Origin of the sequence: Halomonas sp. LC1, from assembly GCF_030247125.1 — a bacterium.
Lineage (GTDB): Bacteria > Pseudomonadota > Gammaproteobacteria > Pseudomonadales > Halomonadaceae > Vreelandella.
The window spans coordinates 57,044-114,714 of the sequence record NZ_JASSPG010000008.1; the positions used below are offsets into that span (position 1 = coordinate 57,044).

At 59.7% G+C, this 57,671-nt stretch carries 48 protein-coding genes and 4 tRNA genes (2 of these 52 running past the window's edge); 31 read left to right on the plus strand and 21 right to left on the minus strand.

Annotation, left to right across the window (positions count from 1 at the left end; all coding sequences use genetic code 11):
* Window positions 1-873, plus strand: the end of a protein-coding gene (locus QIT27_RS13680) for an adenosylcobalamin-dependent ribonucleoside-diphosphate reductase (RefSeq protein WP_285264153.1). The gene continues 1,239 nt to the left of window position 1, outside the view; 873 of the gene's 2,112 nt are visible here — the last part of the coding sequence; its start codon lies off the left edge, out of view; its stop codon occupies window positions 871-873.
* A gap of 48 nt (window positions 874-921) precedes the next feature.
* Window positions 922-1,671 carry a ribonucleoside-diphosphate reductase gene (locus QIT27_RS13685; RefSeq protein WP_285264154.1) on the plus strand — a complete coding sequence of 250 codons (750 nt, stop codon included), beginning with the start codon at window positions 922-924 and terminating at the stop codon, window positions 1,669-1,671.
* A 57-nt stretch (window positions 1,672-1,728) separates the two neighbouring features.
* Here the strand turns inward: QIT27_RS13685 and QIT27_RS13690 are convergent, their stop codons facing one another.
* Together QIT27_RS13690 and uvrA are read right to left on the minus strand one after the other, a co-directional pair.
* Complete coding sequence (locus tag QIT27_RS13690) at window positions 1,729-2,496, minus strand: Crp/Fnr family transcriptional regulator (protein ID WP_285264155.1); 768 nt, start codon at window positions 2,494-2,496, stop codon at window positions 1,729-1,731.
* A gap of 123 nt (window positions 2,497-2,619) precedes the next feature.
* A complete protein-coding gene (gene uvrA / locus QIT27_RS13695) occupies window positions 2,620-5,469 on the minus strand; it encodes an excinuclease ABC subunit UvrA (RefSeq protein ID WP_159340628.1) in 2,850 nt (949 codons plus the stop codon).
* A 171-nt stretch (window positions 5,470-5,640) separates the two neighbouring features.
* On the opposite strand from uvrA, the gene QIT27_RS13700 reads away from it, so the two are divergent.
* From QIT27_RS13700 to QIT27_RS13715, 4 genes are all read left to right on the plus strand, one after another.
* On the plus strand, window positions 5,641-7,020 hold the full coding sequence (locus tag QIT27_RS13700; protein ID WP_285264156.1) for an MFS transporter: 1,380 nt from the start codon (window positions 5,641-5,643) through the stop codon (window positions 7,018-7,020).
* 80 nt (window positions 7,021-7,100) lie between these two features.
* On the plus strand, window positions 7,101-7,688 hold the full coding sequence (ssb, locus tag QIT27_RS13705) for a single-stranded DNA-binding protein (protein ID WP_159340630.1): 588 nt from the start codon (window positions 7,101-7,103) through the stop codon (window positions 7,686-7,688).
* A gap of 73 nt (window positions 7,689-7,761) precedes the next feature.
* A complete protein-coding gene (locus QIT27_RS13710) occupies window positions 7,762-8,655 on the plus strand; it encodes a sugar nucleotide-binding protein (RefSeq protein WP_159340631.1) in 894 nt (297 codons plus the stop codon).
* Window positions 8,652-9,386, plus strand: coding sequence for a lysophospholipid acyltransferase family protein (locus QIT27_RS13715; RefSeq protein ID WP_159340632.1), 735 nt, complete (start codon window positions 8,652-8,654; stop codon window positions 9,384-9,386). Before QIT27_RS13710 ends, QIT27_RS13715 begins: the two co-directional genes overlap by 4 nt.
* Before the next feature lie 73 nt (window positions 9,387-9,459).
* On the opposite strand, the gene fabB is transcribed toward QIT27_RS13715, so the two are convergent.
* Together fabB and fabA are read right to left on the minus strand one after the other, a co-directional pair.
* Window positions 9,460-10,677 (minus strand): beta-ketoacyl-ACP synthase I, encoded by a 1,218-nt coding sequence (gene fabB, locus QIT27_RS13720; RefSeq protein WP_159340633.1) that lies wholly within the window; start codon window positions 10,675-10,677, stop codon window positions 9,460-9,462.
* Window positions 10,678-10,689: 12 nt separating this feature from the next.
* Window positions 10,690-11,205: a 3-hydroxyacyl-[acyl-carrier-protein] dehydratase FabA gene (gene fabA / locus QIT27_RS13725; RefSeq protein ID WP_139527837.1), complete on the minus strand. Its 516-nt coding sequence runs from the start codon at window positions 11,203-11,205 to the stop codon at window positions 10,690-10,692.
* A gap of 271 nt (window positions 11,206-11,476) precedes the next feature.
* Here fabA and QIT27_RS13730 point away from each other — a divergent pair, with 271 nt between their 5' ends.
* Window positions 11,477-13,315, plus strand: coding sequence for a putative bifunctional diguanylate cyclase/phosphodiesterase (locus QIT27_RS13730; protein WP_285264157.1), 1,839 nt, complete (start codon window positions 11,477-11,479; stop codon window positions 13,313-13,315).
* On the opposite strand, the gene QIT27_RS13735 is transcribed toward QIT27_RS13730, so the two are convergent.
* From QIT27_RS13735 to QIT27_RS13775, 9 genes are all read right to left on the minus strand, one after another.
* Complete coding sequence (locus QIT27_RS13735) at window positions 13,312-13,830, minus strand: DUF2878 family protein (protein WP_159340635.1); 519 nt, start codon at window positions 13,828-13,830, stop codon at window positions 13,312-13,314. The two genes, QIT27_RS13730 and QIT27_RS13735, sit on opposite strands and share 4 nt — an antisense overlap.
* Entirely contained in the window at window positions 13,831-15,099 is a 1,269-nt protein-coding gene (locus tag QIT27_RS13740) for an SAM-dependent methyltransferase (protein WP_159340636.1), read from the minus strand.
* Window positions 15,096-15,860: a DUF1365 domain-containing protein gene (locus tag QIT27_RS13745; protein WP_253019283.1), complete on the minus strand. Its 765-nt coding sequence runs from the start codon at window positions 15,858-15,860 to the stop codon at window positions 15,096-15,098. Before QIT27_RS13745 ends, QIT27_RS13740 begins: the two co-directional genes overlap by 4 nt.
* On the minus strand, window positions 15,857-17,206 hold the full coding sequence (locus QIT27_RS13750; RefSeq protein WP_285264158.1) for an NAD(P)/FAD-dependent oxidoreductase: 1,350 nt from the start codon (window positions 17,204-17,206) through the stop codon (window positions 15,857-15,859). Before QIT27_RS13750 ends, QIT27_RS13745 begins: the two co-directional genes overlap by 4 nt.
* Window positions 17,203-17,988: an SDR family NAD(P)-dependent oxidoreductase gene (locus QIT27_RS13755; protein WP_285264159.1), complete on the minus strand. Its 786-nt coding sequence runs from the start codon at window positions 17,986-17,988 to the stop codon at window positions 17,203-17,205. Before QIT27_RS13755 ends, QIT27_RS13750 begins: the two co-directional genes overlap by 4 nt.
* A gap of 63 nt (window positions 17,989-18,051) precedes the next feature.
* Window positions 18,052-18,483 (minus strand): nuclear transport factor 2 family protein, encoded by a 432-nt coding sequence (locus tag QIT27_RS13760; RefSeq protein ID WP_253019291.1) that lies wholly within the window; start codon window positions 18,481-18,483, stop codon window positions 18,052-18,054.
* Between the two features lie 101 nt (window positions 18,484-18,584).
* Window positions 18,585-19,997, minus strand: a complete 1,413-nt coding sequence (gene phrB / locus QIT27_RS13765; RefSeq protein WP_285264160.1) for a deoxyribodipyrimidine photo-lyase — start codon at window positions 19,995-19,997, stop codon at window positions 18,585-18,587.
* Window positions 19,998-20,030: 33 nt separating this feature from the next.
* A complete protein-coding gene (locus tag QIT27_RS13770) occupies window positions 20,031-20,951 on the minus strand; it encodes a MerR family transcriptional regulator (protein WP_174788514.1) in 921 nt (306 codons plus the stop codon).
* Window positions 20,952-21,187: 236 nt separating this feature from the next.
* The gene (locus tag QIT27_RS13775; RefSeq protein WP_285264161.1) at window positions 21,188-22,252 is read right to left on the minus strand and encodes an NAD(P)/FAD-dependent oxidoreductase; all 1,065 of its coding nucleotides are present in this window, start codon (window positions 22,250-22,252) and stop codon (window positions 21,188-21,190) included.
* A gap of 169 nt (window positions 22,253-22,421) precedes the next feature.
* Here QIT27_RS13775 and QIT27_RS13780 point away from each other — a divergent pair, with 169 nt between their 5' ends.
* Entirely contained in the window at window positions 22,422-23,324 is a 903-nt protein-coding gene (locus QIT27_RS13780; RefSeq protein ID WP_285264162.1) for a TIGR01777 family oxidoreductase, read from the plus strand.
* Window positions 23,325-23,340: 16 nt separating this feature from the next.
* Here the strand turns inward: QIT27_RS13780 and rapA are convergent, their stop codons facing one another.
* Both rapA and QIT27_RS13790 read right to left on the minus strand, forming a co-directional pair.
* Window positions 23,341-26,289 carry an RNA polymerase-associated protein RapA gene (rapA, locus tag QIT27_RS13785; protein ID WP_285264163.1) on the minus strand — a complete coding sequence of 983 codons (2,949 nt, stop codon included), beginning with the start codon at window positions 26,287-26,289 and terminating at the stop codon, window positions 23,341-23,343.
* Window positions 26,290-26,404: 115 nt separating this feature from the next.
* Complete coding sequence (locus QIT27_RS13790) at window positions 26,405-27,208, minus strand: TlpA family protein disulfide reductase (protein WP_285264164.1); 804 nt, start codon at window positions 27,206-27,208, stop codon at window positions 26,405-26,407.
* A 66-nt stretch (window positions 27,209-27,274) separates the two neighbouring features.
* On the opposite strand from QIT27_RS13790, the gene QIT27_RS13795 reads away from it, so the two are divergent.
* Complete coding sequence (locus QIT27_RS13795) at window positions 27,275-27,523, plus strand: hypothetical protein (protein WP_285264165.1); 249 nt, start codon at window positions 27,275-27,277, stop codon at window positions 27,521-27,523.
* A 97-nt stretch (window positions 27,524-27,620) separates the two neighbouring features.
* Window positions 27,621-28,829 carry an ABC transporter substrate-binding protein gene (locus tag QIT27_RS13800; protein WP_285264166.1) on the plus strand — a complete coding sequence of 403 codons (1,209 nt, stop codon included), beginning with the start codon at window positions 27,621-27,623 and terminating at the stop codon, window positions 28,827-28,829.
* 70 nt (window positions 28,830-28,899) lie between these two features.
* Here the strand turns inward: QIT27_RS13800 and QIT27_RS13805 are convergent, their stop codons facing one another.
* The 6 genes from QIT27_RS13805 to typA all read right to left on the minus strand — a co-directional run bounded on the left by QIT27_RS13805 (window position 28,900) and on the right by typA (window position 36,451).
* The gene (locus tag QIT27_RS13805) at window positions 28,900-30,225 is read right to left on the minus strand and encodes a branched-chain amino acid ABC transporter permease (RefSeq protein ID WP_253019238.1); all 1,326 of its coding nucleotides are present in this window, start codon (window positions 30,223-30,225) and stop codon (window positions 28,900-28,902) included.
* The gene (locus tag QIT27_RS13810; RefSeq protein WP_159340648.1) at window positions 30,225-31,229 is read right to left on the minus strand and encodes a branched-chain amino acid ABC transporter permease; all 1,005 of its coding nucleotides are present in this window, start codon (window positions 31,227-31,229) and stop codon (window positions 30,225-30,227) included. The genes QIT27_RS13805 and QIT27_RS13810 overlap by 1 nt, the downstream gene beginning before the upstream one ends.
* Before the next feature lie 16 nt (window positions 31,230-31,245).
* Complete coding sequence (locus tag QIT27_RS13815; RefSeq protein WP_285264167.1) at window positions 31,246-31,974, minus strand: ABC transporter ATP-binding protein; 729 nt, start codon at window positions 31,972-31,974, stop codon at window positions 31,246-31,248.
* 105 nt (window positions 31,975-32,079) lie between these two features.
* Window positions 32,080-32,850, minus strand: coding sequence for an ABC transporter ATP-binding protein (locus tag QIT27_RS13820; protein ID WP_285264168.1), 771 nt, complete (start codon window positions 32,848-32,850; stop codon window positions 32,080-32,082).
* 51 nt (window positions 32,851-32,901) lie between these two features.
* On the minus strand, window positions 32,902-34,341 hold the full coding sequence (locus QIT27_RS13825; RefSeq protein WP_159340651.1) for a sodium-dependent transporter: 1,440 nt from the start codon (window positions 34,339-34,341) through the stop codon (window positions 32,902-32,904).
* 283 nt (window positions 34,342-34,624) lie between these two features.
* Window positions 34,625-36,451: a translational GTPase TypA gene (typA, locus tag QIT27_RS13830; protein WP_159340652.1), complete on the minus strand. Its 1,827-nt coding sequence runs from the start codon at window positions 36,449-36,451 to the stop codon at window positions 34,625-34,627.
* 163 nt (window positions 36,452-36,614) lie between these two features.
* On the opposite strand from typA, the gene QIT27_RS13835 reads away from it, so the two are divergent.
* The 21 genes from QIT27_RS13835 to rplD all read left to right on the plus strand — a co-directional run.
* Window positions 36,615-37,598 (plus strand): biotin--[acetyl-CoA-carboxylase] ligase, encoded by a 984-nt coding sequence (locus QIT27_RS13835; protein WP_285264169.1) that lies wholly within the window; start codon window positions 36,615-36,617, stop codon window positions 37,596-37,598.
* Window positions 37,595-38,434, plus strand: coding sequence for a type III pantothenate kinase (locus QIT27_RS13840; protein WP_159340654.1), 840 nt, complete (start codon window positions 37,595-37,597; stop codon window positions 38,432-38,434). The genes QIT27_RS13835 and QIT27_RS13840 overlap by 4 nt, the downstream gene beginning before the upstream one ends.
* A gap of 126 nt (window positions 38,435-38,560) precedes the next feature.
* Window positions 38,561-38,644, plus strand: a tRNA-Tyr gene (locus tag QIT27_RS13845).
* Between the two features lie 106 nt (window positions 38,645-38,750).
* A tRNA-Gly gene (locus QIT27_RS13850) sits at window positions 38,751-38,824 on the plus strand.
* 15 nt (window positions 38,825-38,839) lie between these two features.
* Window positions 38,840-38,914, plus strand: a tRNA-Thr gene (locus QIT27_RS13855).
* Window positions 38,915-39,062: 148 nt separating this feature from the next.
* Window positions 39,063-39,138 (plus strand) — tRNA-Trp (locus QIT27_RS13860).
* A 72-nt stretch (window positions 39,139-39,210) separates the two neighbouring features.
* Window positions 39,211-39,594: a preprotein translocase subunit SecE gene (secE, locus tag QIT27_RS13865; RefSeq protein WP_159340655.1), complete on the plus strand. Its 384-nt coding sequence runs from the start codon at window positions 39,211-39,213 to the stop codon at window positions 39,592-39,594.
* A gap of 8 nt (window positions 39,595-39,602) precedes the next feature.
* Window positions 39,603-40,136, plus strand: coding sequence for a transcription termination/antitermination protein NusG (nusG, locus tag QIT27_RS13870; RefSeq protein WP_159340656.1), 534 nt, complete (start codon window positions 39,603-39,605; stop codon window positions 40,134-40,136).
* 122 nt (window positions 40,137-40,258) lie between these two features.
* On the plus strand, window positions 40,259-40,690 hold the full coding sequence (gene rplK, locus QIT27_RS13875) for a 50S ribosomal protein L11 (protein WP_139527863.1): 432 nt from the start codon (window positions 40,259-40,261) through the stop codon (window positions 40,688-40,690).
* A 2-nt stretch (window positions 40,691-40,692) separates the two neighbouring features.
* A complete protein-coding gene (gene rplA, locus QIT27_RS13880) occupies window positions 40,693-41,385 on the plus strand; it encodes a 50S ribosomal protein L1 (RefSeq protein WP_159340657.1) in 693 nt (230 codons plus the stop codon).
* A 298-nt stretch (window positions 41,386-41,683) separates the two neighbouring features.
* Complete coding sequence (gene rplJ, locus QIT27_RS13885) at window positions 41,684-42,190, plus strand: 50S ribosomal protein L10 (RefSeq protein WP_044628843.1); 507 nt, start codon at window positions 41,684-41,686, stop codon at window positions 42,188-42,190.
* A gap of 112 nt (window positions 42,191-42,302) precedes the next feature.
* Window positions 42,303-42,674 (plus strand): 50S ribosomal protein L7/L12, encoded by a 372-nt coding sequence (rplL, locus tag QIT27_RS13890; RefSeq protein WP_139527866.1) that lies wholly within the window; start codon window positions 42,303-42,305, stop codon window positions 42,672-42,674.
* Between the two features lie 361 nt (window positions 42,675-43,035).
* The gene (gene rpoB, locus QIT27_RS13895) at window positions 43,036-47,112 is read left to right on the plus strand and encodes a DNA-directed RNA polymerase subunit beta (protein WP_159340658.1); all 4,077 of its coding nucleotides are present in this window, start codon (window positions 43,036-43,038) and stop codon (window positions 47,110-47,112) included.
* 10 nt (window positions 47,113-47,122) lie between these two features.
* Window positions 47,123-51,337, plus strand: coding sequence for a DNA-directed RNA polymerase subunit beta' (gene rpoC / locus QIT27_RS13900; RefSeq protein WP_159340659.1), 4,215 nt, complete (start codon window positions 47,123-47,125; stop codon window positions 51,335-51,337).
* A 193-nt stretch (window positions 51,338-51,530) separates the two neighbouring features.
* Entirely contained in the window at window positions 51,531-51,905 is a 375-nt protein-coding gene (gene rpsL / locus QIT27_RS13905) for a 30S ribosomal protein S12 (protein ID WP_009098973.1), read from the plus strand.
* 137 nt (window positions 51,906-52,042) lie between these two features.
* The gene (gene rpsG, locus QIT27_RS13910; RefSeq protein ID WP_016915771.1) at window positions 52,043-52,513 is read left to right on the plus strand and encodes a 30S ribosomal protein S7; all 471 of its coding nucleotides are present in this window, start codon (window positions 52,043-52,045) and stop codon (window positions 52,511-52,513) included.
* Window positions 52,514-52,680: 167 nt separating this feature from the next.
* Window positions 52,681-54,804 carry an elongation factor G gene (gene fusA / locus QIT27_RS13915; RefSeq protein WP_159340660.1) on the plus strand — a complete coding sequence of 708 codons (2,124 nt, stop codon included), beginning with the start codon at window positions 52,681-52,683 and terminating at the stop codon, window positions 54,802-54,804.
* Window positions 54,805-54,833: 29 nt separating this feature from the next.
* Window positions 54,834-56,027, plus strand: coding sequence for an elongation factor Tu (gene tuf / locus QIT27_RS13920; protein WP_139527870.1), 1,194 nt, complete (start codon window positions 54,834-54,836; stop codon window positions 56,025-56,027).
* Between the two features lie 159 nt (window positions 56,028-56,186).
* Entirely contained in the window at window positions 56,187-56,498 is a 312-nt protein-coding gene (gene rpsJ, locus QIT27_RS13925; protein WP_009098983.1) for a 30S ribosomal protein S10, read from the plus strand.
* 148 nt (window positions 56,499-56,646) lie between these two features.
* On the plus strand, window positions 56,647-57,285 hold the full coding sequence (gene rplC, locus QIT27_RS13930; protein WP_044628835.1) for a 50S ribosomal protein L3: 639 nt from the start codon (window positions 56,647-56,649) through the stop codon (window positions 57,283-57,285).
* Between the two features lie 15 nt (window positions 57,286-57,300).
* Window positions 57,301-57,671, plus strand: partial view of a 50S ribosomal protein L4 gene (gene rplD / locus QIT27_RS13935; protein WP_139527871.1) — the 5' portion only. 235 nt of this gene lie beyond the right edge of the window; only the first 371 of its 606 coding nucleotides appear in the window; the start codon lies at window positions 57,301-57,303; its stop codon lies beyond the right edge, outside the window.

Consider the following 57,671-nt stretch of genomic DNA (forward strand, 5'->3'; position numbering starts at 1 on the left):
GCCTTCACCGAAGAGGTGAGCCGTCATCTGGCGTTAGAGGGATGGAAGCAGGCCCTGGTGCTTTCTAAAGAGAAGGGCATGGCGCCTGTGCTTGAAGAGGAGCACACCATTACGCCCAAGATGATGCGCGAGCGCCCACAACTGGCCAGCGACGGTTACGAGGTAGGCGACAAGGTGCCGGGCCGCATCCTTCACGCCCGCTACAGTCAATACATGGCCAAAGTGGCCGAGCTGGAGCCGGAGCTGGTGGCACAGCTTGCTGAACACGGCGCACGCTTTACCCACCACAGTTCGATTGCACCCACGGGTACAATCTCGCTCTCCATGGGTAACAACGCCTCGAATGGTATCGAGCCGTCGTTCTCTCATCGCTATTTCCGCAACATCATTCAGTCCGGCAAAAAGACCAAGGAGCAGGTGGAAGTGGTCTCCTTCGAGCTGGCCGCCTATCGCCACTTCATCGCTGCCGATGCGGTAGAAAGCGATCTGCCGGACTACTTCATTACCGCTGATTCGGTGTCCCCAGAGCAGCATGTGGCGGTACAAGCAGCGGCACAGCAGTGGGTGGATTCTGCCATTTCCAAAACGGTCAACGTGCCGACCGAGTTCCCGTTCGAGCAGTTCCAAGACCTCTATTTGCAGGCGTATGAGAGCCGTTTGAAAGGCTGCACTACCTTCCGCTTCAACCCGGAAGCTTTCCAGGGCGTGCTGGTGCGTGAGGATGACCTGAAGAACACCACTTACGTGTTCGAGCTGGAGAGTGGCGAGACGCTGGAGCTAACGGGTGACGAAAAAGTGCTTTACGACGGTGAGGAGCATAACGCCGCCAATCTGTTCGATGCCTTGAAAGAGGGCACCTACGGCAAGTGGTAAGCGCCAACGCTGGCTTGATGAACTGTCGAAAGACCTGGAGAGAACGTTATGGCGGTCGAAATTACGTCGAAAATTGTCGGTTACCGGATCAAGCAGCCGGAGCAGCCAGCCCCCGAGCCCGTGTTGGCCGAAGAGGACCCGCTGACGGTCCGTATTCCATCGCGCCCAGAGGGGACGCTGGAGGCGGTGTCGGAGAAGATCTCCTACGTGGGGGCCGAAGGGCGCAAGAAGGTCTATTTGCTGGTGTCGTTCATGCCCGTGGAGGGTGTGGTCGGCGGGCAGCGCGTCGTGATCGAGCGCCCGGTAGAGTTCTTCTTCCCGTCGGGCCAGCTCTCCAGCGAGCACCAGTGGATCACCGCCACCATGCGCAGCCTATCGCTGGCTGCGCGGGGTGGCTATGTCACGCAGGCCGTGGCGGACCTGCGCAAGGTGGCCTGGGACAAAGGGCTGGTGCGCTGCGGAATGAACCGCTGGAACAAACCGATGTTTCACGATTCGGAAGTGGCGGCGATTGCCTGGTCGATTCAGCAAATTCTCTATCGGCGAGGTTTCTTGGATCAGGAGGGCAACCAAGTGCCGGTGGAGACGCTGGTGGCTCGCTATGCCCATCGGATGCAGCACGGCCATGCGTGGCAGCCCGACGAGCGCCCAACCGTCGATGAGGCCGCAGCCACGCCTACATCCGCCAGCGGCACTCCAGCCACCGTGGGCACCTGCCCCGAATGCCGAGGGGACTTGATCATGATGGATGGCTGCCCTACCTGTTATGCCGGTTGCGGCTGGTCCAAATGCGGCTAACGCCTCCCGTCTCGTCGCCCTCCAGCAGGGCGACGGAAAGAGGCCCTCGTGAAGCCATCAATCATTGAATAAGGGACGAACGTTATCGGTCAGGTAGCAGTCATCGAACTCTCCTTCTGTGGCCAGCGCCTCGAGATCGGGAATCGACACGTGGTGGCGGTCACGGAAGACCAGTCCATCCTCGCTGAGTGCACTGAACGTGCGGCTGACATGCACCGGACTCAGCCCGAGAATATCCGCCAGCTGCTCCTGGGAGAGCGGTAAACGAAACTGCCCGCTGATATCGTCATTGGTTTGGCGTAGGCGCAGGTACATTTCATGGAGAAAATGCGCCATTTTTTGGCGCGCGCTGCGCCGCGCGAGATTCACCAACCGCGCGCTGCGCCGCGCGAGATTCACCAACCGCTCGGTGAGCAGCGCCTGTTGACGACTGCCGATGGCAAACATCACCGAGGTCAGTGGCAGCGACTGGCGAAACAGCTCCAACATCCGCTTGTGGGGGAAGTGGCACACTACCCCGTCGGTAATCATGCGCACGTTCTCAAGCCGTTGAGAAAAGGCGAATTCCCTCAAGCCGATGATGTCGCCGGGGAGAAACACTTCCAAAATTTGCCGATCACCGTTTTCCAGGTGACGGTAAGAGTAAGCCCAGCCGCTGCGCAGCGTACAAAACTCGTTGGCGGGGGCGCCCATCTCCCAAAGTAGCGAGCCAGACTTGATGTCAGTCGGGCTCTCTTCCAGCGAGTCGAGCAACTGCTTTTCGTCGTCTGTCAGCGTGCAGTAGTGGCTAAAGTGGCGAATAATGCAGCTCTTATCCTGTTCCACGCGTCCTTCTCCTCGATGCAATCCACCTTTGTTAAACGGCGTCGCTACTTACTATAAGCAGTCTATGCGGGGCATGCCTGCTCTTTTACTCTCCCCGGCGCGCTCGCGCCGGGGAGAGGCCGCTTAGGATGTGGACGACGCACGGTTACCCCGCTCAAGAAGAGGAGCCAAGAAGCGCCCCGTGTGGGAAACGCTCTGCTTGGCAATCTGCTCTGGGGTGCCTTCGGCGATGATTTGTCCGCCCCCGGAGCCCCCTTCTGGGCCAAGGTCGATCAGCCAGTCCGCGGTCTTGATCACATCCAGATTGTGCTCGATGACCACGATGGTATTGCCGTGGTCGCGCAGGCGGTGCAGTACCGTGAGCAGTTGACGAATATCCTCGAAATGCAGCCCCGTGGTGGGCTCATCCAGAATGTAGAGCGTTTTACCGGTATCGCGCTTGGCCAGCTCGCGGGCCAGCTTGACCCGCTGGGCCTCGCCGCCGGAGAGCGTGGTCGCGCTCTGCCCCAAGCGAATGTACGACAGGCCGACATCCATCAGCGTTTGCAGACGGCGGGCAATGGCAGGCACCGGGCTGAAGAACGCCAGCGCGTCTTCCACGGTCATTTCCAGCACTTCGTGGATGGTCTTGCCTTTGTAGTGAATATCCAGCGTTTCACGGTTATAGCGCTTGCCTTTACACACGTCGCAGGGCACGTAGATATCCGGCAGGAAGTGCATCTCTACCTTGATCATCCCTTCGCCCTGGCACGCTTCGCAGCGCCCGCCCTTGACGTTAAAGCTGAAGCGGCCCGGCTTATAGCCCCGCGAGCGCGCCTCTTGGGTTCCCGCAAACAGCTCGCGAATGGGCGTGAAAATACCGGTGTACGTCGCTGGATTGGAGCGCGGTGTCCGGCCAATGGGGCTCTGGTCGATATCGATCACTTTATCGAGCTGATCGAGACCCTCGACCTTCTCGTAGGGCGCTGGGGTCAAGGTGGTGGCGCGGTTGAGTTCGCGGGCCGCAATGGGCATCAGCGTGCCGTTGATCAGCGTCGACTTGCCCGAGCCGGAGACCCCGGTCACGGCAATGAACAGCCCCAGCGGCAGGCTGAGGGTAACGTTCTGTAAGTTATTACCCGTAGCGCCGCGCACGACCAGCTGCTTTTCCGGGTTGCCGGGAATGCGGTAGGGCGGCACGGCAATTTCGCGGGTGCCGGAGAGGTATTGACCGGTCAGTGAGTGGGGGTTGTCCATCACCTGCTGCGGCGTGCCTTGGGCGACGATTTCACCGCCGTGCACCCCGGCACCGGGGCCAATGTCCAGGACATGGTCCGCCGCGCGAATGGCGTCTTCGTCGTGCTCGACCACGATCACGGTGTTGCCCAGGTCGCGCAGCCGCTCCAGGGTTTTCAACAGGCGATCGTTATCCCGTTGGTGCAGGCCGATGGAGGGCTCGTCCAGGATGTACATGACGCCTACCAGCCCTGCGCCGATCTGGCTAGCCAGACGGATACGCTGGGCTTCGCCGCCGGAGAGGGTGTCGGCGCTGCGCTCTAGGTTCAGGTAGTCCAGACCCACGTTGACCAGGAACTCTAGGCGCGCGTGGATCTCGTTGACGATCTTGTCGGCGATTTCGCCTTTGCGGCCCGGCAGGGCCAGCTCGGCAAAGTAGCGCCACGCGTCGCCAATCGGCAGGTGAACGATATCCGCAATGTTATGGTCGTCCACGTACACATGGCGCGACTCTTTGCGCAGCCGCGAGCCGCCGCAGGTGGTACACGGCTGCACGGCGATATACTTGGCGAGATCGTCACGCACCATGTTGGATTCGGTTTCCCGATAGCGGCGCTGCATGTTGGGCAGCACGCCTTCAAAGGCATGCTCCCGGGTGACTTTGCGGCCGCGATCCCCGACGTACACGAACGGAATTTGCTCATTGCCGCTACCGTTGAGGATGATCTCACGCTCGTGGCGCGCCAGCTCCTGCCACGGCGTTTCCAGCTCGAAGCGATAGTGCTTGGCCAGGGCCTGTAGCTGGGTGAAGTAGTAGATGTTGCGGCGATCCCAGCCCTTGATCACGCCCTCCGCCAAAGAGAGCTCTGGGTGGCTGATGAGCTTGTCGGGGTCGAAGTATTGTTGAACGCCCAAGCCGTCGCAGGTCGGGCAGGCACCCGCCGGGTTGTTGAAGGAGAACATGCGCGGCTCGAGCTCGGAGAGCGAGTAGCCACACACCGGGCAGGCAAAGCGCGACGAGAAGGCGAGGTCTTCCTGCTCGCCGTCCATGAAGTGAATCATCGCCGTGCCGTCGGCAAGGTTCAGCGCCGTTTCAAACGACTCCGCGAGTCGCTGAGCAATGTCGTCGCGCACTTTGAAGCGGTCGACCACTACGCTGATGTCATGCTTTTTACGCTTATCCAGCGGCGCGATGTCGTCGAGTTCGAGCACTTGACCGTCGATCTGAACCCGCACGAAGCCCTGGGCGCGTAGCTCACTGAGCAGCTGCAGGTGCTCACCTTTGCGGCCCTTCACCACCGGGGCCAGCAGCATCAGCTTGGTGCCCTCGGCGAGGTTCATCACCTGGTCGACCATTTGCGAGATGGTTTGTGCTTCCAGGTCTTCCCCGTGCTCAGGGCAGCGCGGTGTGCCCGCGCGGGCAAACAGCAGGCGCAGGTAGTCGTAAATTTCGGTGATCGTGCCGACCGTCGAGCGGGGATTGTGCGAGGTGGATTTCTGCTCGATGGAGATGGCCGGAGAGAGCCCTTCGATGTGATCCACATCGGGTTTTTCCATCATTGACAGGAACTGACGCGCATAGGTGGAGAGCGACTCCACGTAGCGACGCTGCCCCTCCGCGTAAAGCGTATCGAACGCCAGCGATGACTTGCCGGAGCCGGAGAGCCCGGTAATGACAATCAGTTTGTCACGGGGCAGCTCCACATCGATCTGCTTGAGGTTGTGGGTGCGGGCACCCCTGACCAGAATGCTGTCCATCAACACCTCGAATCGCGTGGCAAAAGCGTAATTATACGTTTGCTGTACCCTTCCCGGCAAAACTGTCTCGGCTGTCGCCGCTGTGCTTGGCGTTTCCAGCGTGATGACAAAGCGCTAGAATGGGGGGTTACCTCAGGCCGTTCTGGCCCATCCACCATACACAAGGGCACTATGCGCAAGGTTTCCGCACTGCTGCTGGCCGCTGAACGCCGTGCAATCAGCGGCTTGGCTGGCCTTTATGCGTCTCGTATGCTGGGACTCTTCATGGTTCTGCCGGTGCTCGCGCTCTATGCCGATACGCTGGCAGGCGCGACGCCGCTGCTCGTTGGGGTAGCGTTAGGCATCTATGGCCTGACCCAAGCGTCGCTGCAGATTCCGTTTGGCCTGCTCTCTGATCGTATCGGGCGCAAACGCGTGATTGCCATGGGGCTTTTGATCTTTGCCGTCGGCAGCGTGGTCGCCGCGATGGCGGATACGATTGTCGGCGTGATCGCCGGGCGCGCGCTGCAGGGCGGCGGCGCCGTGGCCGCCGCCATCATGGCGCTGCTCGCCGATCAAACCCGCGAGCAGGTTCGCACCGCCGCCATGGCCACTATCGGTCTCTCGATTGGCGTCTCGTTCGCCATTGCCATGGTGCTTGGCCCCTGGCTGGCCGCCTGGGCCGGGCTCTCCGGGGTGTTTTGGTTTACCGCGCTGCTGACGCTCGTGGGGCTGGTCGTGCTGTGGCGCTGGGTACCGCCCGCGCCGCGTCGGTTGCGTCATCGCGACGTAGGGCTGGACCGTCAGCAGTTCAAGAGTGTGATCACCCGGCCAGACCTGTGGCGGCTGGATCTATCGATTTTTGCCCTGCACCTGGTGCTGATGGCCATTTTCGTCGCCATTCCGTTTCGCCTGCTCAACGCTGGCGTAGCGGTGGAGTACCATGGGCTTGCCTATCTCGGCATCATGGCACTGTCGTTCGTCGCCATGGTGCCGCTGGTCATCGTCGCGGAGAAGCGTCAGCGGATGAAGCTGATGTGCCTGCTGGCCATTGGGGCCATTGCCTTGAGCCTGGCGAGCCTGGGGATGCCGCTCTCCCAAGGGCACTGGCTGTTCGTGTGGCTGTTCGTGTTTTTTACCGGATTTAATTTGCTGGAGGCGACGCTGCCTTCCATGCTCAGTAAGCTGGCTCCCGCCGGCGCCAAAGGAACGGCGATGGGGGTGTACTCCACCAGCCAGTTTTTAGGCGCATTTTTGGGCGGCACGCTGGGCGGCTTGTTAGCCAACGTGTGGGGGCTCAACGCTGTCTTTATCGGCTGCGCCGTGCTGGCGCTGGGGTGGTGGGCGGCCATGTGGCGCATGCCCTCGCCGCCGCCGCTCTCGAGTGAAGTGATGGCGCTGCACGAGACGCAGCCCGATGCGATGAACCTGTTGATGGAGCATCTCGCCGACGTGGTCGGTGTGGAAGATGTGATGGTCGTGCCCGAAGAGCGGTTGGTCTATTTGAAAGTCAATCGGGACGCGCTGGACCAAGCGGCGCTGGCGAGATTGATGTCACCGCCACGAACCTAACGACTTACCGCTGGCTATGCTGTGACGGGCAGTCAGTGAACCGTTAATGTATACGATGAATGATGACGAGGAGCGACCTTATGGCGCGCGGTATTAACAAAGTAATCTTGATTGGCAACCTGGGCCAAGACCCGGAAGTTCGTTTCACGCCCTCCGGCACTGCCGTGGCGAACCTGAACTTGGCCACCTCCGACACTTGGATGGATCGTCAGAGCGGCCAGCGCCAGGAGCGCACCGAGTGGCACCGTGTGGTGCTGTTCAATAAGACGGCCGAGATTGCCCAGCAGTACCTGAAAAAAGGTTCGAAGGTCTACATCGAAGGCCGCCTGCAAACGCGCAAGTGGCAGGATCAAAATGGTCAGGACCGCTACAGCACAGAAATCGTCGCCAACGACATGCAGATGCTCGATGGCCGCAGCGGCGATTACCAGGGCGGCGGTGCGCCGCAAGGTGGCTACGCCCAGCAGGCTCCCGCTCAGCAGGCGCCGCCGCAGCAACACTATGGCCAGCAACCGCCTCAGCAGGGTGGCTATCCGTCGCAGGGTGCTCCCCAGCGTAACGCCCCTGCCCCGCAGCCTCAGCAGCCTGCACCCAACCAGCAGAACAGCAGCTACGGCGCGCCCGATCCGGGCAATTTCGACGATTTCGATGACGAGATTCCGTTCTGATTCGCGTCTTGCTGCGTCGTCATGGGGTGACGCGCGAGCCGCTATGTTCTTGGGTTGAGGGAGAGGGTCTGTCTTGAAGCTGCTGATACTGGATGCCGGGCACTGCTTGAGTTTAGCACTCGCCCGGGAAGCGAGCCGGCGCACCGATACCGAGCTCGTGATTGAACAGGGCCTCGACGTCACGCCGAGCCAGCTACAGGCCATCGCGCCCGATGCGGTGATCATTCCACCGCTGGCGCATCCGCTGAGCATGACCCCTGCCGAGGTGAAAGCCCATGCGGACGCCGTGGATCGCTGCGTGGATGCGTGTCAAACCCAAGGGGTGGCGCTGGTATGGTGCGTGTCCGATCAGCTCTACGAGGAGGGATTCGATATCCCCATCGATGAGCACGTCGTGCCTGCTCCGCGCGACGAGTGTTTACGCCGCCTCGTACAGACCGGCGACCGCATTCGCGCCGAGTACCATCGCCACCTGATCGTACGTTTGGGGCCGCTGTTTGCGCTAGAAGGCAGCCACGCTTGGCTGAATGAAATCATCGACAGTCTGGTGACCGGGCAAGCGGTGCGTGCCGCCGAAGATGTCGTCTTCTGCCCCACGTCCGCCGATGCGGTCGCCATGGCGCTCATTGGCATGCTGCAGCAGCAGGCCTGCGGGGCCGACGCTTGGGGGGCCTACCATTTGGCAGGTACCGAGCCGGTCAGTGCGTTCACGTTCACGTCGATGGTGCGCACCCAACTGGCCACGCACTTGGAAGGGCGAGGGGAGACGGTCGCGCTCGGCGACGTTCAAGCACTGAATCACCATCACGATGCCAAACTGCGCCGCGTGTTGAACTGTCGCCGCGTGCTGGACGTGTTTGGCGTTCATCAAAAGCCATGGCGGTTGGAAGTAGGACGGATGCTGGATGCCTGGTGCCTCACGCGCGACCAGCAGCCCGATGACGTTGGGACAGGAGAGTCAGTTTGATCAATGTGGTACGCAGCCTGCTGTTTTATGTAGGTTATTTCACTGCCATGCTGCTCATTGGCGTGCTTTTTCTACCCATCGCACCGTTTCTACCACTGGCGGCGCGCTACCGGCTGTTGAATCTTTATAACTACTTCCTGATGGTGTGGTTTCGCATTGCCTGCGGCGTGCGCTACGAGATTCAAGGGCGGGAGAATATCCCGACAGGCCCCTGCGTGATTCAAGCCAATCACCAGTGCGAGTGGGAGACGGTCTTTCTACAAGTGATGAAGCCGCCGGTGTGCACCGTGCTCAAACGCGAGCTGCTGCGCATCCCGGTCTTTGGGTGGGGCCTGCGTTTGCTACGCCCAATCAGTTTGGATCGCTCCAAGCCTGCCCGGGCCATGAAGCAGGTGCTGACCCAGGGCGTTGAGCGCCTGGGGACGGGGTTGTCCGTCCTGATTTTTCCGGAGGGAACACGGGTAGATCCTGGCGTGCGCAAGCGCTACAACAAAAGCGGTAGCGTCGTTGCCTGCCGTGCCGGTGTGCCGGTGCTTCCCGTGGCTCACAATGCCGGTGAGCGTTGGCCGGGGCGGCACTGGGTCAAGCGCCCAGGGGTGCTCCGCGTACGCATTGGCGCCCCCATTGCGACCGAAGGGCGCACACCGGACGAGGTGTTGGCGGATGTCGAAGCCTGGATCGAGGGTCAGCTACAGGAGATTTCCGAGGTCCCCAGGCCCACGGCGCGCTAAGCAGCGCGGGGCAGAGAACGCAGCACAAAAAACGGCGCCCGAAGGCGCCGTTTTTGATGGCTGCTGATGTGCCTCAGCCGTCGTAACGCTGGAACACCAGGCAGGCGTTGGTGCCGCCAAAGCCGAAGCTGTTGGAAAGCACGCGCTCGAGGGTAACGTCGTCGCGACGCTGGGTCACGATATCGAAACCGTCGGCCTGCTCGTCGAGTGTCTCGACGTTGGCAGACGCGGCGACGAAGTTATGCTGCATCATCAGCAGCGAGTAGATCGCTTCCTGGACACCGGTAGCGCCCAGCGAGTGGCCGGTCAGCGACTTGGTCGAGCTCATGGCGGGCGTGGAGTTGCCGAACACGCTGCGGATCGCTTTCAGCTCGGCGACGTCGCCTACCGGCGTCGACGTGCCGTGGGTGTTGATGTAGTCGATGTCGCCCTGCACCGTGGCCATGGCCTGATGCATGCAGCGCATGGCACCCTCTCCAGAAGGGGCAACCATGTCATGACCGTCGGAGGTCGCACCATAGCCTACCAGCTCGCCGTAGATCTTCGCGCCGCGCGCTTTCGCGTGCTCGAGCTCTTCAAGCACCAGCATGCCGCCACCGCCCGCGATGACGAAGCCGTCGCGGGCCTGATCGTAGGGGCGAGAGGCTTTATCCGGGGTGTCGTTGTAGTGCGTGGAGAGCGCGCCCATGGCGTCGAACAAGCACGACAGCGTCCAGTGCTCCTCTTCGCCACCACCAGCAAAGACCACGTCCTGCTTGCCGAGCTGAATCTGCTCCATGGCGCTACCGATGCAGTGAGCGGAAGTCGCACAGGCAGAGGAGATGGAGTAATTCACGCCTTTGATTTTGAACGGCGTGGCCAAGCAGGCCGACACCGTGCTGCCCATGGTGCGGGTCACACGGTAAGGGCCAACGCGGCGCAGGCCTTTCTCACGCATTGCATCGGCGGCTTCGACCTGGTTGGCGCTGGACGCGCCGCCCGAGCCGGCAATCAGGCCGGTGCGCTCGTTCGACACTTGCGCGTCGGTCAAGCCCGCGTCTTCGATGGCCTGAGCCATCGAGACGTAGGCGTAGGCCGCTGCATCGCCCATGAAGCGGCGCAGTTTGCGGTCGATCAACGCGTCTAGGTCGATATCGACGCTGCCTGCCACATGGCTACGGAAGCCGCGCTCGGCGTACTCTTCCTTGAAACGAATACCGCTGCGCCCGCTTTTGAGCGCGTCTAAGACCTGTTGCTGGTCGTTGCCTAAGCACGACACGATGCCAAGGCCGGTGACTACCACTCGTCGCATGGGAGCCTCCTGTTAGAAATTCGCAGTGGAGGTGAATAGGCCAACGCGCAGGTCATTAGCCTGGTAGATATCGCGCCCGTCGACGGACACGGTGCCGTCGGCGATGCCTAGGATAAGCCGACGGGTAATGACGCGTTTCATGTTGATGCGGTACGTCACTTTTTGAGCGTCGGGCAAAATTTGGCCGCTGAATTTCACTTCGCCGCAGCCTAGTGCACGGCCACGGCCAGGATGGCCGAGCCAGCCCAGGTAGAAACCGACCAGCTGCCACATCGCGTCGAGACCCAAGCAGCCGGGCATCACCGGGTCACCGGGAAAGTGACAGTCGAAAAACCACAGATCCGGGGTGATATCCAGCTCGGCGATCAGCTCGCCCTTACCATGCTCACCGCCCTCTTCATGAATGTGCGTGATGCGATCAAGCATCAGCATGTTAGGCGCTGGCAGCTGGGCATTGCCTGGGCCAAAAAGCTCGCCGCGCGAGCAGGCCAGCAGTTCTTCGCGATCAAAGGAATGTTGCTTGGTCACTGAATCGTTCCGAGTATGAAGATGGTTGTTGCGCCTAGTCTACTTCCCGAAACCTCCGAATGCACGTCGCAGGCGCTTTATCGTGACTTTCTAACCCTTTTTAAGGGCTTGCCGATAAAGCAAATGACGTTATTGTGACAATCGTCGAGGCGAATTCGCACAATAAACGGCCTATTGACGTAATATGCTCTATCCAAGTTTTTGGTTAGGCGGCATGATGTCGTCCACGTGATGTTTTGTAGTGACTGCTGATAGGACAACAAGAACCGCCATGTGGCTGCCTGTTTCTCTTAATCGTCCGCTGGTTTGGGTGGCGCTCATGGCGCTGCCTGCATGTGTATGGATTCCCGATACTGCGCTGCGCATGGTGGCCGCCAGCCTGGTGGCGTTGGGGTTGTGGGACGCTTGGCACCAGGTGCGTCAACAGCGCTTGCGTTTGAAGCTTGCCCAAGACGCCATGGGGCTGGCAGGGGATGCCATGGTCATCAGCGATGTGCAGAACCGTGTGTTGGCCGTCAATCCCGCCTTTACCGACATTACCGGCTACGAGAGCCAGGAGATGGTCGGCCGCAAGCTCGAAACCCTGGCCGCACAGCGTCACGACAAAGCCTTCTACCAAAGTTTCTGGAGCACCCTGAAAGCCACCGGGCGGTGGGAAGGGGAGATGTGGAACCGTCGTAAACATGGCGACGAGTACCCAGAGTGGCTCAAGGTTCGCGCGGTGACCGACAAACGCGGCAAGATCACCCACTTCATCAGCCTGTTCACCGATATTTCCGCGCAAAAAGCCCGCGAGCGCGACTTGCGCCGCATCGGCTACGAAGACCCCCTGACCGGCCTGCCTAACCGACGCCGCCTGCACGATTTGATGTCCTCACGGCTTCGTCACTTGCGTGCCGGCGAGAGTCTGGACATGGCGCTGATCGACATCGATGGTCTGAAATCGGTCAACGACAGCTTGGGCGTCGAGCAGGGCGACCGTCTGTTGGCGCGCTTTGCTCAGCGGCTTACCAGCTATATGGCGGGCAGCGTCGTCGGCCGCCTGGGGGGCGATGAGTTCTTGGTGATTCGCACCACCACCTTCGATGATCATGATCAGTGGATCATGACCCTGCGTGACCACATGTGCAGTCCGTTCGAGATCAACGATCAGTCGCTGCGTTTAGGATTGACCATCGGTAGCTGTCGCGCCCCCGAGGATGGCCGAGATTCCGGCGTGCTGTTCCAGCGGCTGGAGTCCGCGCTGTACAGTGCCAAACGATTGGGTCGCAACCATAGCCAGCGCTTTCGCCCAGCGTTGGATAAGCAGGATAACCCCCAGCTTGCGCTGGTCAGTGACCTGCGCGCCGCACTGATCTCCGGTGACCAGCTAGAGCTTCACTACCAGACCCAGCACCATCCTGGCAGCGGTGAGCTGATGGGCATGGAGGCACTGCTGCGCTGGCGTCACCCTCAAGACGGTATGGTTTCACCGGGCGAGTTCATTCCACTGGCGGAGCGCCATGGCCTGATGGCCGAGCTGGGCAGTTGGGTGATCGAGAAAGCATGCGCTCAACAGGCGCACTGGCAAAACAGCGGTATGCCCAAGGTGGCCGTGTGGATCAATATCTCCGCGCTACAGCTCTTTCAGGGCGATCTGGAAACCCAGCTGGCGACCTGCCTGGAGCGCTATCAGCTCAAACCGTCACAAATTGGTCTGGAGCTGACCGAATCGGTGCTGCTGGATGAGCGGGCCGGTGATATGGGGCCGCGCCTGCAGGCGCTCCGAGAGCTTGGTTACGCCATTGCCATCGACGATTTCGGCACCGGCTACTCATCCTTAGGTTACTTGAAGCGGCTGCCGGTGGATAAGATCAAACTGGACCGTGCCTTCATTCGCGAGCTTCCCAACGACCAGGCGGATGCGGCGATCGTAACGGCGGTCTTGGCCATGGCCGAGGGGATGGGGTTGGAAGTCGTCGCGGAGGGCGTCGAAACGCAAGCCCAGTGCCAGTTCCTGGTCAACGCGGGCTGTACGCTGGTGCAGGGATTCTACTTTGCCAAGCCGTTACCCGCTGCCGAGCTAGAGCAGCGCTGGTCGCCCGTCGCACTGGCAGAAGGTGCCCACTAACGCGTCGTGATGACTCGCCCAGCGTAACGGCAAATACCCAGACAGAGCGCTGCCCAGATGACTGCCTGCACGGGCAGTAGCCACGGCGCCAAACTCACGTTGGCCAACGCTGCCCCACCCAGGTAAGAGAGCGGGCCGCTGATGGCACCGCAGGCAGCGGCGACGAGCGGATAGCGCCACAGCCAGGCCAGCGAGTGAAACACCAGCGTGGCGAACAGCGGCCACAGCATCCACAGCCATAGGGGCAGCAGGCCCGCGACGAGCGCCTGGTCACCAAAATCGAAACCGCCCGCCAAGTGCAGCCCGCCGTCCAGCACCAGCCCTAGTAGGGCAAACAAGCCGATGAAGCGCCATTCGCCGGGTCTGGCCCAGTGCCAAAAGTGCCAGCCCAGCAGCGCCACCCCCGTGGCCGCAGCGACCCATGAGCCACCCAGCACGCACAGCGTCCAGCCTGCCTCGAAGCGCAGCGCGTTGAACAGCAACGCGCGCACGGGCCGTGGGGAGGGCGATGCCATTTACAGGGCTCCCGTTAGCGGTACCGGTTTTGCAGCAGGCTTTGCCAGCAGTAGGTGGCAGGTGCCAATGGAGCGCTCGATGAAGCCCCCCTCGCAGTAGCACAGGTAGTAGCGCCACATGCGGATAAAGCGCTCGTCGTAGCCTTGGCTGCGGACTTGATCGAGGCTCGCCTCGAAACGGTGCCGCCACTCCCGCAGCGTTCGTGCGTAGTGCTGGCCGATCTCATCGAGCGCCACCACGTTGAGGGACGTTTTGCGCATCACGCCAGACAGCATGGCGTGGTGGGAGGGCAAAAAGCCGCCGGGGAAGATGTAGCGTTTGATGAAGTCCATGTCACGCTTGGCTTCTTCGAAGCGCTGGTCGCGAATGGTGATCGCTTGCAGCATCGCCTGACCATCGTCGGTTAGCAGGCTATCGACCTTTTCAAGATACGTGTTGAGGTACTGGTGCCCCACGGCCTCGATCATTTCCACCGAGATCAAGCGGTCAAAGCGCCCGGTGAGTTCACGATAATCCTGCTTTAGCAGCGTAATCTTGTCTTCCAGGCCCTCTTCTTTGATGCGCTGGGCCGTATGTGCATGCTGCTCCTCGGAAATCGTCGTGGTGGTCACCCGGCAGCCGCGTGTCTTGGCTGCATGAATGGCCAGCCCGCCCCAGCCCGTGCCGATCTCTAGCAAATGATGCTCGGGACGAACATCCAACTTCTCGAGCATGATGTCGAGTTTGTAGGTCGAGGCCTCTTCCAAACTGGCTTCCGGGTAGGGGAAGACGGCGCTGGAGTACATCCAGTGGCGTTTATCCAGGAACGTTGCAAAGAGGTCATTACCAATGTCGTAATGGGCGGCGATATTGCGCTTGGAGCCGGACAGGCTGTTGCGCTGGAAGCGGTAAGCCAGGCCCAGCAACCAGCGGGTGAAACGGGCGCTGCCGTTCTCCATCTTGCCATTGACGTGCTCTAGGTTGGCCGCAAACAGGCGCACCAAGGCCACCAGGTCATCGGCATCCCAGTCGCCATCCATGTAGGATTCCGCAGCGCCCACGGTGCCGCCAAAGGCGAGCCGCTTCCAGGCGCGAGAGTGGCGAATCACCACGGTGACCTGCAGCGGGCCTTCTTGGCCCAGGTGATGGCACTGGTTGCCTTCGATCAGCGTGATACGTCCGCCGCGAAACGCGTCCAACTGGGCCAGCAAACGAGGCTTTAACCAGCGGGTAAAGCGATCTTGGCGGGCGGGCTGACTACTGGGAGGTGTGGTACGCAGGGTGGTCACTTTGAAGTCTCCTTGCGCTTAGGGTGGTTATAAACGGGGACGCGCTTGAGCCACAGGCGAAGCGCTTCAAAATGGATTCCCGCGACCGTTTTCAGACTCATCCAAGGGTGCTTGGCGAGGGTGGCCAGCAGCACGCCGCGCGTAGCGGGGGCTGCGTCGAGCGTGAGCGTGGCGTCGAAATGGCGCTGCTCGTGCTGCCAGTTTTCCATATGTAGATAGAGCTGATCGCCGGGCGCATTGAATTTCCAGCGATAGGTCATCTCCATGGGATTGAAGGGGGAGACGTGCATGGCTTTGGCAAAGCTTGCCTGATGCGCGTGGCGGTCGGTCTCGACATGGCAGGCGTAACAGGTGCGCTCGCGCCAGGGCATGTTGGTGACCTCGCCGAGCACCGCTGCCAAGCGGCCATGTTCGTCGTAGGCATAGTAAACGGTGATAGGATTGAACATCGTGCCGAGCGTACGCAGCTGGGTCAGCATGCAAATGCGCCCGTTAGGGGCGCTGCCAAGCTGGCGCGTCAACTCCTCCCGCACGGCAGTGCGCAGCGGGCGATCCGTGGGGGCCAGATAATCCTCGCGGCGAAAACGTGCCAACGCCGGGCGTCGTGCGCTAAACCCCGGCACGCCGTCGAAGAGCGTGGGGAGCTCGTCGAGATCGAGCCACGCCATCCACACCTGATAGCTAAACGTGTGCGTCTTGGGCGTAAAGCGGCGGTGGCGGAGCGTACCGCGATAGATGCGCGAGCGCGGCGCAGCAATCATCCCAACCCCTCCCCAACGCTGTTGGGCATCAACTCATGGGCGGGCAGCGCCGTCGGCGTGGTGGGCGGCTCGGCGGCTTCGTCACAGCCCAGCGCCTGTGCCACGCGCAGCGCGCTCCAGACGCCGTCTTCATGAAAGCCGTTGCGCCAGTAAGCACCGCAGAAGTGGGTGCGCCGCGCCACCGATGAGATCTCTTCGTGGCGCATTTGGGCGGCCTGGCCCGCCAGCGTGAACTGTGGGTGTGCATAGACATAGCGGCCCAGCACCTTGGCCGGGTCGATGCTGTCGGAGTCGTTCAGCGTGACGCAAAACGTCGTGTCTGCCTCTAAGCGCTGCAGGATATTCATGTTGTAGGTCACCGATACCCGCTCATCGGCACCGCGACCATCCAACCGATAATTCCAGCTTGCCCACGCGCGTTGGCGGCGGGGCAGCAGGGAGGTGTCGGTGTGCAGCACCACCTCGTTGTTCTGGTAGGGCATTGCGCTTAGGATCTCGCGCTCGGCAGCCGAGGCATCCCCTAACATGGCCAGGGCTTGGTCGGCGTGGCACGCCAATACGACCTGGTCGAAACGTTCGCTGCCCTGGGCCGTGGTCACCACGACGCCCGTGTCGCTTCGGGTAATGTGGGTCACCGGGGTATTGAGGCGGATGCGCGACGCATAGGGCGCGGTCAAGCTGGGAATATAGCGTTTGGAGCCGCCCACGAGGGTGTACCACTGGGGACGGTGGTTCACCGACAGCAGCCCGTGGTTGCGGAAAAAGCGTACGAAAAACGTCAGTGGGAAAGCGCGCAGGTCACCAATGCTCGCCGACCAAATAGCGGCCCCCATGGGCAGCAAGTAACGACGCTGAAACGCTTCGCCGTAGCCGTGTTGGTCCAGGTACGCGCCCAACGTCATGTCTGCGGGCAGTCGTTTGCTTTCCAGATCGGCGGTGGCCTGCTTGTTGAAGCGCAAGATGTCGCGCAGCAGACGATAGAACGAAGGGTTGAGCAGGTTGCGGCGCTGGGCGAAAAGCGATGCCAACGTGTGGCCGTTGTACTCGAAATCGACGTCCGTTTCATGCACCGAGAAACTCATCTCGGTGGCTTGGCTGGGCACGCCAAGGGTAGCCAATAGGCGTTGGAAGTGGGGGTAGGTCCAGTCATTGAAGACGATGAAGCCGGTATCGATGGCGTAAGGGACGCCGTTGACCTCAACGTCCATGGTGGCCGTATGGCCCCCTAGTCGACTATCGGCTTCGAACAGGGTCACCTCGTGCTGTGAGGAGAGGTACCACCCGGCAGCCATCCCGCTGATGCCGCTGCCAATAACCGCGATGCGCTGTGACGCTGTGACGCTCATGGAGACTCCTTGGTTTGCCGCGTCATGCGCAGGCCGATCCACCGCCGCAGAGCGGGGGGTAAAATTCCCAAACATTTGACGATATAGGTAAACCGCCGTGGAAAATGAACATCCAGGCGGCCTTTGGCCAGCCCGGCAATGATCGACTTCGCAGCTTCGTCGGCGGTAACCTGCATGGGCATGGGAAAATCGTTGCGGTCGGTGAGTGGCGTTTTGACGAAGCCAGGATGAATCAAGCTCACGTCGATGCCCTCCTGGTGCAGGTCGAGTCGCAGAGACTCCAAGAAGTAGCTGACCGCTGCTTTCGACGCGCCATACGCCTCCGCGCGGGGCAGCGGCAGGTAGGCCGACGCGCTCGAGGTGGCGGCCAAGCGGGCGGGCTTGCCTTCCTTACGAGCGGCACGCAGCAGCGGTAGAGCGGCGTCGACGCCGTACAGCGTGCCAAATAGGTTCGGAGTGAAGACCCGCTCGACGAGTGCCATATCGAAGTGGCGTGCATCAAGGTATTCGCAGGTGCCCGCATTGAACAACGCAACGTCCAACGCGCCGAGCCACTCGCGAATCTGCTCACCCGCAGCGAGGACGGCTTGATGGTCGCTGACATCCAGCGGCAACGGGTAGGCGTTGTCATGGCCATCGCACAGTTTGTGCAGCGCCTCTTCATTGCGAGCGCTCAAGACGACGCGATGGCCTTGCTCGATCAGCTGCTTGGCCAGCGCTTCACCAATGCCGGACGTCGCGCCGGTTAACCAGATGCGTTGGGGCGTTTTCCATGTGCTCATCCTGCTCTCCTGTAGCGGCCTGTTAGCACGCAGCTTGCGTGCAGATCAACGAGGTCACACGATTCAACCAAGGCGCTGCTTTAACCAGCGTATGACACGCCCCATGACGGGAAGGTGCTCGTAGAGCATGGCTCCGGCGTCGAAATAGTCGCGGTGACGCGCCACTTTTCCGTCGTCAGCAAACGTGAGCGCGCTGCAGCCCTCCACGCTTACCGGCTTGCCGCGGGCCAAGCGGGGGTGAACGAACTCCATGGTCCACGTTACGAAGGCTTGGTTTCCCTGCTGTTGCTGCGTGTGAAAAGTGAAATGGCAGCGCTCAACGTTCTCGTACATGGTGGCGAAGTAGCGCTCCAGCGCCTCGCGACCTTCAATGTGATGTAGCGGATCGTTGAAAACAACCTCCTCAGTATATACCTCGTATAGTTTTTCTGTACAGGTGTTGTCTAGTTTATTGAAGAAGGCGCAAAAGTTGGCCAAAGCTGTGTCGTTGGTCATCACACACTCCTTACAAGCGGTAAGACGGCATGGAAGAGGAAAGGTGCGTCGTTAAGGAGCATAGCGGCGCAGTGCCGCTATGGGGAGAGGCGTCAGGCGCGTTACTTGGAGAGCGCTTTGAAAGCGTCGAGCGCCCGTTGGCGCGCCGCTTTATGGTCGACGATGGGCGCCGGGTAGTCGATGGGGTTGAGCATGTCGTGAGGCGGCGCATGGCGCGCTTTGGCTGGCAGCGATGCGAGCTCGGGCAGCCACTGGGCGATGAAGTCGCCATTGGGGTCGAAGCGGGTCGATTGGGTCGTCGGGTTGAAAATGCGGAAGTACGGCGCCGCATCGGTCCCTGTCGAGGCGGCCCACTGCCAGCCACCGTTATTGGCGCAAAACTCGCCATCGACCAAGTGGCGCATGAAAAAGGCTTCGCCACGTCGCCAGTCGATCAGCAGGTGCTTGCTCAGAAACATCGCCGTAATCATGCGCAGACGATTATGCATCCAGCCGGTCGACACGAGCTGGCGCATGGCGGCATCCACGATAGGGTAGCCGGTGCGACCCTCGCACCAAGCGGCAAACCCATCGTCGTCATCGCGCCATTGGAGCTGCTGGGTGTGCTCTTGAAACGGTTGATAGCGACATACTTGGGGAAAGCCGACCGCGACGTGCTGATAAAACTCCCGCCAGACCAGCTCGTTCACCCAGGCCGTCAAGCCAGCATCGCCGTCGGCCAGGTGCCCACCGTTTTCGCTCATGACCGCTTGCAGGCACTGGCGGTGAGAGATCATCCCCAGTGCCAAATAGGGTGACAGCTCGCTGGTGCCCCGTACCTTGGGGAAATCGCGCTGCTCTTTGTAGTGCCGCCCGCGAAAACGCAGAAAGCGCTCCAAGTTGTCGCTGGCGGCATTCTCACCTGCGGGCCACTGGCGGCCATCCAGCGGCGCGTCGTCGAGCGCAGGCAGTGACGGAAGCGCGTCGCTTGGGATGTCGAGGGGCGACTGCGCCTTAGGCGTGTCACGCAGGGCAAGCTGCTCTGCCGTTACCTGTTTGTGCCACGCTTTCGAAAAGGGCGTAAACACCCCGTAGTAATCGCCTTTGCCGGTCAGCAAGCTGCCTGGGGCAAAGGCAACGGCGTCGTGGTGCCCATGAGCGCCTATCTCTGCCTGCTGAAAGGCGTCCAGCACCGCCTGATCGCGGCGCTGTTCGTTCAGCGGATACTCGTAGTTGAAGTGAAGCTGTTTGACGCCGTAGTCCCGGGCAATCTCCAGCAACGCTTGAGAAGCGTCGTCGTAGCGCTCGATATCGCGGTGCAGCAGCGGGATGTTCAAGCCATTGAGCGACGCCTTCAGCGCGCTAACGCCGCGCGCCCAAAAATCGAGTTTGTTGGCGCCGTGACCGTGGTCGCGCCACTGCTCAATGCTGCGCAAAAAAACCGCCACGACCGGCCCTTTGGCGGCCGCAGCGGCCAGTGCGGAATTGTCATGAATACGAAGATCGCTGCGGAACCAAACAAGCTGCAAGCTCATGCAAACTCCTTAAGTGGGCCGGTTGGCCTACGCTCACAGAATGCCGGATTCCCGCAGCAGCGGGCGCAGGCGGGCAATCGCTTGGGGAAGGTCGTCACCCAGCATGTGAACGGCACCGTCTCGGAGGTCGTTCTCGCGTAGCCGCGCGACTTCGCCGCAAACGCCGATAGGCACGCCCAGGGCGTCGGCCGCTTTGGGTAAATCGACCCGAATATATTGATCGCTCTCTCGCTGGCCGCTGGAGAGCAATACCATCGACGAGTGCAGGCGAGACACCGCTTGCGGCAAATCGTCGAGGGACAGCGAGTGGTCGAAGAGCTGCACGCGGTAACCCTGTTCGCTGGCCATGAGCGCACACATCAGCACCCACAGCGGGCCTGGATCGTCGGGCATGGCGCTGAGCAGAATCAGTGGGCCACGGGTCGCTTGGTTCGCGTAGTGCAAACGAATGCCGACTTGGCTACGTAAAAAAGCTTCGAACGTACGACGTACCAGGTCATCTGGCTGCGCGGCCCATTTGGCTTCCAGGGTCAGGATGACGGGCTGCCAAAGTTCGTTGATCGCCACGCTCAGCGGGTAAAGCGCCAAGCTCTGATGATACAGCGCTTCCAGCTTGGGCAGGTCGACGGCTTCGATCACCGCCTGCAGCTGTTGGCGCTGGCTGGCCCAGTCACCGGCGTTGGGAGCGGGGGTCTCGACCGTTTCGGGCTGATCGAGCAGGTCGGCCACTTGGCTGACCGGCACGCCGCGGTTGAGCCACTGCAAAATACGCTCGATACGGCTGATGTCGTCCTGGGCGTAGAGTCGGTGGCCCTTGGGCGTGCGCTGCGGGCGAATCAATCCGTAGCGTCGCTCCCAGGCGCGCAGGGTGACCGAGTTCACACCCGTTAAGCGGGAAACTTCCCGAATCGGATAGAGCGGGGTATCGGGTGGGTGGGTCGCCTTGTTGCTCATGGGCGCCATTGCCTCTTGGTTGCCTGCAGCGAGCGCTGCAGGGGTCTGTCAATAATTGCGATGACCGCGTTGTTGCGCCAGCTCGGCGCCAGGTCACGTAGTCGTATAGCGCGTCGTCGAAGAGCACCTAATCGGTTAGATAGGATCACGCTATTATAGGCACCTTTGTACAACTTGTAGCCACTGGGTACAACCTTTGCTGTGTCCAGGTAAGTGCATCACTGCCTTGGCTGGCATTAGACCGACCGGCCTAATAACGCCTCTCCCAGCTCATCGCCAGAGAGCCAGGCATCCTCGACTCGGCTGCCGCGAAAGCTGTCGCCGCACAGCGCTAAACCGCACTTGCTGTATAAGAACGACTGGCTTCCCGCCGAGGCGGGTTGGGCATAGCGCCATCGGTGGGCGCCTAGCTCCACGAGGGGGGGAAGCGCGGTGTCGGGGGGCAGCGTCGTGATGAAGGCCTCCCATAACTGCTGCGCCGCTGCTTCCGGCGTCTCCTCGATATGCGCGTCGCTCCAGTCGAGCTGGGCCAGCAGGCTCAAACTTTCCGGCTGGTGCTCTCTCCCCGGCTTGGTGTGATTACGAGACACCAAGCGCAGCACTGGATGCTGGACATGCAGACTCTGCCAATCGGCATCGACGCCCGGCGGGGGCGGTAGAGGAGCATCGACGATCGCCCATGCCGCCCAGCAGCCCCGCTGTGGTCGTGCATCGCAGGCGCCGGATAGCATCGGTTCCCAGTCGGCCAGCAGCGCTTTTGCTTGAGGGGGTGGGGCGCTGATCACCACATGATCGAAGTGGCCATACTGCTTACCGTTGGCATCCCTGAGCTGCCACCCCTGGGGCGTGCTCTCTAGTGCTGTAATGGTCGTTTCCAATACGAGCGCCGCATGGGGAAAAGCGTTAAGCCCATCGGCGAGGTGGCGGGTAATCGCGCTCATGCGCGGTGCTCCACAGTAGCGCACCTGGCCGTCATCGTGTGTTTGCCAGCCGGATGCACTAGCCTGATAGCTGTGTACTGGCCACATAGCGACACAGCCAGCGGCTTGCCACTCGGCAACTTTGCTCGCAAAGCGTGCATCGCGAACGGTAAAGGCTTGAGCGCCTAAATCGAGCGTGGCAGAGGGGCGCTGCTTGCTGGACATGCGCCCACCGGGACCCCGCGCTTTGTCGAAGAGTTGAACATGAACACCTTGCTGTGCCAGTCGATGAGCGCAGGCTAACCCGGATAGCCCGGCACCAATAATCGCCACGCGTTGCGCGGCCGCAGAAGAGAAGGTCTCGTTCGCCGGTTCAGCCATACATCCTCACGGTATCAGCAGTGCTTGTCTAAATTGATTGTAGCAGTTATGTATAAATATCGTACAATTAAACAGGTTGCAATGTGTACGAGCGGTCGAGCGGATCGTGTCGCCACCGCCGTCGGCGGATTCTCGTGCACACCACGTTTAACGGCAAAGGAGTGACACCATGCGGGTATTGATCACCGGGGGCAGCGGCTTCGTAGGCCAGCGGCTCTGTCAACAGCTCATCGCCCAGGGGCATGAGGTTCAGGTGGTGTCTCGAACGCCCCAAAAGGTGCGCAGCAGGCTGCCCAAGGCGTGCGACATCCGCGACAGCGCGCAAGCCTTCGTGGATACGCCGCCGGACGCGCTGGTGAACTTGGCTGGAGAATCCATCGCGGCAAAGCGCTGGAGCGCCGAGCAGAAAGAGCAGCTGATCCGTTCACGGGTCGAGAGTACTCAGCAGCTCATCGCCCTGTGTGAGCAGCTCGCGGCCAACGGCCAGCCGCTGCCGAGCGTGATGGTGAGCGGTTCGGCGATGGGCTATTACGGCGATCAGGGGGACAAGGTGGTGGATGAGTCCACACCTCCCCATGACGAGTTCGCCCATCGGCTGTGCGCTCAGTGGGAAGCGGCGGCCAAGCCCGTGGAGGCCATGGGCATCCGGCTAGCCATTCTACGCATTGGGTTAGTGCTCGAGGCGGGCGGTGGCACGCTGCAAAAAATGCTACCACCGTTCAAGTTAGGTGTAGGCGGGCGGTTTGGCGATGGCACCCAGTTCATGCCCTGGATTCATCGGGACGACTTGGTGGCGGCGATCATCTACTTGATCAACCAGCCGGCACTCTCTGGAGCATTCAACGGCAGTGCTCCGCATCCGGTGACCAACGCGGAATTCACTCAGACGCTGGCCAAGCAGTTGCATCGTCCGGCCATGTTTCCGGTGCCCGCGTTCGTGCTGAAAGCGGGCTTTGGGGAGATGTCGCAGCTGCTGTTGACCGGGGCAGACATGCGCCCCGAGCGGCTACGCGAAGCGGGCTTCGAGTTCCAGTACCCAACGCTTTCGAAAGCGCTGGCGGCCATCCTCTAGCCGCCAGTGGCGAGCGTTAGTTCGCGTTGGGATCGACAGTGATGATCACCCGCACCGAGTCGAGCCGCAGGCGGGTGTTTTCGATGGCGCTGCTCAGTGCCTGGCGCTCCTGTGTCAGCGCTTCCAGCTCTTCGCTGCGCACCGCCGGATTGTGCTCCGCCAGCGCCGTCAGGCGGGCCAGCTCGGCGTCCAGCTGGGCGCGCATGCGAGTTTCTGCGGCTTCCACGATACTCGGCAGTTCACGCTCGGCTTCGCCTTCCCCTTGGGTGAGCAGTTCACGAAGCTGATCGTGGCGGCTCTTGATCAAATCCCGCGCCAGCGATTTATTCACCTTCTGCAGATTTTTGCCCAACCCGGTGAAGGAGATCTTGCTGGTCAGGTTAGCGCCCGATTCATCCAGCAGTACGCGTACGGCGGTGGGCGGCAAGAAGCGGTTCAGGTGCAGCGATTTGGGGGCCGGGCAGTGGGTGCGAAACACCAGTTCGGCCATCAAACGCCCGCTGGGAATCGCCGGGTGGCGTAGCAGCGCCAGCGCGGTGTTGCCCATGGTGCCATCGAGGACCCGGCCCATCATTTCGCGCACCAGCGGATGCTCCCAGGAGAGTCGCTGTACGTCATCCCGCGCCAGTGCTTGGGCGCGACTGTAAGTGGCAGAGAAGCCCTCTTCGCCTTTGACCAACCCGGGCAGGCCATCCAGCATGTGCTGACTGGGCTGAAGGTGCAGCAGACCGTTGCCGATCTCCTGGCTGTCGACCCCGAAGATATCCAGCGCGCGCTCCACGTAGCGAGGCAGCGCCGGATCCTCGTCCAGCTCGCGCACGGCATCAATCACCTGCTGCGCTCGACCGGGGCGGCAGGCGTTGAGTTCCAGCAGGCGGTTGCGGCCCGCGTCCCGTTCGGCGAGCTTGGCGGTGAACATCTCTCGAGTCTCTTCGATGATCTCGTCGAGCATCTCATCGTCGAGCAGCGCATCGGCCAAGGCATCGCCAAAGGCGTCGAACAGGTCGCTGCCAATGCCGTGAGGCGCGCTAAAGGCGTCCATGCCCTCGTGGTACCAGCGCATCAGACGCTCGCCGGGGCTGCCGGTGAAGTTGGGCACGTGCAGCTCGATGGCGTGGCGCTGGCCGATCCGATCCAGACGGCCGATGCGCTGTTCAAGCTGGTCGGGATGTTGCGGCATGTCGAACATCACCAGGTGGCGGCAGAATTGGAAGTTACGCCCTTCGGAGCCAATCTCAGAACACACCAAGACCTGGCAGCCATCCTCTTCATCGGCAAACGCGGCGGCGGCTCGGTCGCGCTCGACGAGCGACAGCCCTTCGTGGAAGACCGGCGCGTGGTAACCGCCTAATACCCGTAAGCCCTCGGCGAGCCCTTCCGCCGTTTCACGGTGGTGGGCAATGACCAGTACTTTGTCGTTGGCAAAGCCCGTCTCGCTGTCGTCGCTGAGCTTTTCGAGCAGCCAGTTGACGCGTGGGTCGATATGCCACCAGGACTCGGTATTCAACGGGTCGTTGCTGAGCTCCCGGTACATGGCATCCGGGTAGATCAGCACGTCCGGATGGTCCATGCCGGTTTCGATCAGCAGCTCGTCCAGGTAGTCGTCGTCGCGCTCCAGGCGGCGCAACACGCGGCGGTAAGCCGACGGCAGCTCCAGCTCGGCCAGGTGCAGGCGGCGCTCAGGGAAGCCGCCCACATGGCGGCGGCTGTTGCGGAACATCACGCGGCCGGTGCCATGGCGGTCGAGCAACGCGTCACGCAGCTGGGCGCGGGCGGCGTCCTGCTGCTCAGGGCTTGCCTCTGGGTGGCACAGCGTGGCGAGAAGCGCTTGGCTATCCCGGTCGTCGGCTACGGCGGCGACGCGTTCACGGGCGCTCGCGGTCTGGGGCAGTTCCTCGAGAGCATCGATGGCCTCGGCCACCGCCACGTAGTGCTGCTCCTCCTCTTTGAAGCGCTCGATATCGTGGTAGCGCTCGGCATCTAGCAGGCGCAGGCGGGCGAAGTGGCTCTCCAGCCCCATCTGCTCCGGCGTGGCGGTGAGCAGCAGCAGGCCGGGAATCTCGGCGGCGAGCTGCTCCACGCACTGGTAGCCGGGGCCGCTCTTCTCCGGGCTCCAATCCAGGTGATGCGCTTCATCGACGATCAGCAGATCGAAGCGGCTGGCCAGGGCTTGGTCCTGGCGATGAATGTTGGCGAACAGCCAGCCTTGGCTGGCCAGCACGAGCTGGGCGCTCTCGAACGGGTTGGCGCTGCCGTGGGCTTGGCTCTGGTGCTCATCCAGTAGGGTGACGTTCAGCGAGAAGCGGCGCAGCAGCTCCACCAGCCACTGGTGGGTCAGGCTGTCGGGAACCAGAATCAGCGCGCGCTCTACCCGGCCTGCCAGCAGCAGACGATGCAGAATCAGACCTGCCTCGATGGTTTTACCCAGGCCTACCTCATCGGCCAGCAGAACCCGCGGCGCATGGCGCCCGGCGACTTCGTCAGCGATGTAGAGCTGATGGGGAATCAGATCGATACGCGGCCCGGCGAAGCCCAGCGCGCTGTGCTGCTCGATGCGCTGAAAGTGGTGCAGCGTACGAAAGCGCAGATCGAACCAGTCGTTGCGGTCGACTTGACCGGTAAGCAGGCGGTCGCGGGCTTGATCGAACTGCATGGTGTCGGCCAGCTTGGCCTCGGGCAGCTCGCGCAGGTTGCCGTCGCTGTCTTCGCCGATGTAGGTGATCAGGCCATGGCTCTCTTTGCTGTCATCGACGATCATCTGCCAACCATCGGCAGAGAGGACGCGGTCGCCGCTGCCGAACATCACACGGGTGAGCGGCGCTTGGCGGGTGTTGTAGGTGCGGGTTTCCTGGCTGGCACTGAACAAGATGGTAACGCTACGGGCGTCGCAGTTAAGCACGGTGCCGAGTCCAAGCTCGGCCTCGCCGTCGCTAATCCAGCGCTGGCCGGGAGAAAAATCGCTCATGATGCCTCGAGGAAGTCGTCAAAATCGGGTCGTACGCCGCCGGGGCAGGTCACCGGCGGCTAACAGGGCGGGGGATTCTAACGCAAAGCAGCGGGGGGATTAAGGTCTATCGTGGTCAATCGCTCAACCAGCGCTCTAACTGGGTGCGGGTCAGTTCACCCACGTGCACGTCGAGGGTTTTGCCGTCGGTGTCGAAGAGCACGGTCGTCGGTAGTCCCGGCGCCTGGAACTGTGCCATCAGGGTTTGCTGTGGGTCGCGTAGTGGGTAGCGAAAGTGGAGCGACTGCTCATCCAAATAGCGGGCGATGGGCAGCAAGTCCTCCCCCTGGTTGGCAACGACAACGGTGATGCCATCGTGCTGATCCGCCTCTTCCAATAGCGGCATCTCGCGCAGGCAGGGCGGGCACCAAGTGGCCCATAAATTGACGATGATTCGGTCGCCTTGATTGGCCAGCGACGGAAGGTGGACCGTGTTACCGTCGAGATCTTCCAGAGCCACATCGGGCAGCGATGCCACGGCAAACGGCTGGCTGAGTGGGGCCAGTGTCACCAGCACCAGCCAGAGACTGGCGGCGCCGACCGTCATGGCGAGACCGCCGATCATCGCCAGCAGCCGCGCGCGAAGTGCCCAGGCGGTCCACAGCAAGCCAGCAAGCAGCCCGCCAAGGGCGTGATAGCCCGGCTGCCATACTTTCAGCGCGTCCAGCGGGGTGGCGCTATAGCTGTCCCAATGGAGGACAACGAACGTCATCCGCGCGCCGATGAGCCAAACGATCAGCAAGCCGTTGAACCAGCGGCCATGGGGCTTGGCCGGCAGTCCCAGCAGGTAGCGGCTGCTCAACAGCAGCAGGAGCGCACAGGCAAACGCGTAGAGCCGTGGCGTCGACATCAGCAGTGGACCGAGGGCAATGGCATTCATAGTCGTTCCGGTAAGCAGGTACACTGGGCCACCATACCATGCACGCTACTCATGACGGAGATGTCGATGTCGCAATCCTCTTTTGACACCCTGCGCGCCCTGGCCATAGGCACCCAGGCACTTGGCCTGGCGCTCATCATTACCCTCGAAACCGTCCTCGGCGATGCCGCACGCCCCTGGCAGGGCGGCGTGCTGGCCGCCATGGTGGCGTGTGCACTGGTCATTGCGCTGGTGCGTATGTACCGCAACAAGCGCCGCCAGAAGCGCTTGGCAGAGCGACTAGACGCGTCGGCGTCAGAAAACTACGAGCGTTAGAAACCGTTGCTTGTGTTTTTGGCGCGACGGTTCCAGATTAAGGGGAGCCCTGCGCTGGACAGTCGGGGCACTTAACACACTGGGAGCGACAAACAATATGATTAATAAGCGCGCATTAGCCATTGCCGTAGCGGCCTCATCACTTGCCTTAACCGGGATGGCCCAGGCGGAGGTCAAAGTTGGCTTCTTGGGCGGCTTTACCGGGGGAATCGAGAGTCTGACACCGCCCATCTTTGCAGGGGCGCAGCTGGCGGTCGAGCAGGTCAACGAGCAGGGCGGTATTTTGGGTGGCCAAACCCTGGCCATGCCATCGGGCGACACCACCTGTTCCGATGCGTCGGCTGCCTCCAACGCCGCCGACCGTATGGTGAACTCTGAGAACGTGACGGCCATCGTCGGCGCGCTGTGCACCGGTGCCACGATTGCCGCTGCCAACAATGCCGCGATTCCTGGCGGTGTGCTGATGGTGTCTCCTGCGTCGACGGCCCCTGCGGTGTCGGAGCTGGACGACAATGACTTGGTCTTCCGTACCGTGCCGTCCGATGCCTTCCAGGGTGAAATTCTGGCCAAACTGCTGCTGGATAAAGGCATCGATTACGTGGCCGTCACCTTCGTCAACAACGACTATGGCCGTGGCCTGTCGGACGCCTTTAGCGCCGCGTTTACCGCTGGTGGTGGCGAAGTCGCCGAGAACCTCGCCCACGAAGATAACCGTGCCGACTACCGTTCGGAGCTGGGCTCACTCTCCGCCAGCGGCGCCGATACCCTCGTCGTGCTGGCGTATGCCGATACCTCCGGCCAAACGGTGCTGCGCCAGGCCTACGAGAGCGGCATGTTCACCCAGTACGTGGGGGCCGACGGCATGGTGGGTGACAGCTTAGTCGAGGCGATTGGTGCCGACGTGCTGGATGGCATGATTGCCACCCGGCCCGGCAGCCCAGAGCTTCCCGGCACCGAGCTATTCAATGACGCGGCCGCTGAAGCAGAGATCGATCCCAGCGCCGTGTTTGCAGCCCAAGCGTACGATGCCGCCTTCCTGATCGCGCTGGCCATCGAGCAGAACGGCAGCACCGACCGTGAAGGGCTTTCAGAAGCGCTGCGTAACGTTTCCAGCGCGCCGGGTGAAGTGATTCTACCGGGCGAGTGGGAAAAAGCGGTCGAGCTGATCGCTGCCGGTACCGACATCAACTACGAGGGGGCCTCCGGCTCTCACGAGTTCGATGATAACGGCGACGTACCGGGGGTAGTGGTCGAGATGGCCGTAGAGAACGGCACCTTTACCAGCAAAGGTCAGGTGGATCTGTAATTACTTACCATCTGCCGATAGCAAAACGCCCCGCTCATAGAGCGGGGCGTTTTTTGTGGCGCTGATGGTATTAACCGTGGCTTTTGATTTTCTCAGGTAGCAGCCCTTTGGGCGCAAAGCGCAGTACCAGGGTGATCAGCATGCCGATCACCAAGACCCTCGCCTGTAGCGCTCGGCTGTCCATATTGCTGGGTGCCTCCCAGCCAAAGGCGTTCTCTCCGAGCGCGACGAACAGCTCCATCAAAAACAGCGCCAGTGGCTCCGACATGATCCAGATAATGTAGACGGCCACCGCCCCAAAGATGGTACCCAGGTTATTGCCGGGGCCGCCCAGAATAACCATTACCAGTACCAGGAATGTGTGGTTCAAAGGCAGGTAGCCCTGCGGGTCAAACAGACTGTTGAACGTGCCCAGCATGCCGCCCCCCAGGCCCATCAAAATGCAGCCCAGCACGAAAATCTCCAAGCGACGCTTGTTGATGTCCTTCCCCATGGCCGCCGATGAGACTTCGTTATCGCGTATCGCGCGAATCATCCGCCCCCAAGGAGCGTGGTAAGCGCGATGCAGCAGGAAGAAAATCACCGCGATGACCACCGCCGTCACCGACAGGTAAATCGCGCGGGAAAGGGTAAACCCCAGCTCGGCGGGGCCAGGGGTTGGCCAGGGCAGCGGCGAGACGGTTGCTGTGCCGCGGGTGAGCCAGTCGGAGTTTTTCAAAAACGCTTTGATGATCTCGGCAATTCCCAGCGTGGCAATGGCGAGATAGTCGCTGCGCAGGCCAAGGCACACATGGCCAATAAAGTAGCCTACGCCACCGGCCAGCGCGCCGCCGACGATCCAGCCCACCCAGGGTGGTAGGCCAAACCCGCCCACGAAGCCCGCCTGGGATTGGATTTGGCTGGTTACGTCGCGCAGCAGGCTGATCACCACCAGATAGAGCACCACCGCCAGCACCACGGCGATGACGGTACGCAACGTTTTAGGGACGCCCAATCGGTCAAGCTTGGTGGCACCGATGACCAGCACAGTGGCCGCAAGGCCATAGAGCAGCACTTGGCCGAGTTCGCCCGGCAGCTCCGTGCCCCAGAAGGCATCGTTGACCGGTACGCTAAATAGCATGGCGCAGAAGCCGCCCAGAGCCACAAAGCCCATCACCCCGGCATTAAACTGCCCGGCGTAGCCCCACTGAATCGTCAGGCCCAACGCCAGAATGGCGTAACAGGCGGCTTCGACCAGCATGCGCGTGCTATACGCCGCGCCCATCATGGCATAAACCGCCAGGACGGCGACCAGCAGCGCGCCAAACAGCACCAGCTCGCGCAGCGGGAAGCGGCGCTGTGGCGTAGCGTCTTTCGGCGTGTAGGCCGGGTTGCGAGTATTGGTTGGATGGCTCATTAGATCACCTTGCCTTTAAACAGGCCGGTCGGGCGCCACACCAGGATGGCCACCAGAATAAAGAACGGCACCACAATCTTATATTCAGTGCCCACGAAGGCGAGATTCGATGGCAGCGTCAGCCACTCGGGGAAGCTGTCTTGGAAGGGGCGCAGCAGCACGTTCCAATTGAATACCGCCAGGGTTTCGGCAAAGCCCACCACAAAACCACCGGCAATCGCGCCGTAGGGGTGGCCCACGCCGCCGACAATCGCCGCCGCGAAAATCGGCAGCAATAGGAAGAAGCTCAGGTCGGGTTTGAAGGTCACGTCCAGCGAGAGCAGCGTGCCCGCAATGGCGGCCAGGCCGCCTGCAATCACCCAGGTGACCGCTACGATGGTATTGGTATTAATGCCTGATGCCTGGGCCAGCTCCGGGTTATCCGACATGGCGCGCATGGCTTTGCCTAACCGCGAACGGTTCAGGAATAGGTGGAGCGCGATCACCGCCACGATGGTAATCACGAACAGATAGATCTGCGGCTCGGTGACGACGATGGGTGCCCGTGCACCCTCGAACGGTAGAGCAATGCGGAAGATTTCTTTGCGGTCATCCACGTAGAGGCTCTGCCCGCCGGTACCTGAGAACAGACGAATGAGGCCCTGCAGCATCAGCGTGACGCCGAGGGAGCCAATCACCATCACGATCGGTTTCACGCCATGGGCGCGCAGCGGCTTGTAAAACGCCTTATCGATCCCCACTGCCAGCAGTGCGGTCAGCAGCATGGCCAGCGGCAGCATGATCAGCGCCGTGGGCACGCCAATGCTGGCGCCGACGGCAGGGAACGCCGTGGTGAGCAGCAGCACCATAAAGGCACCGAAGGTCATCATGTCGGCATGGGCAAAATGGGCAAAGCGCATAATGCTGAAAATCAGCGTGACGCCAATCGCGCCAATGGCATAAATCGAGCCAGTGACACTGCCCGCAATCACCACGTTGTTAATAAAAAAAGCCAGTTCGTTCACGCGTTTCTCCCCCGGGCTAGCCGCCCAAAAAGCTTTTGGCGACATCCGGGTTGGCCAGCAGGGCCGCCCCGGTATCCGTAAAGCGGTTCTGGCCTGCCGCCAGGACAAAGCCCTTGTCGGCAATGGCCAGGGCCTGCTTAGCGTTCTGCTCGACCATCAAGATGCCCACGCCTGCGGCGTTGATCTTTTTCACGCGGTCGAAAATCTCGTTCATATAGAGCGGTGATAGGCCCGCCGTGGGCTCGTCCAACAGTAGCAGGCTAGGTTCTGCCATGAGGGCTCGCCCCATGGCGACCATCTGGCGCTGGCCGCCTGAAAGCTCACCGGCAGGCTGGTGACGCTTCTCCACCAGCGGGGGGAAGAATTCGTAGACCTGTTCCAGCATGCGCTTAACGTTTTGCGGCTTCAGGTAGGCGCCCATCTCCAGGTTCTCTTTGACCGAGAGACTGGGGAAGACGTTTTTCTCCTGGGGCACGAAGCCCATACCGCGCTCCACCAGCTGGTTGGGCGGTAAGTTGTGAATCGGCTGGCCGTTAAGCAGGATCTCGCCCTGGTTGACGTTCAAAAGCCCAAATACCGCTTTGAGCATGGTGGACTTGCCCGCGCCGTTGGGGCCGACGATGACGCCGACCTCATCGGCATACAGGGTCATATTGACCCCGTTCAGGATATTCATGCTGCCATAGCCGCCGTGCACGTCGCGTGCTTCAAGCAGTGGCTGGGGTGATGCCTGTGTGGATGACATAAACGCGTCTCAGCAAACGTCGCGCTGGGGTCTCCAGGCGCGATCATGTTGTTATAGCCGTGGGTGGGCTGTTGGTCGTGACAGTGTGAAGCGTATTGCCGGGAGTTAGGCGGCGTCCGAGCCGAAGTAGGCCTCGATGACCGCCGGATCGTTCTGTATCGCTTCGATGTGCCCTTCCACCATGACGCTACCCTGAGCCAGGACGATGACGGGATCGCAAAGTCGCGAAATCATGTCCATGTCGTGCTCGATGACCAGGAAGGTGTAGCCCATTTCGCGGTTGAGCCGCTCGATATTGCCCATCAAATCGCCCAGCAGGGTACGGTTCACCCCAGCGGCGATTTCATCGAGCAGAACGACCTTGGCATCGGTCATCATGGTGCGGCCAAGCTCCAAGAGCTTTTTCTGGCCGCCGGACAGATTCCCCGCCAGCTCGTTGCGCACGTGGTGTAGCCCGACAAAGTCGATCACCTCCAGCGCGCGGCGGCGCACTTCGGCCTCCTGTTCACGCACCAGCGATGGCTTGAACCAGGTGTTGAACAGGCTTTCGCCGGCCTGCTGAGGGGGCACCATCATCAAGTTTTCCAGCGCGCTCATCTGGCTGAACTCGTGGGCAATCTGGAAGGTGCGCAGCAGCCCTTTATGAAAGCGCTGGTCGGCGCTTAACGAGGTGATGTCTTCGCCATCCAGCAGAATGTGGCCGCTGTCGGGCATCAGCGCGCCGGCGATCAGGTTGAACAGCGTCGACTTGCCGGCCCCGTTGGGGCCGATCATGCCGGTGATCGATCCTTTCTCCACCCGGATGGAGCAATCGTTGATGACGTGTAGCCCACCGAACGCTTTATTAACGTGTTGTACTTCGATAAGCGGTTGCATGGTGTCCTCGTAAGGCAGGCGGCCTCGTCGCCGCCTGCTGTATGGGTATTATTATGAGGGGTTAGAGTGCCGCAGGCGCTGGCCAATCGCAAAAGCCGCCACGATGATCAGCGAGCCGAGCGTCGGAATCAGATACCCCTCGACCTGGGGGATTGTGCGCAAGAACACGAACGATACCGCCGCCGGTCCAACGAAACGCACTAGAAAGCGCCAAAGAGCGAACCAAGTGGGGTGAGTGCCCAGCTCTTTCATGACTTCGCTCTGGGTCAGCGCCCATCCGGCAAACAGGGCAATCATCAGGCCGCCCAGCGGCATGAAGATATTGGTCAGCAGTTCGATGAACTCAAAGGCGCTGCGCCCAAACAGGCTGTGGAAGATCGTGCCTTCCGCCCATACGTTGAAACTCACCACGGTCAGCAGACCCATGGCCCAGGCGGCGACGACCATGATGGTCACGGCCTGGGGGCGGGTCATGTCGAAACGCTCCACCAGGAACGCCGCGACGGGCTCGATCAGTGAGATCGACGAGCTGAGCGCCGCGCCGAGCACCAGGATGAAGAAGACGCCGCCCACCAGCGCGCCAAACGGCATGTCGGCAAACGCCAGCGGCAGCGTCACGAACATCAGCCCAGGGCCTTGGCCCGTTTCCAGCCCTGCGCCAAACACTAGCGAGAAAATCGCCAGGCCTGCGACCATGGCCACGGCCGTATCTACGAACGCCACGGCAATAGCGGTGCGCGTCAGCGAGGCGTCGCTGGACATGTAAGCGCCGTAGGCCATGATCGCGCCCATGCCGAGACTCAAGGTGAAGAACGACTGCCCCATGGCCTGCAGCCAGCCTTCCAAGCTGAGATCGCCAATGTTGAAGGTGAACAGGAAGCTGGCCGCAGCGCCCACATCACCGTTAATGATGCCGTAGATCAGCACCACGATCAGAATGACGAACAGCGCAGGCATCATGATGCGTAGGCCCGATTCGATGCCTTTATGGATGCCCATGCCAACGATTAGCGCAGATCCCGCGATGAACAGCGTATGGTACATCGTCATCAGCCCGGGGGAGGCGAGGAGGGCGTTGAAGCCGTCGCTGATGGTTTGGGCATCGGCGCCGACCAGCGAGCCGGTGAGCATCAGCCAGGTGTAGTGCAGCGCCCAGCCCGCGATCACCGAGTAGAAACTCAAAATCAAAAAGGCAGAGGCGGCGCCCAGCCAACCAATCGACTCCCACGCCCGTGAGGTGCGATGCGTTTTGGTCAAATGCCGCATGCCCATGATCGGGCTTCGACGACTGGTGCGTCCCAGCATGGTTTCGGCGATGAGGATGGGAATGCCTACGGCAAAGATGGTCAGCGCATAGATGAGGATGAACGCACCGCCCCCGTTTTCACCGGTGAGATAGGGAAAGCGCCAGAGATTACCAAGACCGACGGCAGAACCAACCGCTGCCAGCAGAAACGTGCCTTTATGCGTCCAGACGTTATGACCGCTCATGTGAAGGAGTGTCCGTATTAAGGGTGTAAGGATGGGGGTAGGTATCCAAACACTTGTATGAATTATGGCGTGTCAGCGGCCCGAGGGCCCGCTGAGAATAGCGCTACTTTGCGATAGAACGCCGGCGCTTTCCAGCGTGATAGCGTTTAGGTTGCGTTAATGGGCTGGCTTGGCGACGACGCAGGCCACGCGGCCATAGGCGCTGAAGAAGCAAAAAGAGCGCCACGCTGCGAACTTACACAAAAAAGCCCGCACGGTGGCGGGCTTTGAGGCGGCGGTCAGCTTATTTTTTGCTGGAACGCTTGCGCTCGTTCTCTTTGAGCAGCTTCTTACGCAGGCGGATGAAGCTCGGCGTCACCTCGACCAGCTCATCGGAGTCGAGGAACTCGATGGCTTGTTCCAGGGTGAACTTCACTGGCGGCGTCAGCACGATGTTTTCGTCGTTACCCGAGGCGCGCATGTTGTCCAGCTTCTTACCTTTGGTGGGGTTGACCACCAGATCGTTGGCACGGCTATGGATACCGATCAGCATGCCTTCGTACACTTCGGTACCGTGATCGACGATCAGCTTACCGCGCTCTTGCAGCGTATAAAGCGCGTACGCCAGCGCTTTACCGTCGACCATGGAGACCATGACGCCGTTACGACGCTCGATGGCGGCGTCGGGCTTCAGCGGGCCGTAGTGGTCAAACCGGCTGGTCAGAATGCCGGTGCCGGAGGTCAGGGTCAGGAACTGGCCACGGAAACCGATCAAGCCACGGGCGGGGATGATGAAGTCCAAACGAACGCGGCCTTTGCCGTCCGGGTTCATGTTGGTCATTTCGCCCTTACGGTAGCCGAGCTCTTCCATGATCGAGCCCTGGTGTTGCTCTTCACAGTCGATGATGACTTCTTCGTAGGGCTCTTGCTTGACGCCGTCGATCTCTTTGATGATGACTTCCGGGCGGCCCACGGCCAGCTCGAAGCCTTCACGACGCATGGTTTCGATCAGCACCGACAGGTGCAGTTCACCACGGCCTGAGACCTTGAATTTCTCGGGCGTTTCGCCTTGCTCAACGCGCAGCGCCACGTTGTGGATCAGCTCCTGATCCAGACGGTCTTTAATGTTACGGCTGGTGACGAACTTACCGTCTTTGCCGGCGAACGGCGAGTCGTTGACCTGGAAGGTCATGGAAACGGTCGGCTCGTCGACGGTCAGCGGCGGCAGCGCTTCGACGTTGTTCACGTCGCACAGCGTGTCGGAGATCGCCAGATCTTCGATGCCGGTGATGCAGACGATATCGCCAGCGGTGGCTTCGTCGGTTTGCACACGTTCGAGGCCCATGTGTGTCATCACCTGGCCGACCTTACCCTTACGGGTCTTGCCTTCCTTGGTGATCACGCTGATTTGTTGGTTCGGCTTGACGCTGCCGCGGGTGATGCGGCCTAGGCCGATAACGCCGACGTAGCTGTTGTAGTCCAGTGCAGAGATCTGCATCTGGAAGGGACCGTCGACTTCGACCTTCGGCGGCTCGACGATGTCCACGATGGCTTGGAACATCGGGTCCATGTTGTCGGACAGCTCTTCCGGGTCCATACCGGCAATCCCATTCAGCGCCGAGCAGTAGATGATCGGGAAGTCGAGCTGCTCGTCGGTGGCACCCAGGTTGTCGAACAGATCGAAAATCTGATCGATGACCCAGTCAGGGCGCGCGCCAGGGCGGTCGATCTTGTTGACGACGACGATCGGCTTCAGGCCTTGAGAGAAGGCTTTCTGGGTCACGAAGCGGGTCTGCGGCATCGGGCCGTCGACGGCGTCGACCAGCAGCAGTACCGAGTCCACCATGGACATGACGCGCTCGACCTCACCACCGAAGTCAGCGTGCCCAGGGGTGTCCACGATATTGATGTGGTAGCCCTTACCATTCCCATCCTGCCACTGAATAGCGGTGTTTTTGGCCAGGATGGTAATACCGCGCTCCTTCTCCTGGTCATTAGAGTCCATGATACGCTCTTGGCCTTCGGCCTTGCGGTCGAGCGTGCCGGACTGGCTTAACAGTTTGTCTACCAAGGTAGTTTTACCGTGGTCAACGTGGGCGATGATGGCAATGTTGCGAAGATTCTCGATCACGACGCGATCCTGCTGGAAAAATAGGGCGGCATTATAGGGTCTGGGGGTGGTCCACTACCAGCGCTGTCTTAAATAAAGCAGCAAGTCAATAACCTAAACGCGGCAGTTTTCGCTGTTGTGACGCTTCCGTTAAGATAGGCGTTTTCCCAGTTGGGGCAAGCACATGACCATCGGTAACCTGATGCGTTTGTTGAGCGATGGCGAGGTTCATTCCGGTGAACAATTAGGCGAAGCGCTGGGCGTTTCCCGAGCCGCCGTGTGGAAACAGCTAAAGAAATTAGAGGCGCTGGGCGTGGAGCTGGTGGCCGTCAAAGGGCGCGGCTATCGGCTCGCGTACCCGCTGGAGCCCCTAGAAGGTGCCAAGATCGTCGAGCGGCTGCCCGCCGAGGCGCGTCATCTACTGACGCGGCTGTTCGTAGAGGATCAGCTGCCTTCCAGCAACGAATATCTGCGCGAGCGCTTCTCCCAAGGGGCTGGGCATGGCGAAGTTTGCTTCGTCGAGTTGCAAACCGCTGGGCGTGGCCGTCGTGGACGCGTGTGGTCGACCCCGTGGGGCCAGAGCTTGATGGTCTCGATGGGCTGGCGCTTCGAGTCTGGCATCAATGCGCTGGAGGGGTTGAGCCTGGCGGTGGGGGTGGTGGTTTCCCAGGTGCTCGAACGGTATGGCGTATCGCCCAAGCTGAAGTGGCCTAACGACGTGTTGCTGGCTGAAAAGGGGGATGAGCTGGGTAAGTTGGCCGGCATTCTGATCGAGGTGACCGGTGATGCGGCAGGCCCTTGCGAAGTGGTCATCGGTATCGGTATGAACCTCTCGCTACCGGATAGCCTGCGTGCCACCATCGACCAGCCAGTGGCGGCGCTGTTTGATGCGCAACCGGGTATCTCTCGCAATCAACTGGCCGCGAATATGGTGTCGGGGCTGCTCAACATGTTGGCTGGGTTCGAAGCTGACGGCTTTGCACCCTGGTTGGAGGCTTGGAACCAGCGCCATGCCTACTCGGGACTGCCCATCCGCGTGATTCAAGGAGAGCGTTCCAGCGACGCCGTGGCGGGAGATGTGGATGAAAGTGGTAACCTTTGGGTTACTGAAAACGGTCACTCGCGACGCCTGTCGGGCGGTGAGATCAGCGTACGTAGGCGCCTATGATTTTGGATTTGGATATCGGCAACACGCTGTCGAAATGGCGGCTAAAGGATGCCGAGAGTAGTGAGATCCGCTCACGAGGTGCCGTGTGGACGCGGGAAGAGTGGCGTCCCGGGGCAGACATTCCCGACTTGGATGTCGTGGAGGCAGTGCGTATCTCCAGCGTGGCCAGGGCCGCCGTGCTCGAAGAGACTGTTGCGCTGTTACGCCGCCAAGTACGACACGTCTATGTGGCCCGCTCAACGCCGGAAGCGCTTGGCGTCGTCAACGGGTACGACGAGCCAGGGCGTCTAGGGGTCGACCGCTGGATGGGCGCGCTAGCGGGCTATCAGTTGGCGGGAGGGTGTTGCGCGGTGGATTGCGGCAGCGCCATCACCATCGACTTCGTCCTGCCAGGCGGTGTGCACTTGGGTGGCTTTATCATTCCCGGACTGCGGCTGATGAAAGAGAGCCTGAAGCTGGGAACGCGTAATGTCGCCATCGATCCTGAAAGCGAAGCCGATGCGCTGCTGGAGCCTGGGCGACGCACGGTGGATGCGGTGAACCACGGCATTTACATGGCGGCCGTCAGTGCCATCAACCGCATTTATAGTGAGGTATGTGATCAGCAGGGCGTGGCGCTGCCGGTGCTGTTGACCGGCGGCGATGCGCGCGTGGTTTCCCGTGGTGTTCAAGTGCCTCACGCGGTGTGGCCCGATATGGTATACGGCGGGTTGGAAGCCTGCTATCCGCTTACGTTTGCCGAGCGGGCGGGAAAGATGTCGGGAGCACCGCGAGTGCCCGAGCCAGTATCGTTAGAAAAAATTCGCGCAGGCCTTGCATTCTCCATGCTGCTTTGACAGAATGCAGCGCGTTCCAGAGCGGAAGCAGCGTTTTAGAAGCGCCGCCTCCAGCAAGCTTTGATAAATAAAGAGTTTGCAGGCTTGACACCGCTTTGGAGGCTGGCATAATGTGCCGCCACAGCTGGAGAGGTTCCCGAGTGGCCAAAGGGAGCAGACTGTAAATCTGCCGCGAAAGCTTCGAAGGTTCGAATCCTTCCCTCTCCACCAGATTGAGCAAGCGTTGAGCTAGTCAGCGTTTGGGAATGAAACGCCGGTAAGCGGGCATTAGCTACTGTTACTCGTGCAACGGATTGTCATTCTATAGGCAAGTTCGGCGGGCGTAGTTCAATGGTAGAACCTCAGCCTTCCAAGCTGATGGTGCGGGTTCGATTCCCGCCGCCCGCTCCAGTTTGATGTGTTTTGGCTCATGTAGCTCAGGGGTAGAGCACACCCTTGGTAAGGGTGAGGTCGACGGTTCAATTCCGTCCATGAGCTCCATATTGCGAAGAAAGCGAGCGAAGCTCGCTTTTTTTGTCTTTGCCCTCCAATTGAGTGGGGGTGGAAGTAGGGGTTGTCAGGTGGAGGTTTCTCCGCTATCATGGCGCCCGCTGTTGCGTAGGCGTTTGGCTTGCGCGCATGACGATACAGGCCAGTAGCTCAATTGGCAGAGCAGCGGTCTCCAAAACCGCAGGTTGGGGGTTCGATTCCCTCCTGGCCTGCCAACCTTCCCCAGGTTGGTATGTCTTTTCTAGAATTCTTTTGTCGCTCGCTGCACCCTTAGGAGTCTCGTTTTTATGAAGCCTAGTTCCGTAAAACATGGCGCAGAGGTGCAACAGACGCGCCATGACGGGCTCAAGTGGGCGGCGGTTGTAGCGCTGCTTGTCGTTGCAGTCGTTGGTAATACCTATTTCGCCGATGTTGGCCTGCTCTACCGCGTCTTGGGTGTGGTGGTGTTGTGTGCGCTTGCGGGTTTGATCGCCTTAACAACCACCAAAGGTCGCGACTTAGTCGAGCTGGCCATCAGCGCCAAGAAAGAGATTCAGCGCGTTGTATGGCCGACCCGTCCTGAAACCATTCAGACCACCGCTATTGTGCTGGTGGCTGTATTGGTGGTGGGTCTGATGCTGTGGTTGATCGATACTCTTCTTGGCTGGGCGATGTCCGGCGTCATTGGTTAGGAGCATTCATGTCCAAACGTTGGTACGTCGTCCACGCTTATTCCGGCTTTGAAAAGCATGTCATGCGCTCGCTGATCGAGCGTGTGAAGATGTACGGCATGGAAGATCGCTTTGGCGAAATCCTGGTTCCGACGGAAGAAGTGGTCGAGATGCGCGACGGCAAGCGCCGCAAGAGTGAGCGCAAGTTCTATCCCGGCTATGTATTGGTCGAGATGGAGATGGTGGATGAAACCTGGCACTTGGTGAATGAAACGCCACGTGTCATGGGTTTTATTGGTGGCACCAAAGAGAAGCCCGCCGCAATTACTACTCGCGAAGCCGAAGCAATCTTGCGTCGCGTGAAAGACGGTACCGACAAGCCGCGGCCTAAAACGATGTTTGAGCCGGGTCAGTCTGTCCGCGTTATTGATGGTCCGTTTGCTGACTTCAACGGTGTTGTTGAAGAAGTGAACTACGACAAGAGCCGTCTGCAGGTCAGTGTGCTGATCTTTGGGCGTGCGACGCCTGTTGAGCTTGAGTTCTCACAGGTAGAAAAAGAGTAATTTTAAGATGTTGCAGGGTGGTGCGCAGTGCGTGCCACCCTGGATTCATGTAAAGCAGCCCAGCGCTGCTTTACGCGTACCGGGGAGCCGTCAGGCGCTATCACCCAACTGGAGTATTTACCATGGCCAAGAAAGTACAGGCTTACATCAAACTGCAGGTTGCTGCAGGTAAAGCCAACCCGAGTCCGCCCGTAGGCCCCGCGCTGGGTCAGCACGGCGTGAACATCATGGAATTCTGTAAGGCGTTTAACGCTGCCACTCAAGAAATTGAGCCGGGTCTGCCGACGCCTGTCGTGATCACTGTTTACTCTGACCGCAGCTTCACGTTCGTCACCAAGACGCCGCCTGCTGCCGTACTGCTGAAAAAAGCAGCGGGCATCAAGTCAGGTTCTGGTGAGCCGAACAAGAAGAAAGTTGGTACCGTGACTCGCGAGCAGCTCGAAGAGATCGCTAAAACCAAAGAGCCGGATATGACGGCTGCTGATCTCGATGCCGCAGTGCGCACCATCGCTGGTAGCGCTCGTAGCATGGGCTTAAACGTGGAGGGTCTCTGATCATGGCTAAACTGTCTAAGCGCGCGAAAGTCATTCGCGAGAAAGTAGACCCGAATAAAGCATACTCTTTGGAAGAAGCCGTTGCGCTGCTGTCCGAGCTGTCGACTGTCAAATTCAAAGAGTCTCTGGACGTTGCGATCAACCTGGGTGTCGATCCGCGTAAATCTGACCAGGTTGTACGTGGTGCCACCGTTATGCCTAACGGTACTGGCAAAGACGTACGCGTAGCGGTCTTCACCCAGGGTGCTAACGCTGATGCTGCTAAAGAAGCCGGCGCTGACATCGTGGGTATGGACGATCTGGCTGAGCAAGTCAAAAAAGGCGTGATGGATTTCGACGTTGTTATCGCTTCTCCGGATGCGATGCGCGTTGTGGGTCAGCTGGGCCAAATCCTTGGCCCGCGCGGCCTGATGCCGAACCCGAAAGTAGGCACCGTAACGCCTGACGTGGCAACTGCGGTCAAGAACGCCAAAGCGGGTCAGGTGCGTTTCCGTACCGACAAGAACGGCATCATCCACACTACCCTGGGTAAAGTGGACTTTGACGCAGCTTCCGTTCAGGGCAACCTGGAAGCGCTGGTAGCTGACCTGAAGAAGCTCAAGCCGAGCTCCTCTAAAGGTATCTACTTTAAGAAAATCACCCTGTCCACTACCATGGGCCCGGGTCTGACCATCGACCACTCTGCGCTGGTATAAGCGAGTCGTCGGCAGGTTTTTAGTAAGTACCGAGCAAGAACTTTGCGGTCCCTCGTCTGGCTCAGCCGGTCGAGGCGCCGTCAAAGACCGCAGGTGCCGCCAGATCTACTGAAGATTGGGCGGCTTAATCGCCTTAGAGCGCCTGCGCAGATGGTGTGGCCGCCAGTTGGTTAACGCTTTTCGCAAGCCGCTTTCTGGTGAGCACCATCCCCTAAGGCTTCCAAGGTGAGCAGTATGTCTTGGAAGAGATGGTAACCACCGGAGCCTTTATGGGTTCCGGCACGAAGGAGTGATCACTGTGCCACTAGCACTTGAAGGCAAGAAAGCGATTGTTGCCGAGGTCAGTGAAGCGGCCAAGGGCGCACTCTCCGTCGTAGTTGCCGATTCTCGTGGCGTTACGGTCAGCAAAATGACCGATCTGCGTAAGCAGGCCCGTGAGAACGGTGTTGAGCTTCGTGTTGTTCGTAACACGCTAGCTCGCCGCGCACTCGAAGGCACTCAGTGGGAGTGTCTGAACGAGAGCTTTGTTGGTCCTACTCTGCTGGCTTTCTCTACCGAACACCCGGGCGCTGCCGCTCGCCTGTTCAAAGAGTTCGCTAAAGACGAGAAGAACTTCGAAGTTAAAGCGCTGGCCTACGAAGGTGAGCTGATTCCGGCTGCTGACATCGATCGTCTAGCAACCCTGCCGACTTACGACGAGGCCATTGCCAAGTTGATGTCGGTCATGAAAGAAGCCTCCGCTGGCAAGCTGGTTCGTACTCTGGCCGCCCTGCGCGACCAGAAGCAAGAAGCCGAAGCTGCCTAAGCAGCGTTTCTTGCAGGCGGCGTGAACGGTGTGATCGCAACGCTGCCTGAACCGAGCAATGAACCCTGAGTTCTCGGTCGACCGAGACTCCCGCAAAGTTAGGAATGAAACAATGGCACTGACCAAAGACGATATCATCAATGCTGTAGCCGACATGTCCGTAATGGAAGTTGTCGAGCTGATCGAAGCGATGGAAGAGAAGTTCGGCGTTTCTGCAGCGGCGGCCGTTATGGCTGGCCCGGCTGCTGGCGGCGAAGCAGCTGCTGAAGAGCAGACTGAATTTGACCTGGTACTGGCATCTGCTGGTGACAAGAAAGTTAACGTCATCAAAGCCGTTCGTGAAATCACCGGTCTTGGCCTGAAAGAAGCCAAAGGTGCCGTTGACGGCGCGCCGGCGACCATCAAAGAAGCCATGTCTAAAGAAGACGCTGAAGCAGCTAAGAAGAAGCTGGAAGAAGCGGGCGCAACCGTCGAGCTCAAGTAATCCTTGTGCTGATGGCTTTACGCGCTGCGTAAGCTTCCACGGCTGGCGGCGGGCTATCCCGCTGCCGGCCTTTTTCTGTTGTAATATGCTGCAAGGCAACAGCAGAAGCGCTGCGGTAAAAAGCAGCAAAACAGTAAGACCGTTGTTGTGAAGCGTACGTTGTTGTAACGCGTAAGTTGTGAAGCGCGAGTGATGTTAGCAAGCGACAGCAAAGCGCGAACAGCACTACTGTAACACTGTTATCTATCAAGATTTTTGACGGCGAGCTACCGATTTAGGAGCTTGCTGTCTGCGTCTGAAACGCCCGCGGGGCAGATGACCACGCATCGGTCACCCATGGTGAACAAGCTGGGGAATACAGATGGCTTACTCATATACTGAGAAAAAACGCATCCGCAAGGATTTCGGCAAACTGCCCCAAGTGATGGATGTGCCTTACTTGCTGGCCATCCAGCTTGATTCCTACTACGACTTTCTCCAGCAGGATCGTTCGCCCGACGAGCGCCACGAGGTTGGCCTGCACGCGGCGTTCAAGTCCGTGTTCCCGATCGAGAGCTTCTCAGGTAATGCGGCCCTGGAGTACGTCAGCTACCGTTTCGGTACGCCGGCATTCGATGTCAAAGAGTGTCAGCTGCGTGGCGTGACCTATTCCGCTCCGCTGCGTGTCAAGGTTCGCTTGATCATCTATGATCGCGACTCTTCGAACAAGGCCATCAAGGATATCAAAGAGCAGGAAGTCTACATGGGGGAAATTCCCCTGATGACCGAGAACGGTACCTTCGTGATCAACGGTACTGAGCGGGTTATCGTTTCCCAGCTCCACCGCTCGCCCGGTGTGTTCTTCGATCACGACAAAGGCAAGAGCCACTCTTCTGGTAAGTTGCTCTACTCTGCTCGCGTGATTCCTTACCGTGGTTCTTGGCTCGACTTTGAGTTCGACCCGAAAGACAACGTCTTCGTCCGTATCGACCGTCGCCGCAAACTGCCGGCGTCAGTATTGATGCGTGCGCTGGGCATGAGCACCGAAGAGATCCTGACGGAGTTCTTTGAAACCAGCAAATTCCACATCGAGAAGACCGGTTTCTCTGTGGAGCTGGTACCGTCACGCCTGCGCGGCGAAACGGCCACCTTCGACATCAAAGATGGCGAAGGCAACGTGATTGTGGAAGAAGGGCGCCGCATTACCCAGAAGCACATTCGTCAGCTTGAAAAAGCGGGTCTTGAGCGTCTGGAAGTGCCGATGGAGTACCTGTTCGGCAAAACGCTGGCCAAAGACCAGATCGATACCAAAACCGGTGAGCTGATCTGTCCGTGTAATACGGAAATCACTCCGGAAGTCCTGGAGCGTATGGCGCAGGGCGGTATCACGCATATCGAAACCCTCTACACCAACGACCTCGACTGTGGTTCGTTCATTTCCGACACCCTGAAGCTGGATACGACCGGCTCACAGTTGGAAGCGCTGGTTGAAATTTACCGCATGATGCGCCCCGGTGAGCCGCCCACCAAAGAGGCTGCCGAGACGCTGTTCCACAACCTGTTCTTCACCGAAGACCGCTACGACCTGTCGGGCGTTGGTCGGATGAAGTTCAACCGTCGTCTGCGTCGTGAAAGCGACACGGGCTCTGGCGTATTGGATCGTAAAGACATCCTCGATGTGCTACGCGAGCTGATCAATATTCGTAACGGCTTCGGCGACGTGGACGATATCGATCACCTGGGTAACCGTCGTATTCGCTGTGTGGGCGAAATGGCCGAGAACCAGTTCCGCGTCGGTCTGGTGCGTGTCGAGCGCGCAGTGAAAGAGCGTCTTTCCATGGCGGAAAGCGAAGGCCTGATGCCGCAAGACCTGATCAACGCCAAGCCCGTTGCGGCGGCGGTGAAAGAGTTCTTTGGCTCCAGCCAGCTGTCTCAGTTCATGGACCAGAACAACCCGCTCTCCGAGGTGACTCACAAGCGTCGTGTGTCCGCACTCGGCCCGGGTGGTCTGACCCGTGAGCGTGCAGGCTTCGAAGTGCGCGACGTACACGCCACGCACTATGGCCGTCTATGCCCGATCGAAACGCCGGAAGGCCCGAACATTGGTCTGATCAACTCGCTGGCGACGTACAGCCACACCAACAGCTACGGCTTCCTGGAAACGCCTTACCGTAAAGTCATCAACAGCCAGGTGACCGATGAGGTGGTGCATCTCTCCGCGATCGAGGAGGGCGATTTCGTTATCGCGCAGGCCTCTGCCGCCGTGGATGAGTCTGGCAAGCTGAGCGATGACCTGGTGCAGGTACGTCACCGTGGCGAGACGACCTTCATGCGTCCCGAGCAAGTGACGCTGATGGACGTGTCTCCGCGTCAGGTCGTCTCCGTGGCCGCCGCGCTGATTCCGTTCCTCGAGCACGACGATGCTAACCGCGCCTTGATGGGTGCGAACATGCAGCGTCAGGCCGTGCCGACCCTGCGCGCCGACAAGCCGCTGGTCGGTACCGGCATGGAGCGTTTCGTGGCACGCGACTCCGGCGTGTGTGCCGTGGCGCGCCGTGGCGGCGTCATTGACTCCGTCGACGCGCGTCGTGTCGTGGTGCGGGTCAACGAAGATGAAATCATCGGCGGTGAAGCCGGTGTCGACATCTACAACCTGACCAAGTACACCCGTTCTAACCAGAACACCTGCATGAACCAACGTCCCATCGTGCGTCCTGGTGACAACGTGGCACGTGGAGATATCCTCGCCGACGGTCCGTCCGTCGACATGGGGGATCTGGCGCTGGGTCAGAACATGCGTATCGCGTTCATGCCCTGGAACGGCTACAACTTCGAGGACTCCATTCTGCTCTCCGAGCGGGTCGTTCAAGAAGACCGTTTCACCACGATCCACATTCAGGAACTGACCTGTGTGTCCCGCGACACCAAGTTGGGGCCGGAAGAGATCACCTCCGATATTCCCAACGTCGGTGAGTCCGCGCTGGGTAAATTGGATGAAGCAGGCGTCGTCTACATCGGTGCCGAAGTCGGCCCTGGTGACATTCTGGTCGGTAAGGTTACGCCCAAAGGCGAAACCCAGCTGACGCCCGAAGAGAAGCTGCTCCGCGCCATCTTCGGTGAGAAAGCGTCCGACGTAAAAGATACCTCTCTGCGTGCCCCCACCGGCATGAAAGGGACGGTCATCGACGTTCAGGTCTTCACCCGTGACGGCGTCGAAAAAGACTCCCGTGCGCTCTCCATCGAGCAGATGCAACTGGACGAAGTGCGTAAGGATCTTCAAGAGACCTACCGCATCGCCGAAGATGCCACCTTCGAGCGTCTGAAGCGCACACTGGCCGGTCAAGCCGTCAACGGTGGACCGCAGCTGAAGAAAGGCGACGTGCTGGACGAAGCGTACCTGGACGAACTGCCCCGTCAGCAGTGGTTCAAGCTGCGCATGCAGGACGAGTCGTACAACGAGCTGCTGGCCCAGGCCGACGAACAGCTCGAAAACCGTCGTAAAGAGATGGACGAGCGTTTCGAAGACAAGAAGCGCAAGCTGACCCAGGGCGACGATCTCGCGCCGGGCGTGCTGAAAATCGTCAAGGTCTACATGGCGGTGAAGCGTCGTATCCAGCCCGGTGACAAGATGGCCGGTCGTCACGGTAACAAAGGTGTTATCTCCGCGATCATGCCCATCGAAGACATGCCGTTCGACGAGAAGGGCGAGCCGGTGGATGTGGTGCTGAACCCGCTGGGTGTACCGTCGCGTATGAACGTTGGTCAGATCCTGGAAACCCACCTGGGTATGGCGGCACGTGGTCTCGGGGTCAAGATTGACGCCATGCTGCGTGATGCTCGCGGCCAGCAGGTTGCTGAAATTCGCGACTTCCTGGGCCAGGTGTATAACACGCCGGGTACCCGCGTCGAGGACATCGACTCCCTGACCGATGACGAAGTCATCGCGCTGGCGAAGAACCTCAAAGGCGGTGTGCCGATGGCTACGCCGGTGTTTGACGGTGCCAAAGAGCACGAAATCAAGCACCTGCTGAAGCTGGCTGACATTCCGGAGTCGGGCCAAATGACGCTGTATGACGGTCGTACCGGCGATGCGTTTGACCGTCCGGTGACCGTTGGCTACATGTACATGCTGAAGCTCAACCACCTGGTAGACGACAAGATGCACGCGCGTTCTACCGGCTCTTACTCGCTTGTTACGCAGCAGCCGCTGGGTGGTAAGGCGCAGTTCGGTGGTCAGCGCTTTGGTGAGATGGAAGTGTGGGCGCTGGAAGCCTATGGCGCCGCGTACACGCTGCAAGAGATGCTCACCGTCAAGTCGGACGACGTCGAAGGCCGCACCAAGATGTACAAGAACATCGTGGATGGCGACCACACCATGCAGGCAGGCATGCCGGAATCCTTCAACGTACTCGTGAAGGAAATCCGCTCGCTGGGCATCGATATCGAGTTAGAGAGCTAGGAGCCGTCCAATGAAAGATTTGGTGAAAGTACTCAAATCGCAATCTCAGTCCGAAGAGTTTGACGCGATCAAGATTACCCTGGCGTCGCCGGACATGATTCGCTCCTGGTCCTTCGGCGAGGTGAAGAAGCCTGAGACCATCAACTACCGTACCTTTAAGCCGGAACGGGATGGTCTGTTCTGCGCCAAGATTTTCGGCCCGGTCAAAGACTACGAGTGCTTGTGCGGCAAATATAAGCGCATGAAGCACCGCGGTATCATCTGTGAGAAGTGTGGCGTCGAAGTCACCAAGGCAGCCGTGCGCCGTGAGCGCATGGGCCACATCGAGCTGGCATCGCCGGTCGCTCACATTTGGTTCCTGAAGTCTCTGCCGTCGCGTATCGGCATGTTCCTCGATATGACCCTGCGTGATATCGAGCGCGTGCTCTACTTCGAAAGCTTCGTGGTCATCGACCCCGGCATGACCACGCTGGAGCGTGGTCAGCTGCTCAACGACGAGCAGTACTTCGAAGCGCTGGAAGAGTTCGGCGATGACTTCGACGCCCGCATGGGTGCCGAAGCGGTCCAAGAGCTGCTGAAAGACATCGATCTGGAAGAAGAGATCAACCATCTGCGTGAAGAAATTCCGCAGACGAACTCTGAAACCAAGATCAAGAAGCTGTCTAAGCGCCTGAAGCTGCTGGAAGCGTTCTACCACTCCGGCAATGCGCCGGCGTGGATGGTCATGGAAGTGCTGCCCGTGCTACCGCCGGATCTGCGTCCGCTGGTACCGCTGGACGGTGGCCGCTTCGCGACATCGGATCTCAACGACCTTTACCGTCGTGTGATTAACCGTAACAACCGCCTGAAGCGTCTGCTGGACCTCAACGCGCCGGACATCATCGTGCGCAACGAGAAGCGGATGCTCCAGGAAGCGGTCGACGCGCTGCTGGACAACGGCCGCCGTGGCCGTGCGATTACCGGTTCCAACAAGCGCCCGCTGAAATCCCTGGCCGACATGATCAAGGGTAAGCAGGGTCGCTTCCGTCAGAACTTGCTCGGTAAGCGCGTGGACTACTCTGGCCGTTCGGTCATCACCGTCGGTCCGACCCTGCGTCTGCACCAGTGTGGTCTGCCGAAGAAAATGGCGCTCGAGCTGTTCAAGCCGTTCATCTACTCCAAGCTGCAGTCGCTGGGCCATGCGTCCACGATCAAAGCGGCGAAGAAGATGGTCGAGCGCGAGCTGCCGGAAGTGTGGGACATCCTGGCCGACGTTATTCGCGAACACCCGGTACTGCTCAACCGTGCGCCAACGCTGCACCGTCTGGGTATCCAGGCGTTCGAGCCGCTGCTGATCGAAGGTAAGGCGATCCAACTGCACCCGCTCGTCTGTGCGGCCTACAACGCCGACTTCGACGGTGACCAGATGGCGGTCCACGTACCGCTGACCCTGGAAGCACAGCTCGAAGCACGTGCGCTGATGATGGCGACCAACAACGTGCTGTCGCCTGCTAACGGCGAGCCGATCATCGTCCCGTCGCAGGACGTTGTTCTGGGTCTGTACTACATGACCCGCGAAAAGATCAACGCCAAAGGCGAAGGCATGGTGTTCTCCGACCTCAACGAGGTGGAGCGTGCGTTCGGCACTCAGTCCGTGTCGCTGCATGCCCGCGTCAAGGTGCGTCTGGATGAAGTGGATGTCGACGAAGAGACCGGTGAGCGTTCCGAGCATCGTCGCCTTTACGACACCACCGTGGGTCGTGCGCTGCTATTCCGCATTCTGCCGGAAGGCGTGCCGTTCGCGCTGATCGATCAGCCGATGAAGAAGAAGGCGATCTCCAGCCTGATCAACGAGGTATACCGTCGTGCGGGCCTGAAGCCCACGGTCATCTTCGCAGACCAGCTGATGTACACCGGCTTCCGTCTGGCGACCTGGTCCGGTGCCTCGATCGGTGTGAACGACTTCGTTATCCCCGAAGCCAAAACCGAAATCGTCGACGCGGCAGAAGCAGAAGTTAAAGAGATCGAAGATCAGTTCTCTTCCGGTCTGGTAACGGCAGGGGAGAAGTACAACAAGGTCATCGATATCTGGTCCAAGGCCAACGATAAAGTGGCCAAGGCGATGATGGTCGGCATCTCGAAAGAGACGGTCGTTGATCGTGACGGTAATGAAGTCGAGCAAGACTCCTTCAACAGCGTCTTCATCATGGCCGACTCCGGTGCCCGTGGTAGTGCCGCCCAGATCCGCCAGCTGGCGGGTATGCGTGGCCTGATGGCCAAGCCGGATGGCTCGATCATCGAAACGCCGATCGTGGCCAACTTCCGTGAAGGTCTGAACGTACTGCAGTACTTCATCTCGACCCACGGTGCACGTAAAGGTCTGGCGGATACGGCTCTGAAAACGGCTAACTCCGGTTACCTGACCCGTCGTCTGGTCGACGTGGCGCAGGATCTGGTCATTACCGAGACCGACTGTGGCACCGAAAACGGCCTGACGCTGCACCCGATCATCGAGGGGGGCGACATCATCGTACCGCTGTCTCAGCGCGTACTGGGCCGTGTCGTCGCGCAGGACGTGGTCGATCCTAGCACGGAAGAAGTGCTGATTCCGCGCAACACGCTGCTGGACGAGAAGTGGTGTGCGTCGCTGGACACCATGGGCGTGGACGAGATCGTCGTACGCTCCACGATTACTTGTGACACTGCGCACGGCGTGTGTTCGTCCTGTTACGGTCGTGACCTTGCCCGTGGCCACCAGGTCAACATCGGTGAGTCTGTCGGTGTTATCGCCGCCCAGTCGATCGGTGAGCCGGGTACCCAGCTGACCATGCGTACGTTCCACATCGGTGGTGCGGCCTCGCGTTCTTCTGCGGTGGATAGCGTTCAGGTCAAGCACGGCGGTAAAGTGCGCCTGCACAACATCAAGCACGTTGAGCGTGCCGACGGCAAACTGGTCGTGGTGTCTCGTTCGAGCGCCCTGGCGGTCGCCGACGATCACGGTCGTGAGCGTGAGTACTATAAGCTGCCCTACGGTGCTGAGCTCTCCGTACGCGACGGTGACGTGGTCGATGCCGGTGCGGTCGTGGCCAAGTGGGATCCGCACACGCACCCGATCATTGCCGAGGTAGAAGGTAAGGCGCAGTTCATCGATCTCGACGAGGGTGTCACCATGCACCGCAGCGTCGATGAGATGACCGGTCTATCGTCTATTGAAGTCATCGAATCGGCCGCACGCCCGATGGCGGGTCGTGACAAGCGCCCGATGGTGATGCTGAAAGACGCTGCTGGCGAGTACGTTTCCGTATCCGGCTCCAACACGCCGGTTCAGTACCTGCTGCCGGGTAACTCGATTATCTCCGTAGACGATGGCGCCACCATCGGCGTCGGTGAAGTCGTTGCTCGTATTCCGGTCGAGGCGTCTGGTAACAAGGACATCACCGGTGGTCTGCCGCGCGTGGCCGACCTGTTCGAAGCGCGTAAACCGAAAGAGTCTGCCATTCTGGCGGAAATCAGCGGTGTGGTGAGCTTCGGCAAAGAGACCAAAGGTAAGCGTCGTCTGACGATTACCCCGGAATCTGGCGATCCGTTCGAAGCGCTGATCCCGAAATGGCGTCAAATCGCCGTGTTCGAAGGTGAAGCGGTCGAGAAGGGTGAAGTGATCTCCGATGGCCCCAGTAACCCGCACGATATCCTGCGTCTGCTGGGTGTTGCGGAACTGGCCAAGTACATCACGGCTGAAGTCCAGGACGTTTATCGTCTGCAGGGTGTTGGCATCAACGACAAGCATATCGAAGTGATCGTGCGTCAGATGCTGCGTAAGGTAGAGATCACCGACTCCGGCGACTCTGACTTCATCACCGGCGACCAGGCCGAGCTCGTGCGCGTCCTCGAACAGAACGCACGACTCGAGAAAGAAGGTAAGTTCCCGGCCAAGTATCAACGCTTGCTGCTGGGTATCACCAAGGCCAGCTTGGCCACTGAATCGTTCATCTCCGCCGCGTCGTTCCAGGAAACGACCCGCGTACTGACCGAAGCAGCGGTCACCGGCAAGCGCGACTACCTGCGCGGCCTGAAAGAGAACGTGGTGGTTGGACGTCTGATTCCGGCAGGTACCGGTCTGACCCACCACGCAGAGCGTCGTCGCAAGCGCGAAGACGTAGAGCGTCTGTTCAACCCCTCGGCGACCGAGGTAGAGCAGGAGCTTGGTGCTCAGTTGACCGCCCTGGATTCAGACGACGATCTGTAACCACCGGTACAACGAGCAACACGAGTGGCTGGCCCAAAGAGCACGGTCTTGGCGGCGAATCCGTCGGCAAGACTTGACGCCACCTAGGGTCAGCCTTTAGAATGCGCAGCCTTTAACAGTGGGGCGGGTGCGCCCGCATCCGCTGCTAGTACTTGTTAAAGGCTAAGGCAACCATTGGAGTCAGCTAAACACCATGGCAACGATTAATCAGCTAGTGCGCAAGCCGCGCAAGCGCCCCGTCACCAAGAGTGACGTGCCTGCGCTTCAGGCATGCCCGCAAAAACGTGGCGTATGTACGCGCGTTTACACCACTACCCCTAAGAAGCCGAACTCGGCCCTGCGTAAGGTTTGCCGTGTGCGCCTGACCAACGGCTTTGAAGTGTCTTCTTACATCGGTGGTGAAGGTCACAACCTGCAAGAGCACTCTGTTGTTCTGATCCGCGGCGGTCGTGTAAAGGATTTGCCGGGTGTGCGTTATCACACCGTTCGTGGCGCCCTGGACACCTCTGGCGTACAGAACCGTAAGCAGGGTCGTTCTAAGTACGGTACTAAGCGTCCGAAGTCCTAAGACGGCTTATCGCAGCGTGCAGCGCTGCGGCGTTACCTTTCACACGAATATGACGGTCTGATAAGAGTAAGGTCGGGCGGCGCAAAAGCGACGTGAGTCCCGGGTTTACCTGAAGGATCCTTAATTGAGGGCTTATCATGCCTAGAAGAAGAGTTGTAGCTAAACGCGAAATCCTGCCGGATCCCAAGTTCGGAAGTGAGCGTCTGGCGAAGTTCATGAACCACCTGATGGTCAGTGGCAAGAAGTCCGTAGCTGAGCGCATCGTATACGGTGCGTTGGACAAGGTTGCCGAGCGTAGTAAAGAAGAGCCGCTGGAAATCTTCGACAAGGCGCTGGAAACCATCCAGCCGATGGTCGAAGTGAAGTCTCGCCGCGTAGGTGGTGCGACCTATCAGGTGCCGGTTGAAGTTCGTCCGTCACGCCGTCAAGCGCTAGCCATGCGCTGGCTGGTAGACGCTGCGCGTCGTCGCGGTGAAAAAACGATGGTTCAGCGTCTGGCAGGTGAAATGCTGGATGCCGCTGAAGGTAAAGGTTCTGCCGTTAAGAAGCGTGAAGACGTTCACCGCATGGCAGAAGCCAACAAGGCCTTCTCTCACTATCGTTTCTAAGCTCGGCGCTTCTAAGTTTGTGTCGCTTTTTGCCAGTTGTGGTGTGGTGGGAAAGATTTTCGTCATGTTGCAACACGCCGCCGCTATCGTTGTCGATGGCGGCGGTGGCATAAGCAAAAAGTACACCGCTGGATTAACGAGCATCGCCAACTAACGGGAGTTTCACCGTGGCACGCAAGACTCCACTTAAGCGTTATCGCAATATCGGTATCGTGGCACACGTTGATGCGGGTAAAACCACAACAACCGAGCGCGTACTGTTTTACACCGGCCTTTCCCACAAAGTGGGTGAAGTGCACGATGGTGCGGCGACCATGGACTGGATGGAGCAGGAGCAGGAGCGTGGTATCACTATCACCTCAGCTGCGACGACCTGTTTCTGGCAGGGCATGAGTAAGCAGTTCGACGAGCACCGCATCAACATCATCGATACCCCTGGGCACGTTGACTTCACCATTGAAGTCGAGCGTTCTCTGCGTGTTCTCGATGGCGCGGTCGTCGTACTGTGCGGTTCCTCCGGCGTTCAGCCGCAGACCGAGACCGTATGGCGTCAGGCCAACAAATACGAAGTTCCGCGTATGGTTTTCGTCAACAAGATGGACCGTACCGGCGCTGATTTCTTCATGGTGGTCAACCAGCTCAAAGAGCGTCTGGGTGCCAACGCCGTGCCGATCCAGATCAACTGGGGCACGGAAGAAGACTTCAAAGGCGTTATCGACCTGATCGAGATGAAAGCCATCTTGTGGGACGAAGAGAGCCTGGGCATGAACTTCGAGCTCGTGGACATTCCGGCGGAGCTGCAAGAGACCGCTGAAGAGTACCGTGAGCAGATGGTCGAAGCCGCTGCCGAAGCTTCCGAAGAGCTGATGGACAAGTACCTTGAAGAAGGCGAGCTGACCGTCGCTGAAATCAAGGCGGGTCTGCGTGCTCGTACGCTGGCTAACGAAATCGTCCTGGTTACCTGTGGTTCTGCCTTTAAGAACAAAGGTGTTCAGGCGGTACTGGACGGCGTTATCGAGTATATGCCTTCGCCGACAGAAGTTAAGGCCATCGAGGGTGAGCTGGACGACAAAGACGGCACCGTTGCGACGCGTGAAGCAGACGATAGCGCTCCGTTCGCCGCTCTGGCGTTCAAAATTGCCACCGACCCCTTCGTTGGTACGCTGACCTTCATCCGCGTCTACTCGGGTGTTCTGAAATCTGGTGATGGCGTCTACAACTCCGTCAAACAGAAGAAAGAGCGTGTTGGTCGTATCGTTCAGATGCACGCCAACTCTCGCGAAGAGATCAAAGAAGTACTCGCAGGCGACATCGCTGCTTGTATCGGTCTGAAGGACGTCACGACAGGTGACACCCTGTGCGACATCGATAACAAAATCGTTCTCGAGCGCATGGAGTTCCCGGATCCGGTAATCTCGGTTGCCGTTGAACCGAAGTCCAAGGCCGACCAAGAGAAGATGGGCGTTGCACTGGGTAAACTGGCCCAGGAAGACCCCTCTTTCCAGGTCAAGACCGACGAAGAGACCGGCCAGACCATCATTTCTGGTATGGGCGAGCTGCACCTGGACATCATCGTTGACCGTATGCGTCGCGAGTTCAAGGTAGAAGCGAACATCGGTAAGCCGCAGGTTGCCTACCGTGAAACGATTCGTGGCAGCGTCGAGCAGGAAGGTAAGTTCGTACGTCAGTCCGGTGGTCGTGGTCAGTACGGTCACGTGTGGCTACGTATCGAGCCGCTGACTGCAGAAGAGAAGGGTGAAGGCGAAGAAGAGATCTTCTTCAAGTTCAACTCCGAGATCGTAGGTGGTGTGGTTCCGAAGGAATACGTACCTGCGGTTGAGAAAGGTGCTTTCGAGCAGTTGCAAAACGGTGTCATCGCGGGCTACCCGATGATCGACGTCAAAGTATCGCTGTTCGATGGTTCCTACCATGACGTGGACTCCAACGAGACTGCGTTCAAGATTGCTTCTTCTATGGCAGTGAAAGAAGGTGCCAGGAAGGCCAAGGCCGTGCTGCTGGAGCCGGTGATGAAGGTCGAAGTCGTGACCCCCGAAGAGTTTATGGGTGACGTCATGGGCGACCTGAACCGTCGTCGCGGCCTGGTGCAGGGCATGGATGACTCCTCTTCTGGTAAAGTCATTCGTGCAACGGTGCCACTGGGTGAGATGTTCGGTTATGCAACCGATCTGCGCTCACAAACCCAGGGCCGTGCGAGCTACTCTATGGAGTTCGCGAAGTACGAGGAGGCGCCCTCCAGCGTCGTTGAAGCCGTCATCAACCAAAACGGTTAACCGTTAGCTAACGTAAAGAGGTTATAGCAGTGGCTAAGGAAAAATTTGAACGTTCCAAACCGCACGTCAACGTCGGCACCATCGGTCACGTCGACCACGGTAAAACGACTCTGACAGCGGCCCTGACCCGCGTGTCTGCTGAGGTTTTCGGCGGCGACTGGCGTGAATTCGATACCATCGATAACGCTCCGGAAGAGCGTGAGCGTGGTATCACCATCGCGACATCTCACGTTGAATACCAGTCTGAAGTGCGTCATTACGCGCACGTTGACTGCCCGGGACACGCTGACTACGTCAAGAACATGATCACCGGTGCTGCCCAGATGGACGGCGCGATCCTGGTATGTTCTGCCGCTGACGGCCCCATGCCGCAGACTCGTGAGCACATCCTGCTGTCTCGTCAGGTTGGCGTTCCGTTCATCGTTGTGTTCCTGAACAAAGCGGACATGGTCGATGACGAAGAGCTGCTCGAGCTGGTCGAGATGGAAGTTCGTGAACTTCTGTCCGAGTACGACTTCCCGGGTGACGACACGCCGATCATCACTGGTTCTGCCCTGATGGCACTGAACGGTGAAGACGAGAACGGCATGGGTACTACTGCGGTAGCTAACCTGATCAAAGCTCTGGATGACTACATCCCTGAGCCGGAGCGTGCTATCGACCAGCCGTTCCTTATGCCGATCGAAGACGTATTCTCTATCTCTGGCCGTGGTACCGTTGTTACCGGTCGTGTAGAGCGCGGTATCGTTAAAGCCGGTGAAGAAGTGGAAATCGTGGGTATCCGCGACACCACCAAAACCACCGTTACTGGCGTAGAAATGTTCCGTAAGCTGCTCGACGAAGGTCGTGCAGGTGAGAACGTTGGTGCGCTGCTGCGTGGTACTAAGCGTGATGACGTTGAGCGTGGTCAGGTACTGGCGAAGCCGGGCACCATCAACCCGCACACTGTCTTCGAAGCCGAAGTATACGTGCTGTCCAAAGAAGAAGGTGGTCGTCACACCCCGTTCTTCAAAGGCTACCGTCCGCAGTTCTACTTCCGTACCACTGACGTTACCGGTACTTGTGAACTGCCGGAAGGCGTTGAAATGGTCATGCCGGGCGACAACGTGAAAATGGTTGTTACCCTGATCGCTCCGATCGCTATGGACGACGGTCTGCGCTTCGCGATCCGCGAAGGTGGTCGTACCGTTGGTGCTGGCGTTGTGGCCAAAATCGTTAAGTAATCTGATTACTTGATGATAAGAGGGGGCTCTTGTGAGCCCCCTTTTCTGCGCACCAATCGCAAATGTTTGACATGTGCTGTTGGCGTGCCTATAATGCGCATCCTTTGAATGCGTGGGTAGACGGCTCGCGCCGTCGACATCCATTGGAGTTTAGGGCAAATGCAGAACCAAAAGATTCGCATTCGGTTGAAAGCGTTCGACCATCGCCTGATCGATCAGTCCACAGCGGAGATCGTTGAAACCGCTAAGCGTACTGGTGCTCAGGTTCGTGGTCCGATTCCGCTGCCGACCAACCGCGAGCGCTATACCATCCTGATTTCACCGCACGTCAACAAAGATGCGCGTGATCAGTATGAGATTCGTACTCACAAGCGTGTGCTCGACATCGTTGAGCCGACCGAGAAAACCGTTGATGCGCTGATGAAGCTCGACCTCGCCGCTGGCGTAGACGTGCAAATCAAGCTCGACTAATACACTAGACACTTTGCGGCCCAGCGCTCATTGAACATGTTTGAGCAGCAGCCGCCGCGCCGTGAGGCGCCACACAATGTGCTAGTGGAATGCTCTGGAAAGGGCAGCCATAGCGGGTGATAGCCCCGTACACTATAGGAGACTGAGTATGACTATCGGTTTAGTCGGTAAAAAGGCCGGGATGACCCGTGTCTTTACCGAAGATGGCGCATCCGTGCCCGTGACCGTTATTGAAGTTGATCCTAACCGTGTAACACGCGTCAAGACCATCGAGTCTGACGGTTACGCAGCGGTTCAGGTGACTACAGGTTCTCGTAAAGCCAAGCACCTCACCAAAGCGCAAGCTGGACAGTTTGCCAAGGCGGGTGTTGAGGCTGGTCGTTCACTGATGGAATTCCGTCTTGCAGAAGGCGAAGAAGCTCCTGAAGTGGGTGGCGAACTCACCGTATCCCTCTTCGAAGCTGGTCAAATGATTGACGTGACCGGCACCTCTAAGGGTAAAGGCTTCCAGGGTGCTGTTAAGCGCTGGAACTTCCGTACCCAAGACAACAGCCATGGTAACTCCCTGTCGCACCGTGCGCCGGGTTCTATCGGCATGTGTCAGACACCGGGTCGCGTATTTAAAGGCAAGAAAATGGCCGGTCAAATGGGTAACACCCGTTGCACCGTACAGAGCCTTGAGATCGTCCGTGTCGACGCCGAGCGTAACCTGCTGCTGATCAAGGGCGCAGTACCGGGTGCTACCGGTAGCGACGTTATCGTTCGCAGCGCCGTGAAAGCTGGCTGAAGGGGATAATTACCAATGAATCTGAATCTTGCTGCAGGCACGGGTACCGTTGAAGTAGCCGACGCCACTTTTGGCAAAGAATTCAACGAAGCGCTGGTGCACCAGGTCGTTACTGCCTACTTGGCTGGTGGCCGTCAGGGTACGCGCGCTCAAAAGAACCGTTCCGACGTACGTGGTGGTGGTAAAAAGCCGTGGCGTCAGAAGGGTACCGGCCGTGCACGTGCCGGTACTATCCGCTCTCCGCTGTGGCGCAGCGGCGGTGTGACTTTCGCGGCGCGTCCTCAGGACTACACCCAGAAAGTTAACCGCAAAATGTACCGCGCGGCGATGCGTTCCATCCTGTCTGAGCTGGTACGTCAAGAGCGCTTGGTCGCTGTTGAAGAGTT

Coding starts and splice junctions, on each gene's coding strand:
- QIT27_RS13685 (WP_285264154.1), top strand. CDS start 922: ATGGCGGTCGAAATTACGTCGAAAATTGTCGGTTACCGGATCAAGCAG.
- uvrA (WP_159340628.1), bottom strand. CDS start 5,469: ATGGACAGCATTCTGGTCAGGGGTGCCCGCACCCACAACCTCAAGCAG.
- QIT27_RS13700 (WP_285264156.1), top strand. CDS start 5,641: ATGCGCAAGGTTTCCGCACTGCTGCTGGCCGCTGAACGCCGTGCAATC.
- ssb (WP_159340630.1), top strand. CDS start 7,101: ATGGCGCGCGGTATTAACAAAGTAATCTTGATTGGCAACCTGGGCCAA.
- fabB (WP_159340633.1), bottom strand. CDS start 10,677: ATGCGACGAGTGGTAGTCACCGGCCTTGGCATCGTGTCGTGCTTAGGC.
- QIT27_RS13730 (WP_285264157.1), top strand. CDS start 11,477: ATGTGGCTGCCTGTTTCTCTTAATCGTCCGCTGGTTTGGGTGGCGCTC.
- QIT27_RS13735 (WP_159340635.1), bottom strand. CDS start 13,830: ATGGCATCGCCCTCCCCACGGCCCGTGCGCGCGTTGCTGTTCAACGCG.
- QIT27_RS13745 (WP_253019283.1), bottom strand. CDS start 15,860: ATGATTGCTGCGCCGCGCTCGCGCATCTATCGCGGTACGCTCCGCCAC.
- QIT27_RS13750 (WP_285264158.1), bottom strand. CDS start 17,206: ATGAGCGTCACAGCGTCACAGCGCATCGCGGTTATTGGCAGCGGCATC.
- QIT27_RS13755 (WP_285264159.1), bottom strand. CDS start 17,988: ATGAGCACATGGAAAACGCCCCAACGCATCTGGTTAACCGGCGCGACG.
- QIT27_RS13760 (WP_253019291.1), bottom strand. CDS start 18,483: ATGACCAACGACACAGCTTTGGCCAACTTTTGCGCCTTCTTCAATAAA.
- phrB (WP_285264160.1), bottom strand. CDS start 19,997: ATGAGCTTGCAGCTTGTTTGGTTCCGCAGCGATCTTCGTATTCATGAC.
- QIT27_RS13770 (WP_174788514.1), bottom strand. CDS start 20,951: ATGAGCAACAAGGCGACCCACCCACCCGATACCCCGCTCTATCCGATT.
- QIT27_RS13775 (WP_285264161.1), bottom strand. CDS start 22,252: ATGGCTGAACCGGCGAACGAGACCTTCTCTTCTGCGGCCGCGCAACGC.
- QIT27_RS13780 (WP_285264162.1), top strand. CDS start 22,422: ATGCGGGTATTGATCACCGGGGGCAGCGGCTTCGTAGGCCAGCGGCTC.
- rapA (WP_285264163.1), bottom strand. CDS start 26,289: ATGAGCGATTTTTCTCCCGGCCAGCGCTGGATTAGCGACGGCGAGGCC.
- QIT27_RS13790 (WP_285264164.1), bottom strand. CDS start 27,208: ATGAATGCCATTGCCCTCGGTCCACTGCTGATGTCGACGCCACGGCTC.
- QIT27_RS13795 (WP_285264165.1), top strand. CDS start 27,275: ATGTCGCAATCCTCTTTTGACACCCTGCGCGCCCTGGCCATAGGCACC.
- QIT27_RS13800 (WP_285264166.1), top strand. CDS start 27,621: ATGATTAATAAGCGCGCATTAGCCATTGCCGTAGCGGCCTCATCACTT.
- QIT27_RS13805 (WP_253019238.1), bottom strand. CDS start 30,225: ATGAGCCATCCAACCAATACTCGCAACCCGGCCTACACGCCGAAAGAC.
- QIT27_RS13815 (WP_285264167.1), bottom strand. CDS start 31,974: ATGTCATCCACACAGGCATCACCCCAGCCACTGCTTGAAGCACGCGAC.
- QIT27_RS13820 (WP_285264168.1), bottom strand. CDS start 32,850: ATGCAACCGCTTATCGAAGTACAACACGTTAATAAAGCGTTCGGTGGG.
- QIT27_RS13825 (WP_159340651.1), bottom strand. CDS start 34,341: ATGAGCGGTCATAACGTCTGGACGCATAAAGGCACGTTTCTGCTGGCA.
- QIT27_RS13835 (WP_285264169.1), top strand. CDS start 36,615: ATGACCATCGGTAACCTGATGCGTTTGTTGAGCGATGGCGAGGTTCAT.
- QIT27_RS13840 (WP_159340654.1), top strand. CDS start 37,595: ATGATTTTGGATTTGGATATCGGCAACACGCTGTCGAAATGGCGGCTA.
- secE (WP_159340655.1), top strand. CDS start 39,211: ATGAAGCCTAGTTCCGTAAAACATGGCGCAGAGGTGCAACAGACGCGC.
- nusG (WP_159340656.1), top strand. CDS start 39,603: ATGTCCAAACGTTGGTACGTCGTCCACGCTTATTCCGGCTTTGAAAAG.
- rplK (WP_139527863.1), top strand. CDS start 40,259: ATGGCCAAGAAAGTACAGGCTTACATCAAACTGCAGGTTGCTGCAGGT.
- rplA (WP_159340657.1), top strand. CDS start 40,693: ATGGCTAAACTGTCTAAGCGCGCGAAAGTCATTCGCGAGAAAGTAGAC.
- rplL (WP_139527866.1), top strand. CDS start 42,303: ATGGCACTGACCAAAGACGATATCATCAATGCTGTAGCCGACATGTCC.
- rpoB (WP_159340658.1), top strand. CDS start 43,036: ATGGCTTACTCATATACTGAGAAAAAACGCATCCGCAAGGATTTCGGC.
- rpoC (WP_159340659.1), top strand. CDS start 47,123: ATGAAAGATTTGGTGAAAGTACTCAAATCGCAATCTCAGTCCGAAGAG.
- rpsL (WP_009098973.1), top strand. CDS start 51,531: ATGGCAACGATTAATCAGCTAGTGCGCAAGCCGCGCAAGCGCCCCGTC.
- rpsG (WP_016915771.1), top strand. CDS start 52,043: ATGCCTAGAAGAAGAGTTGTAGCTAAACGCGAAATCCTGCCGGATCCC.
- rpsJ (WP_009098983.1), top strand. CDS start 56,187: ATGCAGAACCAAAAGATTCGCATTCGGTTGAAAGCGTTCGACCATCGC.
- rplC (WP_044628835.1), top strand. CDS start 56,647: ATGACTATCGGTTTAGTCGGTAAAAAGGCCGGGATGACCCGTGTCTTT.